Genomic DNA, 57,671 nt, shown 5'->3' with positions numbered 1-57,671 from the left:
CTTGTTTACCCCCGAAAAGCTTAAGCAAGAATTTGTAGTGGCGGGTTTTGCCACGTAAAATCATTGCTTAAGACCTCGAGGGGGTAGGCGCTGGAGCTGGACATGGCTATTGCTGACAAAGAGCTTAATATAGCCAAAAATTTTATACATTCTTATCTTGGAACAAAAGCGGAAGCGCCCGTTTAGCGACGTACAAACTGGAGCACTCCGCAATGAGATAAAGGAGACACGGTAAGCCTGGGTGAGGCGATGTTGACTTATCGTAGTGGAGGACTGTGAAGTTTGGGGCTGCGCTAAAGCTCGCCCCAGCAAAAGATCTGCTATTGCTGGGCGCTGGAGCTGAACGTGACTGATACGGCTTCCAGTTATTCACAGCAGCTTTAATCCATAATTTAATAGACAAATATAAGGGAGCTCTTGTTGTGGCAGCTCCCTTTATATCTTCTGCCGATTCCGGTGCTCTTCTGCCGATTCTGCTCCTCTTCTGCCGATTCTGCTCCTCTTCTGCCGATTCCGGCGCTCTTCTGCTGATTCCCGCGACCTTCTGCCGATTCCGGTGCTCTTCTGCTGATTCCCGCGACCTTTTGCCGATTCCGGCGCTCTTCTGCCGATTCCCGCGACCTTCTGCCGATTCCGGTGCTCTTCTGCTGATTCCCGCGACCTTTTGCCGATTCCGGCGCTCTTCTGCCGATTCCGGTGCTCTTCTGCTGATTCTAGGCCCCCTTCCACTTCCACCGTTACAGCCAAGTGAATTATCAACAAAACAAATATGGAGCAACCATTCGGCTGCCCCATTCCCAATTAATCGACCAATTCAACTTGCCATTCGTGCTCCGGATACAATGGCATACGCTCCGCACGGTATGCCTGCCTGTGACTTTCTTTTTCAAAACCGGAAATGACGAGTTCATAGATAACATCTGCAGGCAGATTATCATTGACTTCTATGACTCTGCTGTTCATCCCTTCGTCAACTTCAATATAGCCTGACGTCATCATCCGGTTCCCTGTACCATCCAGATAGTCCGCATCACCGACAATGCTGGAGTGAAAGCTTTTACCGCGGGCCTCACCAAACGACCACACTTCTTCAACAGTCATTTTCTCAGGGTTAATCCGGTACTGGACCCCCCGGCTGAAATCACCGCTAAGCGGATCTTTTCCGCGGGTAATCACAATATTATTATCAAATAACAAATAATCATGGGTTGCACCGTTATTGTCAAGATCCGGCATTGCCATTGGAGCATGCGGTCCTGCCGGGAATTTGAAGTCATCACCTTTTGGCTTCAGCAAATACTTGTCATAGGCGTCCGGCCATTTCTCATGGTCAGCCAAAATCCAATCGACCTCCCCCTCCGGATAGGACATTTTCATCATCAAATCCTGATGCCGGCTCGAGACAAGAATCGAATCGTCTTTTTCCACATACCAGATAGCATTGTGATGGAACCAGTCGCCATCATTGGAAAAGACGCCGCCGTAATCCTCATAAAAATCCTCCGGGAACAGGTCACGGAAACTGAAATCCCGTACTGTTTCACCTGTCTCGCGGGCGATCTCAATCATCTCATCTTCTATGTATGGTGATGCCGTATCGTGGACGGTGGCCAGCAAATTGCCGTTCGGCAGTTCCGCTATCCCGTGATGCACCACGTTTGTATCTTCATAATCATCAAGCTGGATCAGATAGGAATTGTACACGTTTCCAAGCATATCCATTTCCAGCATTTCATTATATTGATTCTGACCTTCTTCTTTTGTGGCATAAAGGATATGTCCATTATCAAGCCGCTTGAAAACATGGGAATTCCATAACGTTGAATACCACCTGACGTCAGCATTATGATCCACCGCGTATGCATAGCGGGTGCTCGGCACAATAAATGTCAATCCATTTTCCATTTTTTCAGGGTGGGATTTAGGGGTTTCATTTGTCAAAAAGTCCTCCGGCAATGGATCCGTTCCAACCGTGAAAGTGCTTTTTTCGGTCTCACCCGATTTGTTCACCGCTTCAATCGTTACGGTGTTGTCATAGTCCGGATACAAACCAAGTACTGGGATGGCATGTTCCGTATTATAGTCATCATAGGAATGACGGACATCCCCATGTTCATCCTTTCCTTCGACGGTGACCGTTATTTTGACGGGGTCATCCGTTTCAAACATGGCAAGCGCTGTTAACGGAGCTGTGTTATAAGGATTTAATTTTACAAATGGTTCTTTCAATGTATAAGTGCCTTCATCATATGATTTCTGAAGTTCTCGTTCCAGACCTTCCTGTTCGTCCAATCTGCGTGTATCAAGAGTGGAAAGCTGTTCCACCTCACCATCGGGGTGAAATGAAACAGCAGTCGATTCCGATGCTTCCACATTTTCGCTTGTCCCAACACTAGTATCAGCGGACGTATCACCGGTGAATTCCAACACGACAAAAAACACCACCAGGATCACCGCCAACACAGTAAAGGTTGCCAGAGCCTTTCTCATCATGCCACCTTCTTCCATATCAATGAATTGGTTTCAGGATATGATGGAACCCAAATTCAGTATATATGATACGACTGAAGCCTACAAGTCATGACGCCAGCATTTTTGAAGAAATGGATATTCATTGACCAACCAAACCGTGACAAACTATATACGTCCGATTTTCCTCCCATTATCACACATAAGCAGGAATGAATATCATGCAAAATAAAACCACGTCAAATCCGAGGCTGCATACTGAACCGTTCATTGCGGCATGATAACGACAAGGAGATGATTCCATGCGGCGATTATTCACGGCTTTAGGTATTTTATTGCTTCTGTCTGGCGGTATGACTTCAGGTATTGTCCTTCCGAATGTCCACGCTGAGGACGACATCCCTTCTTATGCCAAATGGGGACGGCTCGCGATGCAGAAAACAGGGTCCAGGTACCCGGACGCCGACATCGTGGATTACCTGCATCAGGGACGTGAGGAAAATGATTCGACAGCCGTGGAAAAATTCAAGCTATGGCTGCGGGAGGATGACAAAGAATTTGGTGTGTTGATTGCGATTGAATTCAGCACCAAAACAGAAGAGGTTATTGATATCACATTCAGTGAAACGTCACAGTAACACTATTCCTCTGCTTCGAGTGTGAACTTTTCGGTCTTGTCGCCCCATTCGACGGTGATCTCGATCACTTCATCCCGGCGCACCAAGGTATTGCCGCGCTCAGTAAATGTGGTATCATCAGGTGGTAAATCATCAAAATTCATGGTCTGTTCCATGCTGCTTCCGGGCGTTTGATATTTAAAGTGTATTTTTTCAACCGAGGAAAGCTCATCCAGCGAACCTTTATACGTCAGCGTAAATGTTGACTGCGCCTCACTGTCATACTGAAGCACTTCTTTCTCTTCATGGAAAACTTCCTTCCCTTCCATTTCAAAGTCGGCAGTCCAGTGCTCACTTTCACCGGAAAATGTATAATCATGTTCAGTAACATCGGCATTTTTTGACTCAGTATTTTCAGAATCCACCACAAGTGTTACAACGATAGCTAATAAGACAAAGCCGATGATGGCAGTGATGCCTTTTCGTCGGTCCATCCATCGATCACATCCTTTCTGCATGTTATCAAAGACCTCTGATGACCACTTTATTCGAGTGGCCTCACTCAAGACCAATGCCTGAACAAAGCGCCAATTCCCCTGAAAAGCCATTTGAACGCCCAGATAATTAATTCCGGAACACTTAAAAGCAAATCTGCAATGCAGCCCCGGTCCTGTTTTCTTCTGCGTTTTGGCATTTCCTGATGGTCACCATATTTAGCTGTCATGTTGTTTTTCCGCCTTTCCGTTGTTTTACAATTCCGCTGACGCCCTTTATACAAATAATATGATTAAAATCTTTCTGCCATTACCACTCATCCCCGGCAGACTTCAATTATGCCCGATTACCTATTGTTTCTCGATAACGCTCTGGAAATCCTTCTATTTGTCTAAAACTTTCGAATGGTTTATCATTAATGGCGTTTAGAATTCATCTATGATGGAAATTATGACTAATAAAAGGAGAGGTTTTATGGGGAAAATACGTTTATTGATATCGGCCATCGTCTTTATACTCACTTTAATAGTCTTTAGCTCAAACGTTCTGGCTAATGATGGCGATACATACAAGGTCGGCACCGATGTACTCAATGTCAGATCTTCTCCATCGCACAGTGCAGATGTGGTCGGTCATCTTGCGGGAGGAGACCAAGCAGTTGTTTTTCAGGAAAAAAACGGCTGGGCACAAACTTATTATAATGGACAGATCGCCTGGGTCGCGTCACAGTATCTGTATTCAGTTGATCGTGACGCAGCCGTTCAAAACTCCTCGTCAGCCGGAAATGATCATGCCGTAGAAACGGAGTCGGTCAGTACTGAAGGTTCCGGCACGCTTGATGGTATTACGATCGTTCTTGACCCCGGACATGGCGGCAAGGACCCCGGTGCCATCGGACTCAGAGGAACAATGGAAAAGAGCCACACCTTGAGCACGGCTGACCGTGTTGCCCAGGGTCTGCTTGAAGCCGGTGCCAACGTTATGCTGACACGTTCGGACGATACTTATGTATCACTGGAGAACCGGGTAAATCACAGCAATGTACACGCAACAGATGCCTTCATCAGTTTGCACTATAACGCATTCCCGCTTGAAGCTGTCAATGGCTTCAGTACCTATTATTATACGGATGGCAATGACTATCAGCTTGCGGGTGATATTCAGACCGGCCTTGAACAGCACATGGACCTGAACAGCCGGGGTTTGATGAAAAATGGCTATCATGTTTTGCGTAAGAACAGTGACTTATCGGTGCTTGTAGAGCTTGGGTTTATCACCAATCCGTACGATCTGTCGGTGATTCAGACCGCACAACACAAGGCTAACGTGGCTGACGGGATCGTTGCAGGGCTTGTCAGTTATTTTAATAAGTAAGATCAGAAAGCTGCCCATGTCGGGTGGCTTTTTTCGTTGGCGGGTTCTGCCGACATAATTTTTATAAAATTTTAATATCCTTCTTGTTTCAGAACTTGCGTTTGTATACACTTGAATCAATCCCGTTTAACCTTAGTGAAACGGCAAAAGCGTTAAAGATGTATAGCGGCGACGGGAAGACAGGGCAAGTATCATTTTAATCAGCGGGTAACCGTCGATTGAAGACGATTACCCTCTCACATTTAAAGCTTCTTATGCAAAACGATTTGCTCTCCCTTTTTCCCCATAAAACGTTTTCCCTTATCCATGAACCCGGCTTTCTTATATACATGCTGTGCTACTGTATTTTTGAGATTAACGGCCAGAATCATCTCGTTTTTTTCCTTGAAATGCTTACTGATAAACCGTGCGAACAATTGGAGTGACTGTTCAGCATAGCCTTTCCCCTGATGGCGGCTGTCAATTGAGTACGCCCTCAGCAGAATAGCCCGTCTATTTCGGGAGTATTTCTTCACACCATTCCATCCGTGCAGGATAAAAAAGCCGACGACTGTTTGATTGCTTAAAATAACGATTGGATGACGGCTCTGGTCGTGTTCTTTTACAGCATCGATGGGATGTGCCGTGAAATAGTGATGTTCCGCTTTAAGGTAATACTGCTCCAGCTGCGGTCGAAAAGTCGGACGATAGAATTTTAAATGGATGGTCATGCCAAACTCCCCTATCTTTTTGCGTAAATCATGCTCAGAATGTCGTTAAATGCGTGCGTTTTAACATGAAAGCCATTTGCTGTGAACCATTCCGTCAGTCTGGAGCGATCGGCGTAAAATTCATCTTCTATGGCATCAACTGCCTCAGAATTACCATCCTCCCCAAACTGCCTGATCATGTCACCACGGTGCGTGTCATTGCGAAACATCAGATCAACCAGGCAAATCTGTCCCTCACCTTTCAGCACACGCGACATTTCTTCCAGTGCGAGCAATTTTTCATTATCTGGAATGTGGTGCAGGGCATAGCTTGATACGATGGTGTCAACCTCTTTATCCAGCAGCGGCAAGGCAAGGAAATGGCCTTTTCGTGTCTCAATGGCCGGATATTTTTCATGGCATACCTTGAGCATTTCCCCAGACTGATCGACACCAATAACCCGGGCGCCCTGGTTGAGAAATTTTGCCCCTAGGTTGCCGGTTCCGACGCCGATATCCATGCATACTTCCCCCGGATTCAGCTGCGTTGTTTCAGCGGCTTTCGAAAGTGCTTTATCATAATCCTGATGAACGTTAAACCGGTAGCCGGCCATTTTAATGTTTTGATCATACCCTGCGGCCTGTTTATCAAAATTCCACTTGTCTTCCCAGCTTTTGCGCAGACTTTTCATATTCTTCAAATGCCTTGACAGCGCGAAAATCTTCGCGGAGACGTCGTTGTTTTCATCTGTTTTGGTGATCATATCATCAATTGTTTGGATCATGTCCTTCATCTCAATCCATTTTTCAAATAATGCCGAGCGCTGGACGTTCAAATAATCCGTTATGCTCATATCCGGATTATCCAAAATAGCTTTAATGGTGTCGATAGCTATTCCGATTTCACGCAACGCCAAAATAGTGCTAAGGCGCAGAAGGTCGTTATCCGTAAAAATGCGGTAATCACTTTCGTCGTCTTTTTCAGGGCTAATCAAGCCTTTTTCTTCATAAAAGCGGATGGCCCGTGGTGTGGTATTCAATTGTTCGGCGGCTTCTTTTATGTGCATCTGTCTCTCTCCTTTCATTTACATCATAAACGTTAACGCTGCGTGAATGTAAAGTAGTTTTTTCATGAAGATGTTATACTGGGGGTAGTTTATGAAAAGCGAGGGTTTACATGGATGAAAAGTTGCGGAATGTAGTGGATCATACACAGGCTGCTCTGGGGTTACATAACCATCGTCTTGAGCGATATCATTTTTTTCGAGAAAAAAATCATTTGAATGAGACCGCATATATTTTAAATATGGAATGGTTTCCGGAGGGCGTGGCGTCTGCGGAAGACGGTTTGAATCCGGCAGGAACAGCTGTCGCGGATGTGAATTTTTACACAGGCGCAGTGCGGGGTATCACGTTCGTCGATGGTATCAACAGTGCCGACAACAGCCTGTATCCGACAGCATCGACTAAAGAAGAAGTGATTGAATGGGTAGAGGATATGACTGGACTGACTTTCGGACGTCAGTTTCGGATCGAGCGTGATGACAAGCAAGTACTGCGGTTCGCGGCGGCGGTTGATAATATTCCGGTGTCCCCGGGCGGTATCATTAGGACTGAGTTTAATGACGATGGTGTGCTCATGGTGTTTTATATTGATGGAGAGTTCCCGGAAGCAGATCAGATTGAGTGGGAGCCGTTTGCGTTGACACCGGACAAATATGAACCTGTCGCTAAAGCACAGTGCCAGCTGGTGGCGTACCCTGATGAAGCGCAGGAAAAGTGGGTCGCAGTATACGGACTGGAGGAAGTCTTCTTAACAAATGATGCGTCGCGAACGATCCCATTTACGATTGGGGAGGACACTGGTTCATTTGTGGAAAAGGATGATATTTTACGGTGGGACAAGCCGCTGGACGGCAACTTTGAACAGAAAGATATTGACCTGTCGCCCGAAGTGACACTTGAAACCGTGCTTGCTGATGAACCGCATCCGGATTCGTTGCCATTAACTGAATCCGAAATGACGGCATGCGTTCAAGAAGTGCTGCGCTTTATGCGGCTCGTTTATCCGAATGAAAGCGGCAAGCGGAAGCTTATCGGATTTTTGCTGAAGGACGGTTACATTATCGCGGAACTCAAACCAGCTGAGGAGAAAATGCAAAAAATGTTTGGCAATAAGATAAAACTTGTCATTGAACGCGATACATTGACAGCCATTCATTATATTGATCAGAGCTGGCTGCTTGAAGGATTCAAGCACTTCGCGGAGGCCACGAAGCCGGTTGTGACAGTTGAAGAGGCCTTTGATTTGTTGCGGGAGTATTTACAAGTTGATCCCGTATATGTCTATGACAACAGTCGTGACCACTATATGATGTGCGGGAAAATAGACTGTGATTATGGTGTGAATGCGATGACGGGCAAAGTTATAAAGTTGAGTGAAATGGCATAGCCGGTGCGCCTTTCGGAGGCGCGCCGGCTATTTTTCCAGCCGAGTGTGTGAACTTCAGCGAAAAAGTTATGAACTTCGGCCGATTTTGTGACAACTTCAGCCAATACAGTGACTATTTCAGCGAATCTATATTGCCCATGGCGGCTGAACACTCCTTGTCATGTTCACAAATCATCAAACCCGTTCAGGTCGCTCGTTTTCGTATATTGTCTTGACTTTTGCTCGAAAAAGTCCGTTTTGGTGCCATCGAAATTGTCCGCATACGCCCGGATCCATTTCATCGGATTCTCTGTATGCTCGGGATAAATCTCACTCAGGCCCATCATCCTTAGCATTTTATTGGCGCGGTACTTGATGTAGCCGGCCATTTCGTCAAGGTCAATACCGTCAATATCGGCGAGCACATATTGGGACCATTCGATTTCGAGGTCCACTGACTCACTGAATCTGCTGTAAACCCAATCCGTAAATTCTGCTGTATTTAAGTCCGGATTTTCGGCCAGTGTTGCCCGGAATAATTCGGCAATGAATCGCCCATGTTCAAGCTCATCCCGATTAATGTAGCTGATCATCGTCGACGTGCCAACCATCTTATTTTGTCTGGCAAGATGGTAGAAAAAAGCAAACCCGGAGTAGAAAAACATGCCTTCCAAGAGTGACGTATAGACCATTGTTTTTAAAGTATTTTCTATCGTCGGTTCTTCAACAAACGCGTTGTATTGCCTTATGATCGCTTCATTCCGCTTCAGCAATATCGGATCAGTTCGTCCGAGCTGAAATGCCTCATTCTGCTCATCGAGCGAAACAATTGATGACAGCACGTACGAATAGCTTTCATTATGCACGGCTTCCTGCTGGGCGATGACCGCCATGATCGATTGGACAGATGGATCGGTCGCGTACAGTGACAAAAGCAGCGCTGTCCGTGTTTGCGGGCCATCCAATGTTGACAACAGACCGATGACTTTCAGGTACGTATCCCGCTCGGCATCTGTTAATGTAGCAAACTGGCGCAAGTCATCGTTCATGTTGATTTCATCTGCCTGCCAATAGTTTCCGATCAGACGCTTATACATTTTATACCAGTGTGGATAAGCAATATCGTTCCAATTCAGGATACCGCTTGACTCCCCGCCAAACAGAGCGGTTGATTTGTTCGGATTCATGGGTTCCAGTGTTTTTGCTTTTTCAAGCAGGGCGTTTGACATCATGAAGCACTCCTTCCAACCAATTTTCCACGATAGGTCCTTGTGAGCCACGTGGTGACTGCTCAACTTTCAGACCGGGCCATTTGCTCCCGTAAAATTTGGCCAATTTAACAACAGCTTTGCAGAACAGATCATCACCGCCAAATTGTGTATCGCCGGTTCCGAAGACGGCGACATTGTCTGGTTTATAGCCGATTTCCAGTATAAAATCTTTCACCTCATCAGGGGTTGCGCCCATCTCCCAAGTGAATGTGCCGATAAAAATCAGATCATATTGAGACGCGATAACCGGCGAATCGATGCCAATCTGGTGGCGATCAACTGTCATCCCGTCATCCTCAAGACGCTCCGCAATCATGTCCGCCGTTTCTTTTGTGTTGCCGCTGTATGATAAATAGGCGATTAAGGTTCTCAACTTTGACACCACTCACATTCTTCAACATCATTGGCCGTTGACCGGACATAGTACGTCGTTTTCAAGCCTTCCCGCCATGCCTGCAGATGCAGGTCAAGGAGGACAGATGCTTTAATCGTGTTCGGTACGTAAAAATTGAACGAAATGCCTTGGTCAATATGCTTTTGGCGAGCTGCATTTTGCTTGACCGACCAGCGCTGGTCCAAAATATAAGCGGATCTTCGGTAAATATTGTACGTGTTATGATCCAGCTCTGGCGCCGTGAAGGGAATTTTGAAATCTTTCTTTTCCTCAAAATAGAACGGTTGGAAGACAGGGTCAATGCTGGCCGTTGAGCCGGCAATCATGGATGTTGACGAGTTCGGTGCCACGGCCATGAGATAGCCGTTACGGATGCCGTGTTCCGTCACATCCTGCTTCAACACCTCCCACGCCTCACTCGTGTAACCTTTATCGGTAAAATATTGGCCTGTCTGCCACTTGCTGCCCGCAAACGCTGGATAGCTGCCTTTTTCCTTGCTCAGTTCCATGCTTGTTTTAATGGTCAGATAGGCAATTTTTTCATACAGCTGGTCTGCATAATCAACGGCTTCATCCGATTCCCAACGGACATTTTCTTTTGCCAGCAGATGATGCCAACCGAATGTTCCAAGACCGATTGCGCGGTATTTTTGATTGGTCATTTGCGTTTGTTTCAACGGCAGCGTGTTAATACCAATCACATTATCGAGCATACGGACCTGAATCCTGATTAGACGTTCCAGTACCTGTTCCGGTACGGCCCTTCCGAGATTGATAGAGCTCAGATTGCACACGACATAGTCACCTGGTTTATATTTTTTCACGATGGTGCCATCCGCTTCGGTCAGCTCTTCCAACAATTCCGTCGGTGACTGATTCTGCGTAATTTCCGTACACAGATTAGAACAATAAATCATGCCGTTGTGCGGATTATTGTTCTGCCGGTTCACCTCGTCCCGGTAAAACATGAATGGTGTACCAGACTCGAGCTGTGATTTCATGACCCGTTTCATGATGTCGATTGCCGGGACAGCACGTTTGGTGAGCCGGTCGGATGCCACACATTCCAGATAGCGCTCACGCCACGATCCCGCTCCCTTTTCTTCATCGTAAAAATCCTCCAGCGAATAGCCCATCACCTGACGTACTTCATGCGGATCGAACAAATACCAGTCACCACGCTGTTCCACCTGTTCCATAAAATAGTCCGGAAGCGAGACACCTGTGAAAATATCATGCGCACGGAGCCGTTCATCGCCATTATTCAGTTTTAAATCAAGAAACGCTTCAATATCGGCATGCCAGACGTCAAGGTAAATGGCGATTGCGCCTTTTCGTGTCCCAAGCTGATCGACACTGACGGCCGTGTTGTTCAGCTGTTTGATCCATGGTACAACACCGCTGGACATGCCTTTAAATCCTTTGATCGCACTGCCGCGGCTGCGGATTTTTCCCATGTAAACACCAATCCCGCCGCCATTTTTGGACAGCCTGGCAATGTCGGTGTTGCTGTCGTAAATGGATTGCAGGCTGTCATCGACGGTATCGATAAAACAGCTCGATAATTGACCATGTGTTTTGCCGGCATTGGTGAGTGTCGGCGTGGCGACCGTCATGTACAGGTTGCTCAAGGCCCAATAAGCTTCAGCAACGTACTGGCTGCGATAGCTGGGGTCCTCATCCTGCATCAGGTGCATGGCAATAATCATCCAGCGCTCCTGCGGCAGTTCGTATATATTTTTATCATGGTCGGTTGCCAGATAGCGGGTTGCCAGAGTATACAAGCCGAGGTAGTTGAACATAAAATCACGCTTCGGCTCAATGACGTTGTTAAAGTATCCGATTTCCTCCTGCGTGTATGTTTGCAGCAAGTGATCTGAATAAATGCCTTGATCAGTCAGTGCTTTGATAAGCTGGTGGAAATCACCGTATTGACGGCTGGCGTCATATCCCCTGTTTGCTGCTGCCTGCTCGTATAAGGTCTTTAGATACAGGCGGCTGGCGACATATGTCCAATCAGGGTTGGCCTCATCGATATTCTCCAGTGCCCGTTTGATCAAGTGGTCCGGTTCAATGACGGGACCTTGGTTATGTACTTTTTTAAAAAATGCGTCCTTGTCTACATTGAGTCCTTCTGTTGCCTGCTTGATGAATGGTGCTATTTCGTCGGTTATGGTTGATGTCATGATTTTGCCTCCTTACGCTAATAGAAAAACCGCTCACCCCAGGGATGAACGGCTGCAAAACGACAGAAAAAGCATCATGTTCCGCCGTTTCGCCTTCCACTTTCCCCGGGGAATCGAAACATCTGAACGAAGGCAGGTCTCCTGGCTCGTGCTTCTGTCTACTGAGGCCCTTCCCGTATGACCGCCGTTAAGCCTGTCATACAGTGGATAACCTGGTCGTCCACACTCACAGTTGCGGGGACAGCTCCGGATTTCTAACCGGATTCCCTATTAAGACTGAGTTGTCGCCTAAGCTCGCGAACACTATATCTAGTGTATTGATTCAATTTTATCAGCATATATTGTATTTAAAGCCTAGCATAGAATCACAGTCAATGCAATAGATTTATAGAAAAGATATCCGATAAGTTTTTTGGTTCCTATCTTGAAAACCGGGGCGACTAATGTTAAGGTAAATATAAATTATATATTGTCTTGCTTCAATACGTTGAAGCGAGGTAGAGGAGCGAAAGCCATCAGTACGCAATCAGAGGATGATGAGGTCCGGTGACGATTGTGGAAAGGGGAATTCGCCGAAACATCGAGAACTTATATTCTCGGGTGTTGGTTCTGTTATTGAAGAAAGGCAGGACTGTCATATAGGGAACTATATGGAGGGCTATCTTGCGCAAAGGGACGGTTAAGTTAACGTTTCTCAAGCAACAGCGGCCCCTCGTTGTTGTTTTTTTATGCTGAAAATGCCGGTAGCCCTTTTTAACTTTCAAAAAGGGTGTGAATCATGATGAATTTCGGTAACGTATTAACTGCTATGGTAACGCCATTCGATCAGAATGGTGATATCAATTTCGACGCAACACGGACGCTGGTCAATTATTTAATCGCAAATGGTTCGGATGGATTAATCGTTGCAGGGACTACCGGGGAATCCCCAACGCTGACAAACACAGAAAAACTGGACTTGTTCCGTTTCGTCGCACAAGTTGCCAATGGACGTGTGTCCGTCATCGCAGGAACAGGTTCGAATAATACACGGGCATCCATCGAGCTGACAGAACAGGCTGAACAGACAGGTGTTGATGCGATCATGCTCACGACACCTTATTATAATAAACCTTCCCAAGAAGGGCTGTACCAGCACTATAAAGCCATCGCACATGCCACGTCCCTCCCCGTGATGTTGTACAATATCCCGGGCCGGAGCGCAGTGGGGATTGCGCCGGAAACGATTATCCGGTTGTCTGAAGTCAACAACGTTGTTTCCGTCAAAGAAGCAAGCGGAAACATTGATGCGATGACAGACATCATCCGTCAAACACCTGATGACTTCACACTTTACAGTGGTGATGACAGCATGACACTTCCTGCACTCGCAATTGGCGGAAACGGCGTCATATCCGTCGCCTCGCACGTAATCGGAGGCGACATGCAGGAAATGGTACAGCATTTCAAAAACGGAGATGTGCAGCGGGCAGCCGCCATTCACCAGCAACTCCTGCCGACGATGAAGGCACTGTTCGCTCAGCCAAGCCCATCCCCGGTCAAAGCCGCTCTTAACATGATAGGGGTTTCCGTTGGCGATGTCCGCCTGCCGATGGTTCCGCTGACTGAGGAGGAAAAGCAGCAGCTCCGGCAAAAGCTGCCGGCGCATAACGGGAGACCACATTCAGCATAGTGGTTTCTTCCGTTGAATGTTAGTTGAACCGAATCGGACATTCAAGGAACAATTATCCCCTGTTCTATGGGGGGGGTAGTATCAGTTATAGGATAAAGTGAAACCTCAGTCAGTGTAACGCTGTGGCTGATTAAAAGAAACAAAGGCTAGTTCCGGACGTCCTGTGCAGGCGTCTCCTGTGATCTGCACCCTGCAGGCCCAAACATTATCCGGCATTTAAGGTCAGTTGACCACCGTTTTTTGACAGGTTACCGACCTTTACATGCGCGATGTGGAAAAAAACCAGGCAGGTAAAACGAAACCTGCTGTATGAACGTGAAAACGTTCATACAGCAGGTCGATGGGGTATTCGACAACATTTCATTGAAACTAGATACAACATATGCGAACTGCAGCCTTTCCCCATTTCCCCTTTATTTACGGCAACCAGCCAATTTTATACTAAGTTCAAAATTCTCATCTGATACCCTGATGTCGCCACCAATTAGTTTGTCTCCAGCACCTGCTTATTTACTGACCTGGTCAAAATATGTTTTTTGTTTTAATAAATTTGTTCTTCCGGAATCGCTATAGGTATACACTTCAGTTTTAATGTAAATAGCATGTGCATCATCGTCCATATATTTTTTGAGCGTATAGTATGTGTGATCAGGCTTTTCGTTAAATGTATTAAATATAGCCAAAGATATCCATCCATAAACTGGTGTTGCTAGAGCAGGTGCACCGGCGATTAATTGTTGCTCTAATTCAGTAGCATTATCTACAAATTCCGTACTATGATTAACTGTATCAAATAACTCCCAGGAAAAGTTACCACCCATACCCGGATCTTGATTACTAAATGGTTCCATTGGTTCACTCGCCGAATCCTCAGCGGCTACCTGTCCGTTAATAGCAAAAAACATTGCAAACGTTACAATAAGAGTAATTGATTTTTTCAATTCGGAACCTCTCTTTTTTGAATTATCTTTATCTTGACAATTGATATTTTAAATGGAATACTCTACTATATCAATCATAATCAAGTAAAATGAGGTGATTTTCCTATGAAAAAAAAATCTAATCAATTGTATTTGAGTAGTTTTACCTACTTCTTCCTTATATTCACAGCTATCTTAGCCATAACGAATTTTATATTTTTCGAGTCTGATAAACTGGGGACAATAAGTTTAGTTTTATTTGGAATTGTTATTCTGTTGACAATTTGGGAAAACAAAGGCAAAAAACTAATTTGTCTTTTGTTAATAGTCACTTATTTGTATTTAATTTATGCCTGGTATAGTCCTATGATTTAGCTGGGACCGAGAACATTGCGCTGTGGCAGCTGCTGGACAAATCAACATGCAGGCCACTATCTGCTAGTTGTATGCTAGTATCATTGTATCATTTGAATCACTACACCACATGATGTGCAGGCAATGATCGTAAATTTTTTTATTATTTATCATCCACAACATAAATCCTGGTATTTACCAAATTATAAAGACTCTTCTTTTACAGTACCCCGCAAAAGCGTAGAGTCCTTATACGGCGTAACTACATATCAAATCTTTTACGTAAAAAATACTGATTAAACCCCTTTGGATGATCTTCAATCGTACCGAAGACTTCATACCCATTGTTTTGATAAAATTCAGGAGCCTGGAAGCTGAATGTATCCAGGAAAATAAACCGGCATCCTTTTTCAATGGCTAATGTTTCCATCCTTTTTAAGAGTTCACTTCCATAGCCTGCTTCTCTAACATGTTTATCCACCCATAATGATTCAATGTGCATATGATGCCAGAAGATATTTGCGGTGATTCCGCCTATAATTTCTCCTGAATCACCTTTGAGAATAAGACTGACATTTTCATTTGGCGTTTTAAGTTTATCGGGAAGTTGTTCCATATTATGCTCGATGACCTTTTCCCGGATAAAATCACTATCCGCCTGCTTCCACTGCTGAACTATCTTCAAATCTTCCTCCCCCTTTTCATATTCAGAGGTTTAATTATACCCAAAACAACAGCTTTATCCATGAATAGCCTTTCAACATATAGAAAAGCTAATCACAAGAAAGGGTGAAAACAATGAACAAGGATTTGATTGACTGGCCGACATTCATAAGCGCTTTAATTCTGCTACTCGCTGTTTCCATTCCTCTGGCGGTTTTCCCGGAGGCGGGCAAAGAATTCGTCAATATGGCCAATGACTTCATGACCGGGAATTTCGGTGTGCTCTATTTAATTTTTGGTCTGGCCGCTTTTGCGTTTCTGATTTTTGTTGCCTTCAGTAAAAATGGCCATATCAAACTCGGTGATAAAGATTCTGAAAAAGAATTTGGCACGATTTCCTGGGCAGCCATGCTGTTTGCTGCGGGGATCGGGTCGAGTATTCTTTACTGGGCAGTGATCGAGTGGGCCTACTACTACCAGGGGCCGCCATTCGGCATAGAACCGGAATCGAATGAAGCGATTAATTATGCGCCGGCATACGGCATTTTTCATTGGGGGCCGATTGCCTGGGCGATCTATACATTACCGGCACTGCCGATCGCCTACTTCTATTATGTCCGGAAAAAACCTGTTCTGAAAATCAGTGAAGCGGTCAGACCCGTCCTCGGCCGGCTGGTCGATACACCGCTTGGCATTATCATTGATGTGCTGTTCATGTTTGGCCTAATGGGCGGTGCCGGAACGACGCTTGCGTTAGGAACACCTATGATCGCAGAAGGTGTCCATGATATCACCGGCTTACCTGTAACGATGACGATGAAGACGATCATCATGTTGGTATGTACCACTATTTTCGCCATCAGCGCCTATTCAGGATTGCGGCGTGGCATCAAAGTGCTGAGTGATGTCAATCTGTGGCTCGCTGTTTTTGTCCTTGGCTTTATTTTTATTTTCGGTCCGTCGCTGTTTATCAGTGAAACCACCTTTACGAGCCTTGGTCTGATTATCGATAACTTTTTCAAAATGGCCACGTGGCTTGAGCCGTTTGCCAATGTGAGGGGATTTACGGAAACGGGATTTCCTGAAAGCTGGACGATATTTTACTGGGCATGGTGGCTTGTCTATGCGCCGTTTGTCGGCTTGTTTGTCGCTCGCATTTCGCGAGGCCGAACCATACAGGAAATGATTTTTGGGACGATGTTGTATGGCACCCTTGGCAGTGTTCTGTTTTTCGGCATTATGGGAAATTTCGGCCTGCATCTGCAGCTGACCGGACAATTCGACGTTGTCGGTTTTATGAATGAAAATGGTGCACCGGCTGCTATTATCGCCATCCTGAACCAGCTGCCACTGGCCGGATTCATGGTGACTGTTTTTACTGTACTGGCAATTATTTTTCTGGCAACGACCTTTGACTCATCGTCCTATATCCTGTCCGCCGTTGTCCAAAAGGAGGTCAAAGCCGAACCATTGCGCTGGAACCGACTTTTCTGGGCATTCACCCTATGCCTGATGCCTTTGGTATTAATGTTCATCGGCGATTTGCAGACATTGCAGACCGCCAGTATTGTCGCCGGATTCCCGGTTTTGTTTATTATGGGGCTTCTGGCCTGGTCGTTTATGAAGGCATCCAATGAAGACTTACGGGCTTCGAAAAATTATCAGTCGCCGACCATTTATATTAACCGGCGCGAAACCCGAAAGAAAAGAAGGTCCGCCCTGGAGGCATTGGAAGATAAAAATCCGGATGACTGACTTGCAGTTCACTGGAAGGAGACTGGATCAATGGAGTGGCTTTCCCTCATCCCGTTTGTCATTGTGATTGGATTATCGATTTGGCTGAAGAAAATCTTACCGGGGCTCGTGTTGGGTGTCCTCATTGGAGGTCTACTCGTTGAATTCAGTGTACTTGGCGGGACCCAAAAATCAGTGGACTATATCGTCACAACCCTGTCGGATGAAAGTAACATCAAAATCATCGCTTTTCTCTATCTGTTTGGCGGCCTAATTGGTATGATGCAGATTTCAGGCGGCATTAAAGGCTTTTCCGAATGGGTTGGAGACAAGATTGAATCACAGCGCGGCTTACTGGGACTGATCTGGCTGACATTGCCATTTACGTTCATGATGCCGATGTTTCGGACTATGATGATCGGACCGGTCGTCAAATCACTGATGAAAGATATGCGCATTACCAAGCAGAAAGTCGGGTTTACGCTCGATGTATCAACAAGCTCGGTGATTGTCCTTTTGCCTGTCGCAACAGCATTTGTCGGGTTTATGATTTCGCTTGTTGAAAGCGGCGTTCAAAAACATAACCTCGACATGGATCCCTATCATATTTTCCTGCTCAGTATTCTGTTTAATTTTTTCGCCATTGTAATGCTGGCGGTCGGACTGATCCGGACATTCTGGTCATCGTCTGAGAAAGAGCGGCCGAAGAAGCAGGCCGGTAGGGAGAACAACGGGCCTGACTATCATCGTGCCGGCATTGAAAAAGAGCTGTCGACGGTCAAAGCCCAGCCATGGAACTTGATTGTTCCTTTGTTTTTACTTCTGGGATTGTCGCTGTTTCTGTTGTGGCAGAATGGTGTGACCAAGGGTGCGGACACTGTCTTCCAGGCCTTTTCACAAGCAGATGCAACGTTTGTCATGCTGCTGGCTGTCTTCATCACGTTGATTCTGACATTTGTGTTTTATATGATCCGGCGTCAGTCGATGGCAGAGACGATTTTCCATTTTTATGATGGCGGCAATCAGCTCATGCAGGCGATTATCCTGCTCATTCTTGTCTGGGCATTGTCATTGGTTACGGAGGACTTGGGTTTTTCCCAATTTATTAATGCAACACTTGGTTCATTCTTACCGAGCTTTACAATACCGGCGATTGTCTTTGTACTTGGGGCGGTGGTCAGTTACTTTCTCGGATCTTCCTGGGGAACATGGGGGATCTTCATGCCACTGGGGATCACGCTGGCTGTCTCAACCGGTGCATCGATTCCGTTGACAGTCGGGGCTGTGTTTGCCAGCGGGTCGTTCGGTGCCATGACCTCACCACTCGGGGACACGACCATTACGACTGCCTCTATTCTGGAATTGCCGTTGGTCGATTATGCCCGCTATAAATTGAAGATCTGCGCTGTCGGGGCGGGAATTGCAGCAGTGCTTTACCTCGTAGCAGGACTCTTCCTAGTCTGAGCCAGCTGACAAACTGTGGCCGAAAAAACCCCCATCGTCATTGTAAGGGTTTTGGCGATGGGGCTTCCGGGTCCTCTTCATCCAGTTCTTTAAACATGTCACGCTTTGTCTGCATTTGGGCAATTTGATTGTTGAGACTATTCAACTGGGTTCGAAGTTGATTGATTTGAGAGTCGGTGGACAGCTGGCTTAAAATTTGCTGAACGTCGGATTGTAACTGATTGAATTCCTTCTTCGTGACGGGCTGGGCATCGTTTTTCAGACTAAAGCCGACCTGGCCATTCGGTTCCAGTGTTGCCCATTCCACATCATCAATACTTTTAACATTGTTCACCCTCAGGTTCATTTCCAGCTGGTCAACGGTCAAGCGAAGATTTTTGAGATTCTTCTCATTTAAGGCGCCATTTTCGATTAATACTTTGGATTTACCGGTAATGACTTTTTCAAAAAAATTCCCTTTCACCTGCACATATTCCATTATAAACAGCGTTGCAATCAAAAGGATACCGACAGCTATTGTGACCCAGATGTTAGACCCGGAGACAGGCTGAATGAGCAATGAACCAATCCCAATCATGATAACCGTCTGCGGCAGGGTCATCTGAGAGATAGACTTGCGGCCGGCAAGCCTTAACAGAAACGTACCCGCGATCACAATCAAAATGGACTTCCATATCCAATCGAATTCCACTGTATCAAACTCCTTTCTATCGTTAGTTTGATTGGAATTCGGTATCTTATGCATGACCGCCGTTGTCGCCGATTTTATAAAAGCTGATGAAAAAGCTGCCCTGATTGGATGTCAAGACAGCTTGGATCATCTATTTACTTGTTCATTTTGGAGAAAAAATCTGCCAGCGGGTCTTCTTCCGGCTTGTCCGTGTCTTCCTGGTCCGTTTCATGCAAATCGCCCAACTGATCAAGTCCAACTGTATCCACATCGACTTGGTCCTCCACGGACGGTGCTTCTTCGGGTTCTTCCACAACTGGCGTTTCAGAAACAGGTGGTTCCGGCTCCATCGGCTGATTACCATTCAGTGTGGACAAAATCGCGGTTGCCCGAATCGGATCCTGCAGCAATTGATAAATAATGGTTCCGATCAGCGCCTCTGAATGTTCGTGCTTCAGCCAATTTTTCTGCTCTTTTGTAAGCTGTCGGGGAAGCGGCACTGTCACGGTTTCGCGCTCACGCGTGAAGGTTTCATTGACACCCTTCAGCACATATTGCGCGATCTGACTGGAAAAATTGCGCCGTTCGGTTTCCTTCAGTTTCTGCAGCTGCTTTAGCAGATAATCGGGTGTGTCGGATGGAATGCGGAAAGTCATCGACTGGCCGCGTTCAATTGTTTTTTTGGATCCTTGCATGGTATCACCCTACTCTTCTTCAGCGGCGGCTGTTTCCTTTGTATCGGCCTGCGTATGTTTATTCACAAAGTCCATGATTAGCTTATAATACGCGTTGGCCATCATCCAGATGCTTTCCTGTTCATCTTCAAAGAAGTCAATATTATAGCCATCCAGCTTGTTATTGAGTGCTTTAAGATAATCTTTTAATACAGCTGAACCGCCGCCAACAAAATAGCAGATTTCTGACTGTGAATTTTTCTGCCAGACATTGCGGAGATTCCGGTATTCCTTTTTAGCCAATTCCAGCAAAATCCGATCGGTAATGTCGTGGATGTTGGTCCGGCTGCCTTTAACCATGATATGGTGACGGTCATTTTTTCGCGTGATGATATCGACCACATCACGACGGCTGTCCAGCTCTACCCCATGCCTTGTCCGGATTTCATCGCGTATTTCCTCGAGAGATTCAGCCACACCGAGCGGAAAGCCCTGTGCCTTATCATCATCGACATTCCGGTTGCGGATAACCGCGATGTCGGTCGACAGGCCACCGATATCCTGAATCAGAATCTGCTTGTCTATCAATTCCTGGTTAATCACGTTCAAATGATTATCCATGATTAGATTCACATAAGCGGCAAAGCCTTCTGGATATACTTTGACTTCATCGAATTTGATATTGACTTTTTTACCCTGATGCTGCGGTGTAACCAGAAATTCCACTTGATGCACCGAGCCAAGCAGCTGGGAGCGATAGCCCACATCTTTTCCTTCCTTGACTTCTCTTAGCGGCAGTCCGGTACCCAATGTGTAGCTGGCATCTATCACATCACTCTTACTTGCTTTAAAAGCATTACTGCTGACAGCGTCCAGCGCAATCGAAGCAAACAGCATTACCAGCGTCTGATCCTCCTCTGATTTATTGCTGCCCTGGTCAAGTTCAGTGGAGTTATTCGTTTTCGTTGCCAGAGTCCCTACACGATAAACCGCATTATTCTCCTCAAGAGCAGGGGAATGGACGCGGATGTGCAAATTTTCGAGTGGATCTTTTTCATCCAAATCCTCAATCCCGATCACTGGTCTATCTTCCATATCCCGTGCAATGACGTTCGGTATGTAGTACGCATTTTCCAGTTTGCCAAAATTTGCCTTGACGGCATCATTTCCCACATCGACTGCTGCGACTCTTGACGTTTTCATGTTGCATTCTCCTCTCGTGAAAATGATATAGAATAATAGAGGTGTTCAATAACCTCTCCTATTAGATTAATCATTTTCGTTCAAATATGCAATCAGACTTTTTTCGCATTCTTTTTCGTATACGTGTACACGTTTTATGAACACGCTTGTATACCAATGTATAAACGCGTTTGTTTACATGAATACAAAATTGTTTTCAATACGTCTTCAATTTGTATACTCGTATACAGTTTTGTATGCAGTACTATAAAAACCTTTTCATTAAATGCAGTAATGTAATATATTGCATATTTCAATTGAGTAAATTTTCCTGTATACTAGATACATACAAAATGCTTAATTGAAAGGCGGATTTCCTATGCCAATACCTGCTAACCACGCAAAACCCGTTAGGCAGTCTGCAAAGGAGAGTGCCTTCAACCAACTTCAACAGTGGATTATTGATGGAACACTGCTTCCCGGCGAAAAGCTAAATGACGGTGAGTTGGCTGAAGCACTGGGCATCAGCAGAACGCCGGTACGTGAATCGCTGCAGCTTCTGGAAGTACAGGGGTTTGTTAAGATGTACCCCGGTAAAGCGACACAAGTCACTGAAATTGAACGCGAGGCCATTAAAGATCTTCTCCCACCACTGGCAGCGCTACAGTCTTTATCCGCTGAACTGGCCATTGACCATCTGACCGAGGACCACCTCTTACAACTTGAAGCCATTAACGAACGCTTTGCCAAGGCAATCGATTCTAATAACGGTTATGGCGCGTTAAAAGTCGATGAAGCATTCCACCAATTGATTGTTGATATAACGAAAAATACTTACATACAGGGAATGGTGGAATCATTGCAGCCACATGTTCGCAGACATTTTTTCCATCATTCCATTGTCCTGACCGAGCAATCTGTCGAAGAACACAGTACCATTATCGCCGCCATGAAGGATGACAACAAAGAGAAAGCTGTCGCCGTCATGAAAGAAAACTGGCTCCGTACATTACAGGAGTTTCAATAAAAAACACATAAAAAGCCGGCTACCCTGAAAGGGGCAGCCGGCTTTTTATGCGCTCATGAAGCATGGACCGCGGCGTTATTATTTTGAAAACGACTGATAATACCGGTCACCGCAATAACGATAACAGCCGGGATTAGCCATCCGAGTCCCCCACTATATAGGGGCAGCGTTTCCTCGTAGAAATCAATAACCGGCTGCATCCAACTGAAATATTCAATCCCCAATGATTCACAAAGCGATTTGAGACCATCAAAGATACTAATCAAAAACGTAACAGCGATCGTTGAAACATAAACCAGGCGTGCATGATGAAACAGTGGAGACAAGAATGTTAAGATCATCAACACAATCGCCAGCGGATATAGAAACATCAAAACCGGGACAGAATAGGTAATAATATTCGTCAATCCGAAGTTTGCAATAATAAAGGTCAAGGTAGCAAAGAAAACAACCAGTGTTTTATAGCTGATCTTCGGAAAAAGTGTGTGAAAATATTCCGCATTGGCTGTTGTCAGTCCAATCGCCGTCGTCATACATGCCAGTATGATCATGATAGCTAGCAAAACAGATCCAAACGTGCCAAAATAATGGGACGCAGCGCTACTTAGAACAGGACCACCATTCTCGAAAATTCCAAAAACTTCTGTACTCGTTGCGCCCAAATATGCGATTCCAGAATAGATCACAGCGAGCAGCAAAACAGCAATACTGCCAGCCTTCAGGGTCGTTTTAAGAACATCGGTATTGGATGTGACACCCATCGCCCGAATAGCATTAATAACGATAATAGCAAATACCAGTGACGCAAGTGCATCCATTGTATTGTATCCTTCAAGGAAACCAGTCATAAATGCGCCGCTTGAATAGCCTTCCTGCGGTCCCTCGATCGCTCCTATTGGACTAATAATCGCTGTAACAAGAAGCACCACAAGCAGAATAACCAACCCTGGAGCCAAAATCTTTCCGACATTATCAACGAGCTTGGCAGGCTTTAATGAAAACCACAGTACCGCAGCAAAAAACAGCAAAGTGAAAATAAATAACCCGATTTGCTGTGAAGACTCATTGATAAATGGCGAGATCCCAACCTCAAACGCAACCGTTCCTGTACGAGGTGATGCAAAAAACGGACCGATCGTCAAATAAAGCAGAGATGTAAAAAAAACAGCATAAACCGGATGTACTCGGCTTGAAAGTTCCTGTAAATTACGGCTACCTGAAAAACTCATCGCAATGATCCCACACAGCGGCAACCCTACACCCGTAATTAAAAATCCTGTAACCGCCGGCAAGAGGTTTGTACCGGAGTTTTGGCCAAGTTGTGCCGGAAAAATCAGATTTCCAGCTCCAAAAAATAATGCGAACAGCATAACACCAATTGCTGCATAAGACGAAAAAGACAGTTTCCCCTTCATGAGACCTTCCTCCTATGATGTATCTAATTTTTAGGCCATATGCAATATATCAATGAGGTCTATCATACTATCTCCTGTCGCGAAATGCAATATATTACGACAAATTTTTTGATGATTGTCGTAAATTAAAAAATACCCGTCAATTGATTACTATGAATCCCGTAATGGGCAGAACTTGTTTTCTGGAGCCTCCTATAGAATGCTTGAAAGGGTGATGCATAGTAAAGAGACTGGGACAACAGTGTTTATACCAATCAAAAATCCAAACAACATAATTTTGTTAACTCGCTACGGACATATACTTCGCTGAATCAATTTATGGTTCGTCTATTATGATAAACTTTCGTTTTGTCCCAGCCTCCATTAATGAGACTTGGTTCATGTTGAACGATTCTTCAGATAAAACACATCGAATCATCTCATCGTCCTGCTTACTTCCCCGTCTCTGCAAAGCGTTTAATGCGTTCTCCGATTTCATCACGAACGCGCTGAAATACTTGCCATACTTCTTCTCCCGTACCTTCCGCTTTTGCCGGATCATCAAAACCCCAATGTTCTCTTCTGACATGGGGAGGTGTCATGGGACATCTGTCTTCCGCATCCGCACATAAGGTTACGGCCATCGTTGCATGATTAAAAAATGCTGCATCAATTTTTTCCGATTGCTGACCAGATATATCAATGCCGACTTCCTTCATGGCTCTTACCGCATTTGGGTTTAACCCATGTGCTTCAATACCGGCACTTCTAATTTCCCATTCGTCTCCAAGGTACTTTTTAGCCCAGCCTTCTGCCATTTGACTACGGCATGAGTTCCCTGTGCACAGAAAATAAATCTTTTTTTGAGACATCCTGATTCTCCTTTGTTGACTTTATAAAACCAGTAGCATTGAAAACAGACCCAGTAAGGTTATAAACAGGATCGGGATTGTTAACATGATCCCCGTTTTAAAATAAGTTCCCCATGAAATCCTGACACCTTTTTGCGACAAGACATGGAGCCATACTAACGTCGCAAGTGAACCAATGGGTGTGATCTTTGGTCCCAGGTCAGAACCAACGACGTTCGCGTAAATCAGTGCCTCTCTAATGGAGCCGGAAGTATCTGTTTCAGCAATCGCCAGCGCATCAATCATCACGGTTGACATATTGTTCATGACCGAAGACAGGAAAGCCGCAATGAAGCCCATTGATACCGCCGCCACGAATAAGCCCTGTTCCGCAGCTGCCTCGATGACCGTGCCCAAAGCGCTCGTCAGTCCGGCGTTTCCCAATCCATAAACGACCACATACATACCCAGCGAGAAAAACACGATATCCCAGGGCGCCCCTTTTACCACTGCTTTTGTATCCACCGATTTGCTGTTTCTGGCCATCAGCAGGAAGAATACCGCTATAACCCCTGCAACAATAGAAACAGGAAGCATAATGAACTCACTTACAAAGTAACCAACCAATAATAAGCCAAGAACATACCATGATAAACGAAACATTTGATGATCTTTAATAGCTTCTTTAGGTTCACTTAATTGCGAAACATCATATGATCCCGGGATACTTTTTCTGAAATAGATCCATAAAACCGTAATGGTTGCTGTTAATGCAAATACGTTTGGAATAATCATTCGGGATGCATATTCCACAAATCCAATATCAAAGAAATCAGCTGACACAATATTAACAAGGTTACTGACGACAAAAGGCAATGATGTCGTATCCGCAATGAAACCGCTGGCCATGATAAACGGAAAAATCATTTTTTCCGTAAAGTTTAAATTCCGAACCATTGCCAGGACAATCGGTGTTAGGATTAACGCTGCGCCATCGTTGGCAAAAAAGGCAGCTACCACTGCACCTAAAATACTAATATAGACAAACATCTTTATTCCATTACCTTTTGCAATCCGTGCCATATGTAGCGCTGCCCACTCAAATAAGCCAATTTCATCCAATATCAATGAAATAAGTATTATAGCAACAAAAGCCAGGGTAGCGTTCCATACAATTTCCGTTACGTCAATGACATCGCTAAAACCGACAACCCCTGCTAATAACGCAACGATGGCTCCACCAATGGCAGACCATCCAATATTCAATCCTCTGGGCTGCCAAATAACAAAAACAAGGGTTACGAAAAAGATTAAAACAGCTAGTATCAACGTTGATGACAAAAATATTCCCCTCCAATTAACAACAAATAATGCGTGTGCCTTTTTCGTCCAACTCTTTCAGTTTGTGATCCTGACTGGGTACCTGGTCAAGAATTTGCTGAACAAATGGATAATATCCATGATTTTTATTGATAGAGTAAAAAATCCATTGTCCTTTTCGTTCTTCCTTAACCAATCCAACATCTCTTAATTTTCTAATATGTTGACTAATGGATGGTTGGCTTGCTTTAAAAATATCAACAAATTCGCAAACACAACACGCCTGATGATCAATTAACTTCATCATCGTCAACCTTGTTTTATCGCCCATTAATTTTAAAATGACCGCAGCCTCTTCCACTTCGATGGCAGTTTGCAGCACAAAAATTCCCCCTTCCCAGTTTATAGTGATATAATTATATTATGATATACTTATATAGACAATGAAAAAGTACACGAAAATATGAATTAATAATACAAAATCCTGATTTTTTCCTCACCAAAACGAAAGAAACCCTCTGGACAAGTCAATCCAAAGGGTGAAGTTTCACATGTTTTATAAACGTCGCGGCCTTATTCCAAAGACACAGCACATCGCTTGATTAGCCGATGTTTTCTTTTTTAATTTGCCGGCTTCTAAGCTGTCCGCAAGCAGCGTCAATGTCAGCCCCGTTTTCCCAGCGGACACCACAGTTCAGACCTTTCGCTTGTAACGTTTCATAAAACGCCTGAATCGTTGATGAGTCGCTTCGCTGGTACTGATCATGCTCACTGACCGTATTATACGGGATCAGGTTCACATAGGAAAGATGCCGTTTATCTGCAAGCAGCTCCACTAGCTCTTCTGCGTCTTCCTTATGGTCGTTGACGTCCTTCAGCATGATGTATTCGTAGGTGATCCGGCGATTGACATGTTCCAGGTAATAATCAACTGCCTTCATCAGTTTTTCGATCGGAAAAGCCCGGTTAATTTTCATGATCGATGTCCGCAGTTCGTTGTTCGGTGCGTGCAGTGAGATGGCCAGATTGACCTGTGTGCCGGTATCCGCCCACTTGTAAATTTTATGGGCAAGTCCGCTCGTTGATACGGTGATATGGCGCGCACCAATGTTCAGGCCAGCATCATCGTTCACAACATTGATGAAGTCCATCAGGTTATTAAAATTATCGAACGGCTCGCCGATCCCCATGACCACGATGTGACTGACACGCTCGTCGTTTCCTTTTATGTCCATATCTTTCTGCACATTCATGATCTGTTCGACGATTTCGCCGCTATTTAGGTCGCGGTTTTTCCGGAGCAGTCCGCTCGCGCAGAATGAACAGCCGATATTGCAGCCAACCTGAGTCGTGACACAAACCGAGAGACCATAGTTGAAGCGCATTAACACCGTTTCAACCAGGTTGCCATCCGACAGCCTGAACAAGTACTTAATCGTGCCATCCTCTGATTCCTGTCTGAGCTCTTCTTTGGTTGTGTGCAAGGCAAAGTTTTCCTCAAGCAGCGCGATGGTTTCTTTGTTGACATTTTTCATATCGGCAAATTCATTGATGCGTTTTTTATAAAGCCAGTTCCATACCTGATCTGTACGAAAACGGCGCTGGCCATGATTCGTCAGCCAATTCTCCAGTTGCTCATATGTTAAGCCGTAAATGGATTTATTGTTCATGTGTATCCCTCATTTCGAAACGTTCCAATGACCTATTGTACTATAATACGGCATGTGAGGCAATGTGGCAAATGGAATCCTGCCGCTAAAGAAGCTCACAGCGCTTTAACGTCAAGTAAGCATGGGCGGCAATCAAATCTTTGCTGTCACGCTTCAGGACACTGACAAATGGCTGTGTTTTATCCACATAGTCCCACACATTATGGGGTATATGCCGTTCACATACAAGAATAATCTCGGCACGGCCGACTCTTCCCCGCAGCACTTCAAAACTCTCTTCATATGGATTATGAATGTCCGTGACGCAGCCGTGCTTTTCCAATCGGTATTTATAATGGTTCAAAAAGCGGGATCCGATGACCAGAACGCTGAACTGTCCAAAATGTTGATACTGTTTTTTTGGATGATTCGTTGTCGATGGCTTTCCTTTAGGCTGACTGGTTTCCGGCGTATTCATGGAAAATTGCTGGAGTACTTTGGCACCATTGTGATTGAGGATTGCTTTTGCCGGCCGGTCTTCCGTAAGATGGCTGCCGCTGACGTTGTTTGTCACCGGGTAAACCTGATGACGGCTGGTTTCAGAAACATCCGTAAATTGCCAGCCTTCCTGATCATAAACTAAAAACCCGAGACGCGTTGTTGCATTAGTATTTTGTGTGTTTTTCAGCAGGTAGGAGGTATCTCGGTCTCTTGATTGATATGAGAGTAAATTGACCCGGCGCATAAACAAATAAAACAGGTTATGGGAACCGCGATAGAAAAAGGGTAAATTCTCGCTCTTAATGAAGGCTTCTGTCATTTCCAGCAGGTCGGGCAGATAGTCGGATGTGACATGTTGTTTCATGTAGGCAATCAAGTGCATCGGGTTTTGGTCAACTTCCCTTTCACGACGGCGATGAATGCTCACCTCATTTCGGAGCGTTCGGACTTCCCGTTCGAGATTTCCGTATTTCTGCCGTGTCAGCAAATCATAATTTTCCACTTTCCGCCGGAGGGCTGCATTTTCCTGTTTTAAGTGCTTGACCCTGTTCGTGTGTGCAGACATCCTCCTGTTGCGTTTCAGCTTTTTTTCGAGTTCCGCTTCCATTTGCCGGATGGTTTCCTCAGCCTTCTGCCGCTCCGTCCGTTCTCTCTGGACGTGGCTTCCCAGTTCCGCTATTCTGTCTTTGAGGTTTTCAGCCTCTTTCCGGGATTGCAGGTGTTCCCACCGCTGGGTTTTAAGTTCAGCGACTTGTCGGTTGCGTTTTTTTAATGCACGATTCGTTTCCTGGATCGTTTGCTGTTGCTCATCCAACTTTTTCCGTGCTTTATGTAGTTCTTTCTGTGCACGTTTTCGCAAGCGTTTCTCCCGTTGCAGATCGTCTGTTGTGTGAATCGGGGTATGATGGTCAATCCGTGGTGTCTGCCGTGTGCTTTTCTGTTGAAAACGTTCCCTGTTTTGTTCCAATTGCCGCTGTCTTTGCTTTCCTGCGTCCTTGATCAATTGCTGATGTGCTGAACGGTTCAAATCGCCTCTCCTCCCTGCATAGATTTACCTAGTCCTATTATACTGGAAATCACCTGAAAATGCAGGGTTCATTCTATATTTTTCAGTGGGAGAAACCGCCCCGCTGATGAACGGACCATTTTATATTTAAAAATATTTCAAAGCCAGCTGCTCCGCTGCTCTGGTCGCCAACGCCTGTGTTGTCAGTGCCGGATTGGGACCGCCAAGTGCATTGTAATCAGCACTGTTATCGGCGACATAAAGCCGTTCCACCTGATAGACTTCCCACGATGTATCGACGACATACCCCATCCGCATCGTACTTTGCAGGTGGATTCCGACATTGTTTTGAAAAGGGGACGGCAGCAGTCAATGGTGATGCAACTGCTGCTGAATGGCGATGTTGTGGTCCAATTCATAGATGATATAGTCATGAATCCCCATATCCGTTTCAATAAAGGTTGTTCCGCGGGCCTGCCGTCCTGTCGGAAGTACAGCATCCGTCAATGCCTGAAACGTTGTGTGCACATATGTCTGAGGTTCTGCACAAACACTGATGATGGGTCACCTCTTTCAAATTTCACAAACGATTACGATATGTATGATGCAGCCTTATGGTTTATGACATAGCCTAAAGACCTTTTATCAAGCATCATTTGTACATTACTGGGCAAAATATTGGAACTTCTGTCTATCAGGTCGTATCATTTCCCCTAAGGAGTGAGACATATGAGTGCCAAAACTTTTAACCATATTCCGTTGTCTGTTCTGGACCTTGCACCTGTCCTGGAAGGCAGCACACCGGAACAATCGTTCAAAAACAGTGTGAATTTAGCACAGAGCACGGAAAAGTTCGGCTTCAACCGCTACTGGCTGGCCGAGCACCACAACATGCCGGGAATCGCCAGTTCCGCGACATCAGTCCTGATTGGTCATATTGCCGGAGCCACAAGCGAAATGCGCATCGGTTCGGGCGGTGTCATGCTGCCAAACCATGCATCTCTTGTGATCGCTGAGCAGTTCGGGACACTGGAAACCTTGTATCCTGACCGTATTGACTTAGGACTGGGACGCGCGCCCGGTACTGATCAGGCAACTTCTTATGCACTGCGGCGCACATTGAACCAGCGTGTTGAAGATTACCCGATGCAGGTGGAAGAATTGGAAAATTACTTTGCAGGGACCGCCGCGGTACACAGTGTTCCCGGCGAAGGGCTCAGAATCCCGATCTGGCTGCTCGGTTCCAGCGGCTTCAGTGCCCGGATGTCGGCACAAAAAGGTATGCCATTCTCCTTTGCGAGCCATTTTGCACCGGACAACACCGTTGCGGCACTGAACCTGTATCGCGAACATTTTGCACCGTCTGATATGCAGTCAAAACCGTATGCGATGATCGGGGTCAATATCATCGCCGCTGATACAGAAGAGGAAGCGAAATACCTGGCCACTACTCAGCAGGAACAAACACTCAACATCCGTCGTGGACAGCCAATGAAGCTACAGCCGCCGATTGAAAATCCTGATGAGGCCTGGTCGGAAATGGAAAAGGCAGTTATTGAACAGTCGAACAATTCACCATACACTCTGATCGGCACCAAAGCGATGATTAAGGAAGGGCTGGAAACATTGCTTGAAGAAACCAAAGCCGACGAAATGATCATCAACTCGCAAATCTATGACATCAATGCCCGCATCCGCTCTTATGAAATTGTGAGCGAATTGATGGAATAGACGATGCTGATATTAGAAAAGCCCTGGCAGGTGATTGCCGGGGGTTTCTTAATATCAAGATCATAGTCTATTATTATAAAAATTTTTAAAGAACGTGACAGAGCCAGCGGTATTAATTGTAAAATTCAGTCGATTACGTGACAACTTCAGCCAATCCAATTAAAAGGCTGCCTTCATATAGAAAAACCGCAGTCCCAAAAAGGGGGCTGCGGCTTTTCTTGTGAGCAAAATCAGCTGCCTTCCACGATGCGGGAAGCCACATCGACTGTTCGGCGTGCCTGGTGTTTGATAGCACCTTCCACATCTTCCACCATATTGTTGTCCTGATCGACGGAAACGCTGGCACCATATGGGTTGCCGCCGCCAGCAAAGACTGACGCATCCGAGTAGCCGGGTGTTGCAATAATCGCACCCCAGTGCATCATGTTGACATATAATGACAGCAGGGTCGCTTCCTGACCGCCATGCGAATTTTGAGCGGACGTCATGCCGCTGACGACTTTATTCACCGTTTTGCCGGCTCCCCAAATGCCGCCCTGTGTATCAATAAACTGTTTCATTTGGGCAGCCAGGGTGCCGAAACGGGTCGGTGCACTGAAGATGATCGCATCGGCCCACTCAAGGTCATCCGAGGTTGCAACAGGCACATCTTTTGTTGCTTCATAGTGTTCTTTCCATACCGGATTCGCCGCGATAGCCTGTTCCGGTGCAAGTTCCGGTACTTTGAGCAGTTTTACCTCGGCCCCCGCTTCCTGTGCGGCAGCTTCAGCCCATTGCGCCATCCGATAATTGGTCCCAGTTGAACTGTAATAAACAATTGCTAATTTAACATTTGCCATGTTGGTTGACTCCTTTGCTGATGTTTTTCCAAATCGTTTCTTAAAAACCCCCATGTTGTCGCCCACTAGCTTCCCCAGCTTAGCCGATATGATTCAGTAAGTTCTAATGCGCCCATGCCCCGCTCCTTTTACTAAACATATGTAACTAATACAATAATATTTAGTTACTTTATGTAACTAATGTGACGAGATTTGTTTATTGTGTCAAACAAATGCGTTTGGATGAAAAAACACATGGAATAAACGATCCCATGTGTTTTTCCCTAAATTATTAATCTCATTTCCTCTGCCAATTTGGCAGCAATATCCGCGTCGACATGGGCATTGTGCTTCACCAGTGCGATGTTGGCGTCAAGACTTTTGCCGCCGGTCAGTTCTTCCACTTTGGCGAGCATAAATGGCGTGACATCTTTTCCTTTAACATAAGGACTTTTCCTGATCATTTGAAAAAGCTTTTGCTCAGGGTCTGTTAAAGGTTGATCCCGGCATTCTTTTATCACTGTGCCAGTAGGCGTTATGTTGTGCTTTCCTAATGGTTTCGTCCGCTCAATGTTTCTTTATTTAGAGTTTAGGTAAAAGTTGTTATAGTAGATATAAATACTATAAAAAGCGAGGTTTTAAAATGAGCAATCTGATTATTTCTCAATTCGGCTTTACCCACAACGCGTTCATGAATGAAGTGAAGGATTTGAATGAAAAGCAGCTTGATGCCCAACCAGAGGGATTCAACAACACGATCCGCTGGCATATCGGCCATGTGCTGACGACAAACGAACAATTCCTGTTCGGGTTCCCGGACAACACGGAATATATCCCGGAACACTACAAAAACCTGTTCGGCTATGGCTCCAAACCGGCGAACTGGACCGGCGATGTCCCAAGTGTTGATGAACTTACAGAACAACTGAGCAGTCAGCTAGAGCGGATCAAACAAATCCCGGAAGAAAAATTTGCAGAAAAGTTACCGGAAACGATGCTCGGCGCTGAAACTTACGGTGAGCTGGTCGCAATTGCTGCATTTCACGAAGGCAACCATACCGGTCGGGTGAACGCGATGAAGAAAGTATTGAATAAATAGCAGCAATGGTAGGAAGGATCAGGGGGCGGCTCCTGGTCCTTTTAATGTCAGCATTAAACGCCGCCGATTAATACGCCTCCCGTTGATGTTTTCGCTTCTACCGTTGATATACACGCCCTCACCGTTGATATCCGCGTTTCTGCCGTTGATGCACGCGCCTTTACCGTTGATATCCGCGCTTCTACCGTTGATGCACGCGCCCTCACCGTTGATATCCGCGCTTCTACCGTTGATGCACGCGCCCTCACCGTTGATATCCGCGCTTCTACCGTTGATACACGCGCCTTTACCGTTGATATCCGTGCTTTTACCGTTGATACACACGCCCCCATCCATTGAGGCCCTCGCCTATTTCGTAATGCAAAACCATTCATGAACTGATCTCTTCTCATTGGTGATGTGGTAATCGGAAAATCAAAAACAATTCCCTATCTTTTCCTAGTTTTCCATTGCCACATTTGGTAATCTTAACAGTAAGAGCATTTATACATATTAAGGAGTTTTTAAGATGAAAAATTTAGTCATCCTTGGCGGTGGATATGGCGGGATGAATATCCTGCAGAACCTCATTGAGCACAATCTCCCTGAAGATGTGCATATGACGGTGATCGATCGCAATCCATATCATTCGGTGAAAACGGAATTCTATACCATAGCTGCCGGCACATCCGCTGATAAAGATGTGCGCATGGACTTTCCGGAGCATGACAAAGTGAGCTATATTTACGCCGAAATTTCCAAAATCGATACGACCGAACAACAGGTTATATTGCAGGAAAAAAATGAATCCGTCCCTTACGATTATTTGATCATTGCGCTCGGTTGCGAAGACAATTTTCATGACGTTGAAGGCGCAGCGGACTATACCGAAAGTGTCCAGACTTTTAACTACGCCCGTCATGCCGGCATGGCGATCGGCAATTTACCAGCTTACGGCAAGGCTACCATTGTCGGCGCGGGCTTAAGCGGGATTGAAGTTGCCGCTGAAATCCGGGAAAGCCGGCCGGATCTGAATATTCGCCTGCTTGATCGCGGCCAGTCCGTGTTAAAGGCATTTGAACCAAAAATCCAAAACTATGTGGAAGACTGGTTTATGAAAAATGATGTGGAGGTGATCCATGGCGCCAATGTCGAATATGTGGAAAAAGACGGCGTCTGTGACAATGGCGTTTGTTACGTGAACGATGTCACCATCTGGACGGCAGGGGTGCGGCCGAATTATCTCGTGCGCGAACTCCCGCTTGAACAGGATGACCAGGAAAAAATCGTCGTCAATGACTTTTACCAGGTACCCGAGCAGCCGCATATCTATGTTGTCGGGGATTGTGCATCATCCGAACATTCCCCCAGTGCCCAGCTTGCCCGGCAGCAAGGTGAGCAGATCGCGGAGGTGATTGCCGCTGTACTTAAAGATAAAAAACCGAGGAAGCCTGGCAAACTCAAACTGAAAGGAACGCTTGGCTCACTCGGAAGTTCAGAAGGTTTCGGGGAAATGATGTCGCAGTCAATGGTTGGCTTCATTCCGCGCCTGGCCAAATCCGGTGTGTTGTGGCTTAATAAGCGGCACTGATGGCATAAGCTTCCTATATGCCGGAACAGTTCTCCTTTGAAAGCTTCCATCGACTTGCACACACGACCTATGAGCGATACATTTTTAATCTTGATTTCATTTAAAACGAATTAGGCAATCTATACAATTGTATTATTAAACACCTATCCCCTATTGATACACAGACAAACCATCAATGAATTTCTTTGGTGGTTTGTGTTTTAGAGATTGTTCAAAATCCCGGTGAAAATGACACATCGATAGAGGATCTTCTGCTAAAAACGCCCACGTCAATCGCCAACGCAGAACTCACCACATCACACAAGAAGCCCGCTGCTCAAAACTGCGCTGCCTCGAAATTCTCGGTCCTTTTCATCCTCCCTTTTGAACACGCACTTTTAATAACTTTCAATTCACAAACCGCTTCCAACACAACCTTCTTCAAGATTAAATCGTTTCCTATCGTAATTACTGAGTTCCAATCCAATTCTTGTGGTATCAAAATCATCTTTTGACTATGGGGGGTTCTTATCACATAAAGCACGTTATCTAACTTTCTCCACCGCTTGAAGCCTTGACTTATTAACGTTTCCACCCATCCCGAAGTGAGAAAGCTGATACTTATCATTTCTGATTATTTCTACATAATGGTATAATTAACATTAAACCTATGCGTATATATCCTCTTTTTGCTTTATTCTCCAATAATATACGTTTCTTCGTTAACAGCAAATCACGAACCACATCTTGGGGGCTTTCTATGGACAATATTAAAGACACTGTATTAGAAGTTATTTATTCAATTTTACCGATTGCCATTGTCATAACCGTATTGCAATTCACCATTATATGGCTGCCGATGGAGGCATTTGTGCAATTCCTGATTGGCGTTTTGTTTGTGGGGATCGGCCTCATCCTTTTTCTGCTGGGCGTCAATGTTGGGCTCGTTCCGGTCGGCGAAATGGTCGGGTCAGCGTTATCCAAGACAAAAAAAATCTGGATCATTGTCCTGTTCGGATTTTTGCTTGGTATGGTTGTAACGTTTGCCGAACCTGATGTCCGTGTTCTGTCCTCGCAAATTGACAGTGTGTCAGGCGGCGCTATTCCTCAAAGTATACTGATCATGTCAGTCGCACTTGGCGTTGGGATTTTCGTCGCATTGGCCATGTTGCGTATCGTGTTTAACGTCAGCATTGTTTATTTGCTGGCAGGCGGCTATGCGCTCGTCTTCTTAGTGGCTGCTTTTGCGCCATCCAATTTCGTGCCGATTTCTTTCGATGCAGGTGGCGTAACAACCGGGCCATTGACAGTTCCGTTCATATTGGCATTAGGTGTTGGTGTCGCCACGGTTATTAGAGGTAAGACTGCTTCAAGTGACGGATTCGGACTTGTCGGTCTAGCTTCCATCGGCCCTATTTTATCCGTGCTGATTCTGGGGGTGATTTACGGATGAACCTGCACATATTCGAAGGTTTTGGCCAGACTATGCAGGAAGTCGCCATCGCACTCCTTCCTCTGGCCATCCTATTCGCCGTTTTTCACTTTGTCTTTTTAAAATTGCCCGCGCGGAAATTACTCGATATCAGCATTGGATTTATTCTAGCCTTTTTAGGACTTACCTTTTTCCTGCAGGGCGTGCATATTGGATTCATGCCTTTCGGAGAACAAATGGGCCATGTTCTTGGCGATTTATCGTATAAATGGCTCTTGATACCCATTGGTTTTATAATTGGCTTTTTTGCCATCTACGCTGAACCGGCTGTCGCCGTCATGACCGAACAGGCTGAAAAGGTATCCGGTGGTTATATCCCGGAAAAAGTTCTGCTGTACACCCTATCTATTGGTGTCGGAATTTCGGTCGCACTTTCCATGGTACGGTTAATTTATGGCTTTTCCCTATGGTATTTTATCATTCCAGGTTATATAATAGCATTTGTAATGATACGCTATTCACCTAAGACGTTTACGACTATCGCATTCGACTCCGGCGGGGTTTCCACCGGTCCCATGACGGCAACATTTATACTGGCCATGTTCACCGGTATTGCCGGACAGATTGACGGACGGGACCCGCTGCTTGATGGATTCGGAATGGTTGCCATGGTGGCACTGGCTCCGATATTATCAGTGCTAACGCTTGGTATTCTGTACAGCAGAAAGGAGAAAAGTCAGTATGTCAGTGACGATTCAGGGGCAAAAGCTCATTATCACGATCGTTAAAAAAGATCGGGCCAAAAAAGTTGTTCAGGCTTCTCGTAACGCCGGCGCTCAAGGCGGAACCACGCTGCTCGGCGAGGGATTACGGCTTAATGAAAAAATGCGGATTCTGGGCATACCGGTGGAACGGGAAAGAGCCGTCATACTGACACTCGTATCTGATGAGATTTTCGATGATGTCAAACATGCCATCATCGATTCCGTTCAGTTGAATAAGCCAAGGCAGGGAATCGGATTTGTAATCGATACGAAAAAAATTGCTGGAATTAACCATTTGCTCGGATGGAATGGGGAAGAAGGCGATGCAACAGATGAGGAGGGTGTTGATATCATGGCAGAGGATCAGGATATCCTGTATGATTTGATCATTACCATTGTCAATCGCGGCGATTCGGAAAAAGTAGTGGATGCCACCCGAAAAGCCGGAGCAGAAGGCGGAACCATCCTGCATGGCCGCGGGACCGGCGTTCATGAAAAGGCGAAACTGTTCAACATTATGATCGAACCTGAAAAAGAAGTGGTATTAACACTCATCGACAAAGGAAAGACCCAGGAAGTATTAAAAACCATTAATGAAGATGCTGAGTTAAGAAAGCCGGGGAAAGGGATTGCCTTTGTCCTGGAAGTGGAAAGTACGGTCGGCATCAGCCGCGAGATGAATGAAAAGGTCAGGGAAGAAATGAAAAGGCGAAAGAAAAAGAAGAAGGAAGAATGATTGCGCTCTTCCTTCTTCTGTTCTTTTTTAAACCAATTGACTAACGAGGCTTTCATTATTTTAAGGAATTCCCTATGGCAAACAAACATACATGGAATCTACTGTTATGCACTCGCTGCTTTATTTGCCTGGCTCGCATGCAATTTTTTCATGGCAAATCTTGCTATTGGCTGGGCAATCAAAGCTTCACCCCAAAATGCGATGAAAAAGTTACGTGGCCAGGAATAAAAGAACGTTTGAATCGGCTCAAGACTAATGTCTCTCATGCCGATCCAAGCCCCTAAGGAACTCAACTACACTTTCATAGTAAAACTTTACTTCCAAAAAGAAAATGAATGATGTGTTAGCTTTGAAAGCTTACTTCATATATTTTGCAACTAACGCATAGCATCTTTCTCTTGTAAGACTTGCCTGCGTGGCCACATATTCCAATGATTCTGTTGAACCGCCTTCATATTCCAGCGATGCTTCTTTAGCAGCTTCGTCTCTATGTTCTACCCAATCCCGTTGTTCTTCTTTCAAATCATTCATCTGGTCCGCACTGAGCTGCTCCTTCAACACGGCGTATATTTTATTCAGCTCCACATCCCATTTTTTATATCTTTCTTCCTCTTGTTCTTCCATATCCGGAATGGTTGTTTTAGATTCCGCGTTTCTATCTGCTTCTTCCATTTCATTCAGTTTCTGAAGATAGTCTTCTTTACGATTTTCAGTCACTTCACTGTTACCATCACTGGGGGCTGATGACTTTCCTTCATTTGTATTGGCAGATGCATTTTCAGAAGTATCCTTCAGGTCGTTAGACTGGTTGTCGTATGTATCTTCCTGAGAGTTTTCCGTTTTATTGTTATCCGTTTCTGTTGAGGTTTTGTTTGAAGCACCGTCATCTGCATTTTGCGTCGGACTGCTATCCGTTGATGCGCTGTCTGCTTTGACATTTGACTCCTCTGATGAATTATCGCAAGCAGCCAATATAACGAATATGACTGTTAACATGATTATTAAAAGTTGACGATTATTTTTCATGAACATACTGCCTTCCTTCTGTAGTTCGGGCGATGATGCCTGAGATTGATGTTGTTTGGGGATGGCGGACGTTTACGGTTAAAACCCTGTCCCATCTTCCTCATTATGCAGAATAATTCCAGGGTTTCCAGTTCTCTGCCGTTATGCCCGCTTTCAACCAGAAACCAATGCCGGATTCTCCCATAAGCCGTCACTCCTCTGTAAAATATCACAGCCGGTTATACATGATAAACCGGACCAGCCCGCCGGTCCGGTTTGAAGTATAACACTTTTCCGGGATACACAATCAAGTCCTCTCGCGGCCCTACCCGAGTCCCGTATGATCGCGGTCCTGCTTCTTGGAAAAAATGGTATTTCTGCGACTGGATACGATTATTAGTTTGTACACACCTACATTCAGGTCGCAGAATTAATTTGCCTGTCACACCAAGTCTATATTTTCGAATCCATGCTTTCGGTTACCACTTCCCGAACATGGTCAATCGCTGCAGGATCTTCAAGGCCGGTCACATCACTCGCGACACTCCCTTTTGTCTGCACCTCTTTTAAAAGCCGCCGCATGATTTTCCCGCTGACGGTTTTTGGCATGGACTCAACAAGAAAGATATCCTGTGGACGGGCTAGCTGTCCAATCCCTTTTACAATACTTTGCTCAATTTGTTTTTTTACATCTTCACTGGTTGAAAATCCTTCCCTGATGGTGACAAAAACAACAGGAACTTCACCCTTGATTTTATCCGGAGCTCCAATGACCGCTGCCTCAGATACGGCATCACATTCCAGGACGGCATTCTCGATTTCCATGGTACTCAAACGGTGACCGGAGACATTAAAGGCATCATCAGACCGCCCGACCACCCAAAAGTATCCATCCTCATCTTCAAGAGCAATGTCACTTGCGTAATAACTTCCTTCCACCTGGCTGAAATACTTTTGATAATAACGCTCAGGTTCTTTCCATAGTGTGCGGCACAGCATCGGGAATGGCTTTCGGATAACCAGGTTCCCAAGTGTGCCTCTTGGAACAGGGTTTCCTTCATCATCCACAATACCAACATCAACACCCAAAAATTGCACCCCGGCCGATCCTGGCTTCATTGGTGTCAACCAGGCTGCTCCTGCCAGAGGACAGCCTGCCGTCTCTGTTTGTCCCCATGTATTATTGACACAAATATTACCGTCGCCAAGTACATCTCGTGTCCAGTGCCATGTTTCAGGATCAAACGGTTCGCCGACCAGCGAAACAACATCAAGACAAGTCAGATCATAAGGCTCGAGTGCTTTTTCTCCGAGACTACGGAGCATACGTAAAGCAGTCGGTGCCGTAAATAACTTGTTCACCCGATATTTATCAATGATTTGATAAAAACGATCCTGATCCGGATAGTTGGGCGCACCTTCGTAAACAACGGTGGTAACCCCGTTCGCCAACGAGCCGGCAACTCCCCAAATGTGCATCGTTAACCAGCCGACATCTGCCGTACACCAGAAAACGTCATCCGGATGGTGATCCATATGATATTTGGCATACATATAATTTTGCACTACGAAGGCCATGCCGGCATGGACGACCCCTTTAGGTTTCCCGGTAGTCCCGCTTGTGTAGAAAACAATGCCCGGTTCATTCGCCTCAACGGGGACAGGCTTGAAATGAATTGATGCCCTTTGCCGCTCCTCATGCCACCAGAAATCCCGTCCTTTTTCCATGGATGGATTCGTGCCTGAACGATCAACAACAAGTACCGCATCAACGCTGGAAATGCTGTCAATAACACGGTCAACTTTTTCTTTAAGCGGCGTGATTTTTCCACGCCGGAGACTGGCATCAGCCGTCACGACCACTTTAGGTTCATAACTGGACAGCCGGTCTTTTAAAGATTGTTCGGAAAAACCGGAGAAAATGGTACTGTAAACAGCCCCTATCCGGAAACAGGCAAGGATGGCAATGAACGCCTCAGCCAGATTTGGGAGATAGATGGCGACAGGATCTCCCTTCTTTACACCAAGCGACTGAAGAACATTGGAAAAGCGGTTCACTTCCGCAAGCAGCATCCGGTAAGTATAAAAGCTCGTCGTCCCGTCTTCCCCTTCCCAGATGAGCGCAGTTCTATTGCCCGCTCCGTTTTCGATATGCCGATCCAATAGATTGTAGCAGGGATTACTGATACCCCCCTGGAAAAATTCGAAGTCCGGTAAACTCCCGCTAATGGTTTTTTTCCACGGTTGAAACCAGTGGAGTTCCTGGGCAACCTGATTCCAAAATGCCTCCGGGTCCTCCTGTGAGCGTTTTAACAAGTTTTCAAAAGCTTCACTGCTCCCTGCCCCCGTTGCCTTCTGCCTCTCCTTATCCGGGTACACAATTTTACTTTCCCTGATGATGTCCTGAATTCCACCTACATCAGCACTCAACCGGATCTCCTCCTTTATGATAGGTTTTTTTGGACCTATTGTTACCGGGCACCCCCAATTGAAGGCGCCTTCATTTTACCTGGCAACTTTTAAAGCTATGATACTTTTCTTAATAATATATCTGTTATGAATAGGTTGTCAATGGGTGAAGCCCAGACATCCTAAACCCCAACATACATCCTGGGGCAGGACTGTCTTTTTTTAACAACCGTTTGCGGTGATTTTGTGAATCAACGTGTGACTTCTTTATTTGAATTCGTTTTTAGGGATACAACAACACTGGCTATACTAATCAGAAACCCTATAAGTGCAATGACACTTACCGCAATACTATCAGGAATAAGAAGTCCAATTGGTATTAGTCCCAAAAATGACATCACTACAAACGCTTGATACACTACAGATATAATTCGTGCGATTCGATTGCTGAACAGCGATAAAATCAAAGGCGGTATAAAAAGTACAATGATCATTCCAATCGATAACCACAAACCAACTGGTTCATCGTATGACACCGTGTTGGGACCCGTTGGATGTTTAGCTGCCAGTAAAACTGCCGCAACCGCTATTAGTAAGGTTAACAAAACCATAAAGAACCGTTTGAACATATTACGGTCTCCCCCTGACTGATTTTATAATAACGATATGTTCAAATCGCTATAGTCTGCTTTCTATATAATCCCACCTTACCGCACGAATGCATTCCTGGTAATAAACCTGAGAAGTATTTTACTCTAGGTCGTACGGCTTATAAACGCCACTGTTTCTTTCATTATTCACGATGATTTAAAATCGGTATCAGTTTCACAATATGTTATTCAGCGCACCTTTTTCCTTCAAAAACCTGTCAATTTGCTGCTTATGATGATTATCATGCCACACAAATCCCGCTATATAATTAAAAATGGAATGCGGGTAGCCCGAATACTGATCTACTTCTTCGCCATTCAGTGAAAATGGAGCGAACCAATCTTCCTCTTTCTTGTTCCTTAAATCCGATACAAGCTGTGTTCTTGCTTCCAGTTGTTTATGGAGTAAGTGCTGCTGAGATATCCCGGATAATGCGTAATTTGCAGCTTGTTTGTTAAGTATCTCAAACTCGATGCTTTCGATGTCAGCATTTAGTTTCATTTGTGGCAACGTTTCTACACGTATATATTTATCCCAAAATGATATATGACTGATAATCTCAGCTGTAGACCATTTCCCTTCAGCAATTGGTTCAAAGAATTGGATCTCCTCCATTGTTTTTAACGACTTCACATAAAGATTAAAGTTTTCAAAGTCAGTCATCAGCTCTTCTTTTGTGTACATGATTATTCTCCACCCGTTATGATTGTTCGCCTGTTCGTACGTATTTGTTATCTATTTCACCGATAGCTGTTCACCATCCACTGTTTCAATAATAAAGCTTTTCCCTTCCAGTTCGCCCTTAGGCACTTTCAGGTAATTCCTCGGCGCGCGTTCATCGTCAGTTTCGTCTTCTTCAAGCTCGACGACAATTTTAATCACGTCATCTTCCATGATTTTAAGCTTTCCAGTATCGGCATCATAGCCCTTATACTTCTCATCCCCAATTTGCCAGAGCAGGACATCCTCTTCATCCCAATTAAATGTGTCTGCATATTTTTCAGGGTGATCATCCTGGGTATAGAACCAAATGCCGGGCTCAGGCTGACGGTCGGGTACGCCGCCAATCCAATTAACCTGATCAAATGATACAACCTCGGATGCTGATTGCGGATCTACAGCACCTGATGTGTCTTCCTCTGATGAGTCACTTTCTGACGGTTCATCCTCCTCCGAGCCATCTTCCTGATCATCTGCTGGAGATGCCTCTTCATTGCCGCCCGCTTCACTATCCTCGCTTGCTGCACTGTCATCCGCACTGCCATCCGCTTCGTCATTGCCGCCGCATGCCGTCAAAAGGAGCAACGCAAACAATGAAGCCAGGATTAACTTAAAAAAATGTTTACCTTTCATTCCGAAACCTCCCGCTCTTTATGTAGTTATTATTCTATTAGCATACCAATATCGGAAATTTTTTCAACAGAAAGCAGGCTGTCCTTTTAAAATAGGAAGCCCACATAGCTACGGATTACTTTTCATTTGGTCGTTTATTTTGTGAATGTTGCCGGCATGACGGCTGCGGTTACCACAGCTTTGACACATAATGTCTCACCTGCATAGACTTCTGTATGTATTTTGAATTTTTTCGGGTGCACTTCTTCCGGCGTGCCGATAGCTTTCAGTGGCACGTCCTGTGGTGTTGGTTTAATGAAGTCGATGTTCAGTGAAGCCGTTACAAACCGTGGTGCCTCCGCATTATCGCCAGGATCATATCCATTTTTCCGGTGTAGCGCCAGTGATGCCGAGCCTGTGCCATGACAATCAACAAGTGATGCAATCAGTCCGCCGTAAACAAACCCTGGTATCGCCGTATGCTCCGGCTTCGGTGTGTAGATGGTCACTGTCTGATCTCCCTCCCACCCGGTCCGGAATTGGTGACCACTCTCGTTCAGCCGACCGCACCCGTAACAATGGGCAAAGTCAGCCGGATAATCGTCCTGTATCGCATGTTTGATGTGTTCAATCACGTTACTCCTCCCCCTTCTCTGATAGTATATCACGAAAGCGACTGCGTTTTTAGAGGGAAAAAGGGAAAATACAGAATTTGCAGACGAAGGGGAGGTGGCCCATGACTGGTATTGACGTATGGGTTGGGGAGGTGGTTGCGCGAATTTGGGTGTTCTCGCACGAGTCTGGGGCATCCCTGCACGAGTTGAGGCGCTTGTCGCACGAGTTTGGGTCGTTCTTGCACGAGTTGAGGCTATTCCTGCACGAGTTTGGACCGTTCCCGCACGAGTTGAGGCTATTCCTGCACGAGTTCGGAGCATTCTCGCACGAGTTGAGGCCCTTCCTGCACGAGTTCGGGCTGTTCCTCGCACGAGTTGGCCATCTTCCCGCACAAGTCACACCGCCCTAATCCCCCTCCTGCTTCATACGCCGCCACTGAAATGAAATCTCCATAATAGCGATCGCCAGTGCTGCCCAGAAGATGCCTCTATCAAACGCAATGCCAACTTGCGATTCCCCTCCCAGAGCAGTCAGCAGGGCCATTAACCCAACGATGTAAATCAAGAAAAAGACCTGCGACTGCAAAGTCATTTTCTGATCAGGGCTTTTTTTCCGATTGCGGTAAACGGTCACCATGAACAGTCCGAGCATGACAACAATTAAGAGCTCCAATGGAACAGCCTTCGCAAACGGGATATCGGGAAAATAATCATACACAAGCAGAATCGTTACGCACAAGGCGAGGATGATTTCAATCGGACGCAGAAACTTCAGAATGAATCTTCCTTTCTATTCAATCTATCTTTTATGTTATCGTTTCACGACTGCATGCGCCAGTCATACGGACATCATCTCCGGGCGTGACGCTTCCCAAGCCATTTAAAGAAAAACGGCACAAACACCATAATAACCAGCAGCCGGAAAAGCTGATAGCTGGTCACGACGGAAACATCGCCGCCGACTGCTACAGCCGTCAGTCCCATTTCGACCATGCCGCCTGGTGATGTGCTCAGCAATGCCGTTGTAAAAGGCAATTCATATATCATAGCCAGACCATAGCCAAGCCCAAGCCCGAACAGAACCAGGACGATAACGGTCACGGCCGTATAAGCCATTATCCGTTTCCAATCAGGCAGATCCCGCGGCTGCATTTGCAAGCCGATATGCACACCAATGAACATTTGCGCCAGATTAACAAACCCAACCGGTAGTTCGGGCGTGGGGTACCCGGCAAACGTCATGACGATCGTCAGCACCATCGGCCCAAGCAGCAAAGCAGTCGGAATCCGCAAACGGGCAAAAAGCCACGCACCTGCCGTCATAAGCAGCGGGTATAACAGATACGTATACCACGGCATGTTCGCCCAGTTGACAGACCCGGTCCCCATCCCGGATTGTACCGCTCCGGAATCACCGCCAAATATATACACCGCCACTATCGGGACAACAATCACGATTACCATCACGCGCATGCTTTGCAAAAACATGATCACCGTCGGATTTAAGCCCTTGATTTCATCCAGCAGCACCATAATTTGCGATAACCCGCCCGGGATACTCCCGATCATGCAGCTGGAACGGTCAAGCCCGGTGATTTTTGAGAATATATCGCCCAGCACCATACCAAACACGATGGTCAGGATTGTGATCGCAATCATGGACGGGATATGGTTCCCCATTTCAATCAGCGTGTCCTGTGTAAATGACGTGCCGATTAAATACCCGAGCAAAACCATCGCTATTTTCCGGAACGAAAATGGCCAGTATAATTCCCGCTGTGTCGCGATGCTCCATACAGCGACGGCAATGAGTGATCCGATCAACCACGGGAGCGGTATATTTATTACAGAAAACACGGCAACACCCGCCAGTGCCACCACGATTGCCTCCGCAAATGCGCGCCAACTGTTCAACACGTTCATCCCCTCTATGTACAAAAAAGAACCACCACACAACCATGATGGTTCATTGATCTATTATAGAGGAAAAGGTTGGATTGATAAAGGCAGCACTCACGGAGCCTTTGCTTCAGTGAAACTATTGCTCTTCTTTGCGTATCATCTGCCATTGATACTTCATACTAAAAGTCTTTTAGCGTCATACTCATAGCAGCAGAAACGCAATCGGTGTTGCAATCAATATCGTCAAGATTGTCCTTTCAACCCAGATAACAATCAGTTTCGGAATACTAACTGGAATTTCGGTAGACAGGATACACGGCACCAATGCAGAGAAAAAGATAATCGCTGAGACAGAAAGAACAGCTACAACAAACTTTGTTACCAATGATGCTTCGACTACCAGCAATGACGGTAAGAACATCTCGGCAATCTCAACTGCAGCAGCCTTTGCAGCGAGCAGTGGCTCAGGTATCTGTACTATCCACGTGAATGGATAAAAAATGTAGCCAAGTATATCGAAAACAGGCGTGTATGTTGCCAGCACCAACCCCAGAAGTCCTACTGATAAGATTGACGGTAAAATGGATGCTGCCATAATGAATCCATCTTTCAAATTCACCCACACATTTTTCAATAAGGGAAGCGAATTTTCTGCTTTTTCCATCCCTTGTTCCCAGGCTGCTTTAAGACGGCTTCCTTTTACCTCTTCTTCCGGTGTTCCTTTGCCATCGTAATAATCCTCACTTATTTTGCTTAATGGCCAAATTCTAACAGTAATAGCGGTGACACTAAATGTTACAATTAACGTTACCCAAAAATAAGTGTTCCATATTTCCATTATTCCCAGCGCATTCGCTACGACGATCATAAACGTTGCTGAAACAGTAGAGAATCCGGTTGCTATGATCGTTGCCTCTTTAACGGTATATTTTCCTTCCTTAAACACTTTGTTTGTTATAAGAAGTCCTATCGAGTAACTGCCAACAAATGATGCAACAGCGTCTATAGCGGAACGTCCGGGTGTTTTCCAAACAGGCCGCATGATGGGCTGCACTAAGACACCTATAAATTCGAGAAATCCATATCCCACTAATAATGCCAGAAAGACGGCACCAAGCGGAACCAAAATCCCCACAGATGTAACCAAACTATCAAATAGAAATGGTCCCACGTCCGGATCAAATAGCCAAGGCGGTCCAAAGTCAAATACCAGCATGAAAGCAACAATCATCCCGATTACTTTAAAAATTGAAAGCCCCATGGTGACAGGTTCTTTATTCCACGTTTTATTGACGAATGGATAAACAGCTCCAAAGATGATGACCAATAGAATATAATACGGTACTGCCGCTGTGAAGTTTTCTTCCACAAACGTCACCATATGATCCAATAAAATTGTTGAAGTGCCATTAATGGTAACCGGAATAAAGAAGGTAAAAGCTCCGATAAAACTATACAAGAAAAACTTCAATACATTTTTTCCATTTGTATGATTTTTGTACTCTTGTAACGCAACATCTTGCTTAGGGTCTGCCATCTTTAAACCCTCCCCAAGGTTTAATCATTACTTACCAACCACCAGTTCACCCTTCTTCATCACACTTTCAACATGATTCATCCCATAGTTATACGACAGCATCAGATGGTTCGGTACATCAAAAATGGCAATGTCAGCCTGCTTCCCCGCCTCCAGGCTTCCGATCCGGTCAGCACAGTCAATCGCATGTGCTGCGTTGATGGTGGCCGCTGTTAAAACCTCTTCAGGTGTCATGCCCATTTTCAGGCAGCCCAGATTCATGATGAACTGCAGGGACAGGGTTGGAGATGAACCTGGATTGGCATCGGTGGACAGGGCGACGGGCACGCCTGAATCAATCATTTTCCGCGCATCGGCAAACTCCGCCATCAGGAAAAATGCCGTTCCAGGCAGCAGGACGCCCATCACATCGTTCGCAGCCATTTTGAGAATACCTTCATCGGATGCCTTCAATAAATGATCGGCTGAAATAGCGCCGACTTCTGCAGCCAGCTCGGCACCGCCATATGACTCGATTTCATCGGCATGGATTTTCGGAACAAGTCCGTGTGCCTTGCCTGCCTCCAGAATCCGCCGTGACTGCTCCGGTGTAAAAACGCCGCGCTCGCAGAACACATCGTTGAATTTGGCGATTTTTCGCCGTGCCACTTCCGGAATCATCTCATCGATCACGCGTTTGACGAACGGCTCCGGGTTATCCCGCTCATCGACCGGAACAGCGTGTGCGCCCATGAACGTGGAAACAACATCCATCGCGTGATCCTCATTCAATTTCCCTGCGACCTCAAGCTGTTTCAATTCATGTTCCAGTGAGAGGCCGTAGCCGCTTTTGGCTTCAATGGTTGTCACGCCATATTGGAAAAAGGTATCAAGACGCTGTTTTGATTCTTCGTAAAGCTGGTCAAAATCGGCTCCCCGGGTCGCTTTGGTTGTCGCATGAATCCCGCCCCCGGCATTCATGATGTCCATATATGACTTGCCTTTCAGCCGCATGGCGTACTCATTTTCCCGGGTTCCGGCATGCACCAGGTGGGTATGTGGATCGATCAGACCCGGTGTGACCGTTTTTCCGGTGACATCCAGCACCTCTGCCACCAAGACATCCTCCTTGTATTGCTGTTCGAGCTCCGACAGTGTGCCGACCGCCTTAACTTTTCCGTCCTGTACAAGCACACTGCCATTTTCGATAATGTTCAATTCATGCATGGCTTCCCGCTTGGCAGGCCGCTCCGAATGGCCCGCCATCGTCACGACCTGGGATGCGTTTTTGATCAAACGTGTTTGTGTCATGTTATGCCTCCTCCTGTTTACTCAATCACTTGCGCACATGCTCATCGTCCGGCCACTTGTTATTTAGCATTTTTGACCTACCTATAATGAATTTCATATTAAAATCTGGCGTTTTTCTTATGAAGTCTGGCGTTCTCCTCAGTGCTGCGCTGCAGATTTCATATCAACAAAGACTTCTCACCGCTCATCTTTCTTATCCAGCATCGGAATCTTAACACCCTTGTCACGTGCCGTCTGTTCCGCCAGTTCATAACCTGCGTCAACGTGCCTGGCGATGCCCATCCCGGGATCGGTCGTCAGCACCCGTTCCAGCCTGGCTTCAGCATCCTTCGTGCCGTCCGCAACAATCACCATCCCGGCGTGCAGTGAGTACCCCATGCCGACACCTCCGCCATGATGCACACTGACCCAACTGGCACCACCGACACTATTAATCAGCGCATTCAGGAGCGGCCAATCCGCGACCGCATCACTGCCATCTTTCATGGATTCCGTCTCACGGTTTGGCGATGCGACCGACCCGGAATCGAGATGATCGCGCCCGATGACGATGGGTGCTTTCAGTTCACCGCTCGCCACCATGTCATTGATGATTTTGCCGAAACGCGCGCGCTCCCCGTAACCGAGCCAGCAAATCCTTGATGGCAGCCCCTGGAAACTGATTTTCTCCCGAGCCATGCGGATCCAGTTGCAAAGTGATTCATTGTAGCTGAATTCCCGCAAAATGACCTCATCTGTCTTGTAAATGTCTTCCGGATCGCCGGATAAAGCCACCCAGCGGAACGGCCCTTTGCCCTCACAAAACTGCGGCCGGATATACGCCGGTACAAAGCCAGGAAAATCAAACGCATTTGCGACGCCTTCGTCTTTGGCAACCTGACGAATGTTGTTGCCATAATCGAACGTGACCGCACCCTTCTGCTGCATCGCAAGCATCGCTTCCACTTGCTGTGCAATACTTGTACGTGACAGCTTCGTATACTGTGTCGGATCCTGACTGCGCAAGTACGTTGACTCCTCAAGCGTCATATCAACCGGAATGTAGCCATTTTTCGGGTCATGAGCGGAAGTCTGATCGGTCAAAACATCCGGGATAAATCCAGCAGCAATCATATCCGGCAAAACCTCCGCGGCATTCCCGAGCAGCCCGATCGACAGCGGCTGACCCGCATCACGTGCGTCACGTGCCAACTTTAATGCATGTACCAGATCATCCGCCTGCGTATCCAGGTAATTCGTTTCCAGACGCCGGTTAATCCGGTGCTGATCAACCTCCACGGCAATGCAGACACCATCACTCAGCGTGACCGCAAGCGGCTGTGCACCGCCCATTCCGCCGAGCCCGGCTGTCAGCGTAATCGTCCCCCGCAGACTACCGCCAAAATGCTGGCGCCCGCATTCGGCGAACGTCTCATACGTTCCCTGCACGATGCCTTGACTGCCGATATAAATCCAGCTGCCCGCGGTCATCTGGCCATACATCATCAAACCTTTCCGATCAAGCTCGTTGAAATGATCCCAGTTTGCCCATGCCGGCACCAGGTTGGAATTAGCGAGGAGTACTTTGGGCGCGTCTTTATGCGTGCGGAATACCGCCACAGGCTTGCCTGACTGCACAAGCAGCGTCTCGTCATTTTCCAGCCGCTTCAGTTCCCGGACAATTGCCTCATAACTTTCCCAGTTCCGGGCAGCTTTCCCGATTCCGCCATAGACGACCAGTTCATCCGGGTTTTCCGCCACGTCCGGATTGAGATTGTTGTTTAGCATCCTGAGCGCTGCCTCTTGCAGCCAGCCTTTCGTATGCAGTTCCGTCCCGTGATATTGCTCTACTGGCCTATTTGTTTTCGCCGTCATGTTCTCATCTCCCCTTCCAAAAGTCATTAAACCGCTTACAAAGTTTATCCATGAAAATGTTGCATCACTTCTGCCGCTAAATAAGCGGCCAGCCTGACCGTCCTGTCACTTTCATCCACCAGCGGATTGACCTCTGACATATCAAAACTGAGCAAATTCCGTTTCACCGCAACATACGTCAAAAGCCCGCGGACCGTTTTCGGATCAAGCCCCAGCGGCGACGATGCACTCACCCCCGGTGCCGCTGATGCTGCAATTGAATCCGTGCACAAGGTCATGATCAGATAATCATAACGCTCCGCAAATTCATCAATCGTCTCCAGCGTATTCCGGAGTTCACGACGCTCAATATCTTTTTGCAAAATATACATACAACCGTATTGCCGGGCATTTTCAAACAGCGCCTTCGTGTTGCTGAACTCCTGAATCCCCAGGCACAAATAGCCGGCATGATCATCTTCCTCTAAAATCTGTCTGAACATCGTACCCGACGATGGCTCCGGGTCATCCCGCATATCAAAATGCGCGTCAATGTTCACAATGCCAATTGTTTTCTCAGGCCCGATATGCTCCCTTGCACCAAGATAATGCCCATACAAGGTCTCATGTCCGCCGCCAAGAATGATCGGCTTCACACCCGCCTGCAAAATTCCCGCAACGTGGCGACCCAATTCTGCCTGTGCCTCTTCCAGTAAGTTACCCTGGCAATATACGTTTCCTGCATCAACCGTCCGGCCGACCAGATTGTACGGTAATTTCGCCAACTGCCCGCGGATTGCATCAGGTGCCTGTGCAGCACCCTGACGTCCTTTATTCCGCCGGACACCTTCATCACTCGCGAACCCAACAATACCAAAGTCGCCCTCATTCGCCGCTAATTCCTCCAAATTCATCAACTGAACGACCTGATGAAAGCGAAAACTCGCCGGATTGTCATGATCGTCAACCCTACCAGACCAAACTTCCTCGCCTGTTTCCATATAAATATTAACCACCCCAATTCGTGCTGCCTGTTTCAGAAAATAACAACTTTAATTAATATTATAATTCATTCATGATATAATGACTAATACGCTTTTATTATATTTCGATAGTTTTTGTCTATAAGGGGGTGGACATAACCGTGGATATACGCCAATTAAAATACTTCACAACGCTCGCTGATGAACAGACATATACGAGGGCGGCCAGGATGCTGCACATTTCCCAGCCATCACTAAGCGCCACCATTAAAAAGCTCGAACAGGAAATTGGCCTGACTCTGATCGACCGGTCAGCACGCGAAATACGGATAACGACAGAGGGCAGGTTTCTTTATCGGGAGGCCCAAAAACTGCTTCATCATTATGAGCACGTCTCCTTTGAAATGGATCGTCTTAAACACCAGGGACCGCTTGAACTGGCAATCGGCCTGATTGAATCATCCATGTTTTTCATATCCGACATTTTAACGCGATTCAAGCAGGAATATCCGGATGTGCGCGTCAGCCTGCTCGAAACCTTAAGCCTGGGCGACGTGGAAAAGGCCTTAACCAACTTTGATATTCATCTCGCCATTACCAATCAGTACATTCACCAGAAAGACATCGACACCATACCGATTTATGAAGAAAATCTCGTCGCACTCATTCCTCCTGAACACCATTTGAGCCGGAAAGATTCATTGACTATTCATGATCTGGGAGGGGAAAATTTTATCGTCTGTAAAGAGGGATTCCAGACACGGCAGGACATTCTGAACGCCTTCAGTAAATCAGGCGTCAAATCGAACATCCAATTTGAAATCGAACGGTTCGAAACTGGCTGCAGTCTCGTGGAGGATGGACTTGGCATTACCGTCGTTCCGGAAAACTATGTCCGCTATTCCAAGCAGACAAATTGTGCTGTCAAAACGATTGATGACGTCAGCATCTCGCGCATCGTCTACCTTGCTTACGACAAAAACCGCTATCTGCCACCGATTGTGATGCGGTTCATTGAATTGGTCAAAGGATTCTTTGCATGATGCTATCACAGTTTCACATTGTAAAATCTCATTGCTTTTGGCACACCGAAGCGTCCTCCTTTTTCCATTTACATTTAACCAAAATCTATTAAACTAAAAAGAACAGATGTCATATTTTAAACAAAACGGGTGTTCCAATGAAACAATTAATCCATTTCGGTTACCAGCAAGCCATGTCCTGCCTGTTTCCTGCTATTATTTTTCTGACCCTTGCCATATCGCAAATGATTGAATTACCATTGGCCCGGTATGACTTCATTTTAATCATTTGCCTGGCTGCACAGATTCTGCTGGTCATATTTAATATTGAGACAATGGACGAAGTTAAAGTTATTTTCGTGTTCCATCTGATCGGGCTGGCACTGGAACTTTATAAGGTCCATATGGGGTCGTGGGCTTATCCCGAAGAAGCAGTCACAAAGGTGTTTGGCGTTCCCTTGTACAGCGGCTTTATGTACGCCAGTGTCGCAAGCTATATGTGCCAGGCGTGGCGACGTCTTGATCTGCGACTTACGAACTGGCCATCATCCTGGCTTGTCTTTTTGCTCAGCGGTGCCATCTATTTCAATTTTTATACGCATCACTTCATATACGATTTTCGTTGGCTGGCAGGCGGACTTGTTCTCGTTGTTTTCTTTAAAACAATTGTTCACTTCACAGTCAATCAGCGGAGTTACGCCATGCCGCTATCCCTATCATTTATATTGATCGGCTTCTTCATTTGGGTTGCTGAAAATATCGCCACCTTTTTTGGGGCATGGCAGTATCCAAACCAGGGTCAGCAATGGGAAGTCGTCCATATCGGCAAAATCAGCTCCTGGCTGCTCTTGGTGATCGTCAGTTTTTTAATTGTTGCAATGCTGAAACATGTGAAGGCGGGGTATGTTGATAAGAGTGGACGGCAAGGGATGGAGGGAAGAAAATTCAATTGAAGGCGTTGCGATGAATCAAAAATATATTTGCTACGCCCAACTTAACCAAAGTTATGACCAGCCGCCCAAATATTCTCTTCCACCAGACTGTACTTGAAACCGTAAACCCCTTCACGTTGCTTCACAATACACTTCATGCCCGTTATAATAGAGTGATACTTAAATCAGTGAAGGAGCAGGTCTACAGAATAGAGGTCATGCATACGCTGCCAGGCCATGCAGGATAGGATAAAACAAGTTAGGAGTGTGTCTTATTTACCAACAAGAACAAGCATCCATACATCATAATCCAACAGGAAAGGTACGCTTCGGACTTGCTTTACTTCTGGGTTTACTTGCCATTATGGGGCCGCTTAACATTGACATGTATTTGCCGAGTTTTCCCGGAATTGCCGATAGTTTAGAGACGAGCCCCTCCCTTGTACAAGTTAGTCTAACAGCTTGTCTGCTCGGTCTTGCCATCGGTCAGGTAGTCATTGGGCCTATCAGTGATGCTCGTGGAAGGAAAAGGCCTTTATTACTATCGATTTCGCTGTTTGTCGTCGCATCACTTTTTTGTGCGATGGCACCAAACATCATTGTCTTGATTGCAGCGCGGTTTTTGCAGGGATTCACCGCTTCAGCTGGCGTTGTTCTTTCTCGTGCCATCGTCCGTGATGTGTTCAGCGGCCGGGAGCTTACGAAGTTCTTCTCCCTTTTAATGGTTATTAATGCGGTGGCGCCCATGATCGCTCCCATGGCAGGCGGCACCATCCTGCTATTGCCGTTTGCAAGCTGGCACACCATTTTTATTTTCTTAGGTATATTGGGAATCCTGATTGTGTTAACGGTCGCTACGAAACTGAAGGAAACATTGCCATCTGAGAAACGAATGCCGAGTTCTGCCGGGCACTCCGTCCGGACAATGGGAAGTTTGCTGAGGGATCGTTCGTTTATTGGCTATGCAGTCATTGTCGGATTTGTACACGGCGGAAGTTTTGCTTATGTATCAGGTACGCCATTTATTTACCAGGAAATCTACGGGGTCTCACCTCAGGTTTTTAGTGTATTATTTGGTATGAATGGACTGGCCATTATTACGGGCAGTTTCATCATTGGACGTTTCGGCGGCATCATTCATGAAAAAAATTTACTGAAGGCAGCAGTTATCATTGCCGTAAGTGCAACGTCAATACTGCTGATCATGACCATTATTGAGGGCCCGCTCGCCATTATTGTAATTCTCATATTTATTTATATGACCACCATGGGAATGACCATCACAAGTACCTTTACTCTTGGGATGGAAAAACAGGGGCACCGTGCCGGGAGTGCCAGTGCTGTCCTTGGTATGCTACCATTGTTACTTGGGGCACTATTCTCGCCGCTCGCCGGCATTAATGAAGCATCCGCCGTACCGATGGGTATGATACTATTCAGTACTTCCCTGATTGGCTGTGTGGCTTTCTTTAAACTGACTAAATAATATGTGCAATAAAGAGTTCTTTTTTATCTTATCCAACCATGCGGCATATTGGTTGGCACAGTGGATGCATTACCATCACACCGAATGTCATGCCAAACGGTTGCAATGAGCACGACGCTGTTCAGCTTAACCATTGAAATGGACACGATAGTTTCATGTTTTGGTCCATTTATGCACCCACGGAATGGCATCTGACTTACAATACGGGGGCGTACCCCAGTTTGCCAGGAACACCTGAAAATAAATTTCGTTAAAACGGATTCGTCGCCCATTGCAGTGATTGTTTGATGAAGATACGTGGATGCAATTTCAGCTGGGACACCATATATTCAGCCAGATCTTCCGGCTGCATGAACTTCTCTTTATCGTTTTGATTAGGATTATCACCGAATATCATGTTTGTCCCGACCATGCTCGGATTCAGCGTGGAGATCCGGATATTGTGCGGGCGCACTTCCTGCATGAGCGCCTCCGCCATCCCCTGCACAGCGAATTTGGATGCACTGTACGACGTCGAGCCGGCCGTTCCTTTCAGCCCATTGCTGGAAGAGATCATGATAATGTCACCCTGATTTTTCTCAATCATCTGCGGCAAAACTGCGCGAGTCACATGATACGTACCGAAAACATTTACCTCCAATGTATGCTTCCAGTCATCCGGTTCCAGTTCCAAAAACTTGCCATTCAGACCGATGCCGGCGTTGTTGAGAAGAATATCCGCCGGTCCCAGATCCTGCTCAAGCTTATCAACCGCCAGATGAACCTCTTCCATTTCCGAAATATCACAGGGAACATAGACCGCCTTTACCCCTTGTGCTTCAGCTTCTTCCGCCACTGCCTTCAATTTGCTTTCCGTCCGCGCAATCAATCCGACATGAACCCCTTCGCGCGCCAATTCCAGCGCTGTTGCCCGGCCGATACCACTTCCAGCGCCTGTTATATAGGCGACTTTTCCTTGAATATCCTGCCCCATTCTGAATCTTCCTTTCAATTATAGTCATTATCATCATTGTACGTGCTGACAGACGAAGAGGCAAAATTTTTTATTTTCATGCCCCCTTTTCGACTTTCGTTTCGATTATAGATATGAGAAAGCCTATTTTGGGAGGAAGGATAAATAAGCATGTTTCAGAAACCAAACGGAAAAGTTTTTTCTGCATGACCCATTTCTTTAGTCCAGGCTCCGCTCACACTTAAGTCTCAATCAATGGAATTGGACTTATATTCATATCATCGGTGGGCTAAGAGTTTAAGAACAGCCCCTCAAAAAAACACGACGACCAGCGTGGTGCTATAGCAGTATTCAGATCCTTAGCAAGCCGCGGAACCCCCGTGCGCCGTAGTAAGAGGATGCACCGTTATGATACACAAAGACGTGTCCGTAGCGGTAATCACAAAAAAGGGCACCACCACGTTCTCGGATATCCGGGGGCGTCTGGACCCAGCTCGACGTTTTCATATCGAATTTTCCTAGTTCCTGAAACTTCCTGTATTGTTCTTCCGTTAAAATTTCAATGCCCATGGCAGCTGCCATATCAACGGCGTTATTTTCCGGCTTATATTTTTTTCTGGACTCCAGCCCTTTACGGTCGTAACAAACACTTCTGCGGCCTTTAGGACTTTCCGCTGAACAATCATAAAAAATCAATTCGCCCGTGTTTTTACCCTGACCAACAACATCCGGTTCACCTCCGGTTGTTTCCATTTCGTTGAGCGACCACAATTTTTCAGAATTGGTTTCCAGTTTTGCCTGGACTTCAGCCCATTCAAGATCTTTATGGCGGTTCATGTTTGTCTCAAATCGGGGTTTCAATACGCTGAATAATTCTTCACGCTGTTCCGGTGACAATTCCTTATGATTGCCGGCTTTCTTTCCCTTTGTCATGTGAGTTCTCTCCTTACTGATTTTGACTCCTGAAGCACGTTTCTTCGTTTTTACAATTCCACTTAGCCTTCAATCATTTTGATATAAGGAATTTCTTTTCCGTCGACAATCGCAATGTATGCTGGCGTCTCCGTTTTATATACCTCAGTACCTTCAGGCAGTTTATTAGCCGTCCCATCTTTAAACAGCACGGCTTTATCGGTTTGTCTGGTTATTTCACCAAATGGTTCACCAAGCTCATATTCAAGTTCCTGAACCCATTTAACATCTTCAGCATTGGAATAAACGAGTCCGTCAAAATAGAAAATGTCCGCATTATCACTGTCCAAAAAGTCACGTGGGGCGGGATTTCCGTATGTATTTGTGAGTGGATTTCTACTATCCTCACTACAATCGGTTAGAAAGAGCACAGCCATGATCGATACGGTAAAAACCTTTAACGCCTTCATGTGAGCCCCCTTTTAAGGTTTCATTTCCAATAAGTTTCTGCTGAATCATCATACGCCATTATGCGAAGTTCCCTCTCACGTTCTGCAGCTTCCTCATCCTTTATCCGTTTCAGACAGCCTTCATAAGCCAGATATTGGTCCTCCGTCATACTCAATTCTTCCCAGTATTCGAATGCGCTTCGAGTGATTCATCTTTCATAGCCACCGCCTCCAGTTCCCGGTAAATATCATCATAAACTTCATCATTCCTGTGGTCCACCATTCCAAGCAACATCAACCACCTAGCGAGCACACCATTCCATGGAGCCAATTTGTCATCTTTCCAGTCTTTGATTAGTTGGGACATTTCGACAAAGTGAAATTCCATCGTATCCATCAGCATCAATCGTTCCTCATCTTCATATAAATGATACGTTGTATGGAAACGCTCGATATGCGTGAATAAATTAAAGTTAAGAATGTTAATGGCAATGACTGGTCTTAATTCGCTGTACGTCATTTTCTGTTTAAACGGGCCGCGATATATCCCCGCCCAATAGTAGATTGAGCGTTTAATCATATCGTACTCATTGGTGAATTGCATTTCCACATTAATCTGTTCCCCGGCATTCGTCATGACCAGCAAATCCAGCCTCGACTGTTTATCTTCTTTACGTTCACCACCTGACTCCGTGTTTGTAAATGAAATATCCTTAATTTGATCCCGGCCGGTCTTTTGCAGAAGGGCATTCAAAAACACGACAGTGATCTCCTTATTTTTTTCATTGCCGAACAGCTGCTTGAAAGCATAATCTACTTTCAAATCCATTAATCGCTCGAGCGGTATTCGCTTTAAGATATTGCCGGGTTTTCCAGCTTTCTTCTGATAACTTTGAGTGTCTTCCATAATGGGTTTTTGTTTGAAGTAACTCGGGGATTGTTCCTTAACAAGTGTGTTCAGTGGCATTTCAGCACATCCTTTGTGATATGTGAGGACTTACAGAGGCGTTTATCTAGTATGAGTATAGCAAACGATCCGTTAACAAACAAATCAGAAAATGATTGCCATCTCATATTTTTTCGTCTATACTTTCCATAGAAAGACCTGCGGTAAGATGTCAAGTGAAAAATAAATAAATATTTAGTTATCAAGGTGCGATTTGCTTAAAAAAGGCAATAGGAAACTAGACCAGTAAATAAATGGTAATTACTGGAAGACAATTAAA

57 protein-coding genes, 2 pseudogenes and 2 riboswitches are annotated in these 57,671 nt (G+C 45.8%); of the genes and pseudogenes, 16 read left to right on the top strand and 43 right to left on the bottom strand.

The window, feature by feature from the left end:
- Positions 1-435: 435 nt before the first annotated feature.
- Both E4U82_RS09725 and E4U82_RS09720 read right to left on the bottom strand, forming a co-directional pair.
- Positions 436-747: a hypothetical protein gene (locus E4U82_RS09725; protein WP_135110001.1), complete on the bottom strand. Its 312-nt coding sequence runs from the start codon at positions 745-747 to the stop codon at positions 436-438.
- Positions 748-801: 54 nt separating this feature from the next.
- The gene (locus tag E4U82_RS09720) at positions 802-2,493 is read right to left on the bottom strand and encodes an aryl-sulfate sulfotransferase (RefSeq protein WP_209300557.1); all 1,692 of its coding nucleotides are present in this window, start codon (positions 2,491-2,493) and stop codon (positions 802-804) included.
- Positions 2,494-2,771: 278 nt separating this feature from the next.
- Here E4U82_RS09720 and E4U82_RS09715 point away from each other — a divergent pair, with 278 nt between their 5' ends.
- The gene (locus E4U82_RS09715; RefSeq protein ID WP_135109999.1) at positions 2,772-3,107 is read left to right on the top strand and encodes a YqzG/YhdC family protein; all 336 of its coding nucleotides are present in this window, start codon (positions 2,772-2,774) and stop codon (positions 3,105-3,107) included.
- A gap of 2 nt (positions 3,108-3,109) precedes the next feature.
- On the opposite strand, the gene E4U82_RS09710 is transcribed toward E4U82_RS09715, so the two are convergent.
- Both E4U82_RS09710 and E4U82_RS19855 read right to left on the bottom strand, forming a co-directional pair.
- A complete protein-coding gene (locus E4U82_RS09710; RefSeq protein ID WP_135109998.1) occupies positions 3,110-3,580 on the bottom strand; it encodes a hypothetical protein in 471 nt (156 codons plus the stop codon).
- 68 nt (positions 3,581-3,648) lie between these two features.
- Positions 3,649-3,810 (bottom strand): hypothetical protein, encoded by a 162-nt coding sequence (locus E4U82_RS19855; protein WP_167751375.1) that lies wholly within the window; start codon positions 3,808-3,810, stop codon positions 3,649-3,651.
- A gap of 245 nt (positions 3,811-4,055) precedes the next feature.
- On the opposite strand from E4U82_RS19855, the gene E4U82_RS09705 reads away from it, so the two are divergent.
- Positions 4,056-4,955, top strand: coding sequence for an N-acetylmuramoyl-L-alanine amidase family protein (locus E4U82_RS09705; protein WP_167751374.1), 900 nt, complete (start codon positions 4,056-4,058; stop codon positions 4,953-4,955).
- A 242-nt stretch (positions 4,956-5,197) separates the two neighbouring features.
- Here the strand turns inward: E4U82_RS09705 and E4U82_RS09700 are convergent, their stop codons facing one another.
- Both E4U82_RS09700 and E4U82_RS09695 read right to left on the bottom strand, forming a co-directional pair.
- Positions 5,198-5,665, bottom strand: coding sequence for a GNAT family N-acetyltransferase (locus tag E4U82_RS09700; protein ID WP_135109996.1), 468 nt, complete (start codon positions 5,663-5,665; stop codon positions 5,198-5,200).
- An 11-nt stretch (positions 5,666-5,676) separates the two neighbouring features.
- The gene (locus E4U82_RS09695) at positions 5,677-6,711 is read right to left on the bottom strand and encodes a MerR family transcriptional regulator (RefSeq protein WP_167751373.1); all 1,035 of its coding nucleotides are present in this window, start codon (positions 6,709-6,711) and stop codon (positions 5,677-5,679) included.
- Between the two features lie 110 nt (positions 6,712-6,821).
- Here E4U82_RS09695 and E4U82_RS09690 point away from each other — a divergent pair, with 110 nt between their 5' ends.
- A complete protein-coding gene (locus tag E4U82_RS09690; protein WP_135109994.1) occupies positions 6,822-8,096 on the top strand; it encodes a hypothetical protein in 1,275 nt (424 codons plus the stop codon).
- A 164-nt stretch (positions 8,097-8,260) separates the two neighbouring features.
- On the opposite strand, the gene E4U82_RS09685 is transcribed toward E4U82_RS09690, so the two are convergent.
- Genes E4U82_RS09685 through E4U82_RS09675 form a run of 3 tightly spaced genes read right to left on the bottom strand, consistent with a single transcriptional unit; the run spans position 8,261 to position 11,926 of the window.
- Entirely contained in the window at positions 8,261-9,304 is a 1,044-nt protein-coding gene (locus E4U82_RS09685) for a ribonucleotide-diphosphate reductase subunit beta (RefSeq protein ID WP_135109993.1), read from the bottom strand.
- Positions 9,285-9,731: a flavodoxin gene (locus E4U82_RS09680; RefSeq protein ID WP_135109992.1), complete on the bottom strand. Its 447-nt coding sequence runs from the start codon at positions 9,729-9,731 to the stop codon at positions 9,285-9,287. Before E4U82_RS09680 ends, E4U82_RS09685 begins: the two co-directional genes overlap by 20 nt.
- Complete coding sequence (locus E4U82_RS09675; RefSeq protein WP_135109991.1) at positions 9,716-11,926, bottom strand: ribonucleoside-diphosphate reductase subunit alpha; 2,211 nt, start codon at positions 11,924-11,926, stop codon at positions 9,716-9,718. The genes E4U82_RS09680 and E4U82_RS09675 overlap by 16 nt, the downstream gene beginning before the upstream one ends.
- Before the next feature lie 114 nt (positions 11,927-12,040).
- A riboswitch (cobalamin riboswitch) is annotated at positions 12,041-12,233 on the bottom strand.
- A gap of 183 nt (positions 12,234-12,416) precedes the next feature.
- A riboswitch (Lysine riboswitch) is annotated at positions 12,417-12,595 on the top strand.
- Between the two features lie 112 nt (positions 12,596-12,707).
- Here E4U82_RS09675 and dapA point away from each other — a divergent pair.
- Positions 12,708-13,598, top strand: coding sequence for a 4-hydroxy-tetrahydrodipicolinate synthase (gene dapA / locus E4U82_RS09670; protein WP_135110017.1), 891 nt, complete (start codon positions 12,708-12,710; stop codon positions 13,596-13,598).
- Positions 13,599-14,104: 506 nt separating this feature from the next.
- Here the strand turns inward: dapA and E4U82_RS09665 are convergent.
- Positions 14,105-14,539 carry a hypothetical protein gene (locus E4U82_RS09665; protein ID WP_135109990.1) on the bottom strand — a complete coding sequence of 145 codons (435 nt, stop codon included), beginning with the start codon at positions 14,537-14,539 and terminating at the stop codon, positions 14,105-14,107.
- Between the two features lie 595 nt (positions 14,540-15,134).
- On the bottom strand, positions 15,135-15,557 hold the full coding sequence (locus E4U82_RS09660; protein ID WP_135109989.1) for a GNAT family N-acetyltransferase: 423 nt from the start codon (positions 15,555-15,557) through the stop codon (positions 15,135-15,137).
- A gap of 113 nt (positions 15,558-15,670) precedes the next feature.
- Here E4U82_RS09660 and E4U82_RS09655 point away from each other — a divergent pair, with 113 nt between their 5' ends.
- The gene (locus E4U82_RS09655) at positions 15,671-17,290 is read left to right on the top strand and encodes a BCCT family transporter (protein WP_135109988.1); all 1,620 of its coding nucleotides are present in this window, start codon (positions 15,671-15,673) and stop codon (positions 17,288-17,290) included.
- A gap of 30 nt (positions 17,291-17,320) precedes the next feature.
- Entirely contained in the window at positions 17,321-18,733 is a 1,413-nt protein-coding gene (locus E4U82_RS09650; RefSeq protein ID WP_135109987.1) for a Na+/H+ antiporter NhaC family protein, read from the top strand.
- A 37-nt stretch (positions 18,734-18,770) separates the two neighbouring features.
- On the opposite strand, the gene E4U82_RS09645 is transcribed toward E4U82_RS09650, so the two are convergent.
- The 3 genes from E4U82_RS09645 to E4U82_RS09635 form a co-directional block, all read right to left on the bottom strand.
- Positions 18,771-19,424, bottom strand: coding sequence for a YetF domain-containing protein (locus tag E4U82_RS09645; RefSeq protein ID WP_135109986.1), 654 nt, complete (start codon positions 19,422-19,424; stop codon positions 18,771-18,773).
- 134 nt (positions 19,425-19,558) lie between these two features.
- The gene (locus tag E4U82_RS09640) at positions 19,559-20,098 is read right to left on the bottom strand and encodes a hypothetical protein (RefSeq protein ID WP_135109985.1); all 540 of its coding nucleotides are present in this window, start codon (positions 20,096-20,098) and stop codon (positions 19,559-19,561) included.
- Between the two features lie 9 nt (positions 20,099-20,107).
- Positions 20,108-21,280: a ParM/StbA family protein gene (locus E4U82_RS09635; RefSeq protein WP_135109984.1), complete on the bottom strand. Its 1,173-nt coding sequence runs from the start codon at positions 21,278-21,280 to the stop codon at positions 20,108-20,110.
- A gap of 358 nt (positions 21,281-21,638) precedes the next feature.
- On the opposite strand from E4U82_RS09635, the gene E4U82_RS09630 reads away from it, so the two are divergent.
- Positions 21,639-22,286, top strand: a complete 648-nt coding sequence (locus E4U82_RS09630) for a GntR family transcriptional regulator (RefSeq protein WP_135109983.1) — start codon at positions 21,639-21,641, stop codon at positions 22,284-22,286.
- 53 nt (positions 22,287-22,339) lie between these two features.
- Here the strand turns inward: E4U82_RS09630 and brnQ are convergent, their stop codons facing one another.
- From brnQ to E4U82_RS19850, 8 genes and pseudogenes are all read right to left on the bottom strand, one after another.
- Positions 22,340-23,701 carry a branched-chain amino acid transport system II carrier protein gene (gene brnQ, locus E4U82_RS09625; protein WP_135109982.1) on the bottom strand — a complete coding sequence of 454 codons (1,362 nt, stop codon included), beginning with the start codon at positions 23,699-23,701 and terminating at the stop codon, positions 22,340-22,342.
- Positions 23,702-24,132: 431 nt separating this feature from the next.
- The gene (gene arsC / locus E4U82_RS09620) at positions 24,133-24,552 is read right to left on the bottom strand and encodes an arsenate reductase (thioredoxin) (RefSeq protein WP_135109981.1); all 420 of its coding nucleotides are present in this window, start codon (positions 24,550-24,552) and stop codon (positions 24,133-24,135) included.
- A gap of 21 nt (positions 24,553-24,573) precedes the next feature.
- Positions 24,574-25,872, bottom strand: coding sequence for an arsenic transporter (locus tag E4U82_RS09615; RefSeq protein WP_280688663.1), 1,299 nt, complete (start codon positions 25,870-25,872; stop codon positions 24,574-24,576).
- Positions 25,873-25,888: 16 nt separating this feature from the next.
- Positions 25,889-26,233 carry an ArsR/SmtB family transcription factor gene (locus E4U82_RS09610; protein WP_135109980.1) on the bottom strand — a complete coding sequence of 115 codons (345 nt, stop codon included), beginning with the start codon at positions 26,231-26,233 and terminating at the stop codon, positions 25,889-25,891.
- A 220-nt stretch (positions 26,234-26,453) separates the two neighbouring features.
- On the bottom strand, positions 26,454-27,521 hold the full coding sequence (rlmN, locus tag E4U82_RS09605; RefSeq protein ID WP_135109979.1) for a dual-specificity RNA methyltransferase RlmN: 1,068 nt from the start codon (positions 27,519-27,521) through the stop codon (positions 26,454-26,456).
- 85 nt (positions 27,522-27,606) lie between these two features.
- Positions 27,607-29,028, bottom strand: coding sequence for a hypothetical protein (locus tag E4U82_RS09600; RefSeq protein WP_135109978.1), 1,422 nt, complete (start codon positions 29,026-29,028; stop codon positions 27,607-27,609).
- A 126-nt stretch (positions 29,029-29,154) separates the two neighbouring features.
- Positions 29,155-29,343 (bottom strand): annotated as a pseudogene (locus E4U82_RS09595) (GMC oxidoreductase); the annotation flags it as partial.
- Between the two features lie 33 nt (positions 29,344-29,376).
- Entirely contained in the window at positions 29,377-29,535 is a 159-nt protein-coding gene (locus E4U82_RS19850) for a hypothetical protein (RefSeq protein WP_167751372.1), read from the bottom strand.
- A 201-nt stretch (positions 29,536-29,736) separates the two neighbouring features.
- On the opposite strand from E4U82_RS19850, the gene E4U82_RS09590 reads away from it, so the two are divergent.
- Positions 29,737-30,738 (top strand): LLM class flavin-dependent oxidoreductase, encoded by a 1,002-nt coding sequence (locus tag E4U82_RS09590; protein ID WP_135109977.1) that lies wholly within the window; start codon positions 29,737-29,739, stop codon positions 30,736-30,738.
- Positions 30,739-30,968: 230 nt separating this feature from the next.
- On the opposite strand, the gene wrbA is transcribed toward E4U82_RS09590, so the two are convergent.
- Together wrbA and E4U82_RS09580 are read right to left on the bottom strand one after the other, a co-directional pair.
- The gene (wrbA, locus tag E4U82_RS09585) at positions 30,969-31,631 is read right to left on the bottom strand and encodes an NAD(P)H:quinone oxidoreductase (protein WP_135110015.1); all 663 of its coding nucleotides are present in this window, start codon (positions 31,629-31,631) and stop codon (positions 30,969-30,971) included.
- A 209-nt stretch (positions 31,632-31,840) separates the two neighbouring features.
- Positions 31,841-32,002, bottom strand: a pseudogene (locus E4U82_RS09580) (pseudouridine-5'-phosphate glycosidase); the annotation flags it as partial.
- Between the two features lie 197 nt (positions 32,003-32,199).
- Here E4U82_RS09580 and E4U82_RS09575 point away from each other — a divergent pair.
- Positions 32,200-32,655: a DinB family protein gene (locus E4U82_RS09575; RefSeq protein ID WP_135109975.1), complete on the top strand. Its 456-nt coding sequence runs from the start codon at positions 32,200-32,202 to the stop codon at positions 32,653-32,655.
- 18 nt (positions 32,656-32,673) lie between these two features.
- Here the strand turns inward: E4U82_RS09575 and E4U82_RS09570 are convergent, their stop codons facing one another.
- Positions 32,674-32,991, bottom strand: a complete 318-nt coding sequence (locus tag E4U82_RS09570; RefSeq protein ID WP_135109974.1) for a hypothetical protein — start codon at positions 32,989-32,991, stop codon at positions 32,674-32,676.
- A gap of 172 nt (positions 32,992-33,163) precedes the next feature.
- Here E4U82_RS09570 and E4U82_RS09565 point away from each other — a divergent pair, with 172 nt between their 5' ends.
- The 4 genes from E4U82_RS09565 to E4U82_RS09550 all read left to right on the top strand — a co-directional run bounded on the left by E4U82_RS09565 (position 33,164) and on the right by E4U82_RS09550 (position 37,136).
- Positions 33,164-34,225, top strand: a complete 1,062-nt coding sequence (locus tag E4U82_RS09565) for an NAD(P)/FAD-dependent oxidoreductase (RefSeq protein WP_135109973.1) — start codon at positions 33,164-33,166, stop codon at positions 34,223-34,225.
- A 739-nt stretch (positions 34,226-34,964) separates the two neighbouring features.
- Positions 34,965-35,657, top strand: coding sequence for a DUF1538 domain-containing protein (locus E4U82_RS09560; protein WP_135109972.1), 693 nt, complete (start codon positions 34,965-34,967; stop codon positions 35,655-35,657).
- Positions 35,654-36,424 (top strand): DUF1538 domain-containing protein, encoded by a 771-nt coding sequence (locus tag E4U82_RS09555; RefSeq protein WP_135109971.1) that lies wholly within the window; start codon positions 35,654-35,656, stop codon positions 36,422-36,424. Before E4U82_RS09560 ends, E4U82_RS09555 begins: the two co-directional genes overlap by 4 nt.
- Complete coding sequence (locus tag E4U82_RS09550; RefSeq protein WP_135109970.1) at positions 36,378-37,136, top strand: P-II family nitrogen regulator; 759 nt, start codon at positions 36,378-36,380, stop codon at positions 37,134-37,136. The genes E4U82_RS09555 and E4U82_RS09550 overlap by 47 nt, the downstream gene beginning before the upstream one ends.
- 104 nt (positions 37,137-37,240) lie before the next feature.
- Here E4U82_RS09550 and E4U82_RS09545 read toward each other — a convergent pair whose 3' ends face one another.
- The 13 genes from E4U82_RS09545 to hutG all read right to left on the bottom strand — a co-directional run bounded on the left by E4U82_RS09545 (position 37,241) and on the right by hutG (position 50,710).
- The gene (locus E4U82_RS09545) at positions 37,241-37,402 is read right to left on the bottom strand and encodes a hypothetical protein (protein ID WP_209300556.1); all 162 of its coding nucleotides are present in this window, start codon (positions 37,400-37,402) and stop codon (positions 37,241-37,243) included.
- A 91-nt stretch (positions 37,403-37,493) separates the two neighbouring features.
- Positions 37,494-38,162, bottom strand: coding sequence for a lysozyme inhibitor LprI family protein (locus tag E4U82_RS09540; RefSeq protein WP_135109969.1), 669 nt, complete (start codon positions 38,160-38,162; stop codon positions 37,494-37,496).
- 432 nt (positions 38,163-38,594) lie between these two features.
- Positions 38,595-40,571, bottom strand: a complete 1,977-nt coding sequence (locus E4U82_RS09535) for an acetate--CoA ligase (RefSeq protein ID WP_209300555.1) — start codon at positions 40,569-40,571, stop codon at positions 38,595-38,597.
- Positions 40,572-40,801: 230 nt separating this feature from the next.
- Positions 40,802-41,179: a hypothetical protein gene (locus tag E4U82_RS09530; protein WP_135109968.1), complete on the bottom strand. Its 378-nt coding sequence runs from the start codon at positions 41,177-41,179 to the stop codon at positions 40,802-40,804.
- Positions 41,180-41,375: 196 nt separating this feature from the next.
- Complete coding sequence (locus E4U82_RS09525; RefSeq protein ID WP_135109967.1) at positions 41,376-41,885, bottom strand: DinB family protein; 510 nt, start codon at positions 41,883-41,885, stop codon at positions 41,376-41,378.
- A 51-nt stretch (positions 41,886-41,936) separates the two neighbouring features.
- Positions 41,937-42,554: a hypothetical protein gene (locus E4U82_RS09520; protein WP_135109966.1), complete on the bottom strand. Its 618-nt coding sequence runs from the start codon at positions 42,552-42,554 to the stop codon at positions 41,937-41,939.
- Positions 42,555-42,688: 134 nt separating this feature from the next.
- On the bottom strand, positions 42,689-43,168 hold the full coding sequence (locus E4U82_RS09515) for a PaaI family thioesterase (RefSeq protein WP_135109965.1): 480 nt from the start codon (positions 43,166-43,168) through the stop codon (positions 42,689-42,691).
- Between the two features lie 385 nt (positions 43,169-43,553).
- Positions 43,554-43,886 carry a hypothetical protein gene (locus E4U82_RS09510; RefSeq protein WP_135109964.1) on the bottom strand — a complete coding sequence of 111 codons (333 nt, stop codon included), beginning with the start codon at positions 43,884-43,886 and terminating at the stop codon, positions 43,554-43,556.
- Positions 43,887-43,996: 110 nt separating this feature from the next.
- A complete protein-coding gene (locus E4U82_RS09505; protein WP_167751371.1) occupies positions 43,997-45,061 on the bottom strand; it encodes an AbrB family transcriptional regulator in 1,065 nt (354 codons plus the stop codon).
- 190 nt (positions 45,062-45,251) lie between these two features.
- Positions 45,252-46,586, bottom strand: coding sequence for a YjiH family protein (locus tag E4U82_RS09500; protein WP_135109962.1), 1,335 nt, complete (start codon positions 46,584-46,586; stop codon positions 45,252-45,254).
- Positions 46,587-46,613: 27 nt separating this feature from the next.
- Positions 46,614-47,876: an imidazolonepropionase gene (hutI, locus tag E4U82_RS09495; protein ID WP_135109961.1), complete on the bottom strand. Its 1,263-nt coding sequence runs from the start codon at positions 47,874-47,876 to the stop codon at positions 46,614-46,616.
- 177 nt (positions 47,877-48,053) lie between these two features.
- Positions 48,054-49,730 (bottom strand): urocanate hydratase, encoded by a 1,677-nt coding sequence (gene hutU, locus E4U82_RS09490; protein WP_135109960.1) that lies wholly within the window; start codon positions 49,728-49,730, stop codon positions 48,054-48,056.
- Between the two features lie 44 nt (positions 49,731-49,774).
- On the bottom strand, positions 49,775-50,710 hold the full coding sequence (gene hutG / locus E4U82_RS09485; RefSeq protein WP_135109959.1) for a formimidoylglutamase: 936 nt from the start codon (positions 50,708-50,710) through the stop codon (positions 49,775-49,777).
- A gap of 143 nt (positions 50,711-50,853) precedes the next feature.
- Here hutG and E4U82_RS09480 point away from each other — a divergent pair, with 143 nt between their 5' ends.
- The 3 genes from E4U82_RS09480 to E4U82_RS09470 all read left to right on the top strand — a co-directional run bounded on the left by E4U82_RS09480 (position 50,854) and on the right by E4U82_RS09470 (position 54,132).
- On the top strand, positions 50,854-51,735 hold the full coding sequence (locus E4U82_RS09480) for a LysR family transcriptional regulator (RefSeq protein ID WP_135109958.1): 882 nt from the start codon (positions 50,854-50,856) through the stop codon (positions 51,733-51,735).
- 137 nt (positions 51,736-51,872) lie between these two features.
- Positions 51,873-52,667, top strand: a complete 795-nt coding sequence (locus E4U82_RS09475; RefSeq protein WP_135109957.1) for a DUF817 domain-containing protein — start codon at positions 51,873-51,875, stop codon at positions 52,665-52,667.
- Positions 52,668-52,944: 277 nt separating this feature from the next.
- A complete protein-coding gene (locus tag E4U82_RS09470) occupies positions 52,945-54,132 on the top strand; it encodes a Bcr/CflA family efflux MFS transporter (protein WP_135110013.1) in 1,188 nt (395 codons plus the stop codon).
- A gap of 250 nt (positions 54,133-54,382) precedes the next feature.
- Here the strand turns inward: E4U82_RS09470 and E4U82_RS09465 are convergent, their stop codons facing one another.
- From E4U82_RS09465 to E4U82_RS09450, 5 genes are all read right to left on the bottom strand, one after another.
- Complete coding sequence (locus E4U82_RS09465) at positions 54,383-55,105, bottom strand: 3-ketoacyl-ACP reductase (protein WP_135109956.1); 723 nt, start codon at positions 55,103-55,105, stop codon at positions 54,383-54,385.
- Positions 55,106-55,435: 330 nt separating this feature from the next.
- The gene (locus E4U82_RS09460; RefSeq protein WP_135109955.1) at positions 55,436-56,017 is read right to left on the bottom strand and encodes a DUF4256 domain-containing protein; all 582 of its coding nucleotides are present in this window, start codon (positions 56,015-56,017) and stop codon (positions 55,436-55,438) included.
- 62 nt (positions 56,018-56,079) lie between these two features.
- Complete coding sequence (locus E4U82_RS09455) at positions 56,080-56,466, bottom strand: hypothetical protein (RefSeq protein WP_245183551.1); 387 nt, start codon at positions 56,464-56,466, stop codon at positions 56,080-56,082.
- Between the two features lie 20 nt (positions 56,467-56,486).
- A complete protein-coding gene (locus E4U82_RS20465; RefSeq protein ID WP_280688633.1) occupies positions 56,487-56,615 on the bottom strand; it encodes a hypothetical protein in 129 nt (42 codons plus the stop codon).
- A gap of 2 nt (positions 56,616-56,617) precedes the next feature.
- Positions 56,618-57,412, bottom strand: coding sequence for an Rpn family recombination-promoting nuclease/putative transposase (locus E4U82_RS09450; RefSeq protein ID WP_245183550.1), 795 nt, complete (start codon positions 57,410-57,412; stop codon positions 56,618-56,620).
- Positions 57,413-57,671: the final 259 nt, after the last annotated feature.

The sequence above is a fragment of the Lentibacillus salicampi genome (assembly GCF_004565465.1).
GTDB lineage: Bacteria > Bacillota > Bacilli > Bacillales > Amphibacillaceae > Lentibacillus > Lentibacillus salicampi.
This window is presented reverse-complemented; position numbering and strand designations above follow the sequence as displayed.

What these genes read in the sequence shown, in the direction of transcription:
- E4U82_RS09720 (WP_209300557.1), bottom strand. Translation starts at nt 2,493, where the DNA reads ATGATGAGAAAGGCTCTGGCAACCTTTACTGTGTTGGCGGTGATCCTG.
- E4U82_RS09715 (WP_135109999.1), top strand. Translation starts at nt 2,772, where the DNA reads ATGCGGCGATTATTCACGGCTTTAGGTATTTTATTGCTTCTGTCTGGC.
- E4U82_RS09710 (WP_135109998.1), bottom strand. Translation starts at nt 3,580, where the DNA reads ATGGACCGACGAAAAGGCATCACTGCCATCATCGGCTTTGTCTTATTA.
- E4U82_RS19855 (WP_167751375.1), bottom strand. Translation starts at nt 3,810, where the DNA reads ATGACAGCTAAATATGGTGACCATCAGGAAATGCCAAAACGCAGAAGA.
- E4U82_RS09705 (WP_167751374.1), top strand. Translation starts at nt 4,056, where the DNA reads ATGGGGAAAATACGTTTATTGATATCGGCCATCGTCTTTATACTCACT.
- E4U82_RS09700 (WP_135109996.1), bottom strand. Translation starts at nt 5,665, where the DNA reads ATGACCATCCATTTAAAATTCTATCGTCCGACTTTTCGACCGCAGCTG.
- E4U82_RS09695 (WP_167751373.1), bottom strand. Translation starts at nt 6,711, where the DNA reads ATGCACATAAAAGAAGCCGCCGAACAATTGAATACCACACCACGGGCC.
- E4U82_RS09690 (WP_135109994.1), top strand. Translation starts at nt 6,822, where the DNA reads ATGGATGAAAAGTTGCGGAATGTAGTGGATCATACACAGGCTGCTCTG.
- E4U82_RS09685 (WP_135109993.1), bottom strand. Translation starts at nt 9,304, where the DNA reads ATGTCAAACGCCCTGCTTGAAAAAGCAAAAACACTGGAACCCATGAAT.
- E4U82_RS09675 (WP_135109991.1), bottom strand. Translation starts at nt 11,926, where the DNA reads ATGACATCAACCATAACCGACGAAATAGCACCATTCATCAAGCAGGCA.
- dapA (WP_135110017.1), top strand. Translation starts at nt 12,708, where the DNA reads ATGAATTTCGGTAACGTATTAACTGCTATGGTAACGCCATTCGATCAG.
- E4U82_RS09655 (WP_135109988.1), top strand. Translation starts at nt 15,671, where the DNA reads ATGAACAAGGATTTGATTGACTGGCCGACATTCATAAGCGCTTTAATT.
- E4U82_RS09650 (WP_135109987.1), top strand. Translation starts at nt 17,321, where the DNA reads ATGGAGTGGCTTTCCCTCATCCCGTTTGTCATTGTGATTGGATTATCG.
- E4U82_RS09640 (WP_135109985.1), bottom strand. Translation starts at nt 20,098, where the DNA reads ATGCAAGGATCCAAAAAAACAATTGAACGCGGCCAGTCGATGACTTTC.
- E4U82_RS09635 (WP_135109984.1), bottom strand. Translation starts at nt 21,280, where the DNA reads ATGAAAACGTCAAGAGTCGCAGCAGTCGATGTGGGAAATGATGCCGTC.
- E4U82_RS09630 (WP_135109983.1), top strand. Translation starts at nt 21,639, where the DNA reads ATGCCAATACCTGCTAACCACGCAAAACCCGTTAGGCAGTCTGCAAAG.
- brnQ (WP_135109982.1), bottom strand. Translation starts at nt 23,701, where the DNA reads ATGAAGGGGAAACTGTCTTTTTCGTCTTATGCAGCAATTGGTGTTATG.
- arsC (WP_135109981.1), bottom strand. Translation starts at nt 24,552, where the DNA reads ATGTCTCAAAAAAAGATTTATTTTCTGTGCACAGGGAACTCATGCCGT.
- rlmN (WP_135109979.1), bottom strand. Translation starts at nt 27,521, where the DNA reads ATGAACAATAAATCCATTTACGGCTTAACATATGAGCAACTGGAGAAT.
- E4U82_RS09590 (WP_135109977.1), top strand. Translation starts at nt 29,737, where the DNA reads ATGAGTGCCAAAACTTTTAACCATATTCCGTTGTCTGTTCTGGACCTT.
- wrbA (WP_135110015.1), bottom strand. Translation starts at nt 31,631, where the DNA reads ATGGGGGTTTTTAAGAAACGATTTGGAAAAACATCAGCAAAGGAGTCA.
- E4U82_RS09575 (WP_135109975.1), top strand. Translation starts at nt 32,200, where the DNA reads ATGAGCAATCTGATTATTTCTCAATTCGGCTTTACCCACAACGCGTTC.
- E4U82_RS09570 (WP_135109974.1), bottom strand. Translation starts at nt 32,991, where the DNA reads ATGGATGGGGGCGTGTGTATCAACGGTAAAAGCACGGATATCAACGGT.
- E4U82_RS09565 (WP_135109973.1), top strand. Translation starts at nt 33,164, where the DNA reads ATGAAAAATTTAGTCATCCTTGGCGGTGGATATGGCGGGATGAATATC.
- E4U82_RS09560 (WP_135109972.1), top strand. Translation starts at nt 34,965, where the DNA reads ATGGACAATATTAAAGACACTGTATTAGAAGTTATTTATTCAATTTTA.
- E4U82_RS09555 (WP_135109971.1), top strand. Translation starts at nt 35,654, where the DNA reads ATGAACCTGCACATATTCGAAGGTTTTGGCCAGACTATGCAGGAAGTC.
- E4U82_RS09550 (WP_135109970.1), top strand. Translation starts at nt 36,378, where the DNA reads ATGTCAGTGACGATTCAGGGGCAAAAGCTCATTATCACGATCGTTAAA.
- E4U82_RS09545 (WP_209300556.1), bottom strand. Translation starts at nt 37,402, where the DNA reads ATGAGAGACATTAGTCTTGAGCCGATTCAAACGTTCTTTTATTCCTGG.
- E4U82_RS09540 (WP_135109969.1), bottom strand. Translation starts at nt 38,162, where the DNA reads ATGAAAAATAATCGTCAACTTTTAATAATCATGTTAACAGTCATATTC.
- E4U82_RS09530 (WP_135109968.1), bottom strand. Translation starts at nt 41,179, where the DNA reads ATGTTCAAACGGTTCTTTATGGTTTTGTTAACCTTACTAATAGCGGTT.
- E4U82_RS09525 (WP_135109967.1), bottom strand. Translation starts at nt 41,885, where the DNA reads ATGTACACAAAAGAAGAGCTGATGACTGACTTTGAAAACTTTAATCTT.
- E4U82_RS09520 (WP_135109966.1), bottom strand. Translation starts at nt 42,554, where the DNA reads ATGAAAGGTAAACATTTTTTTAAGTTAATCCTGGCTTCATTGTTTGCG.
- E4U82_RS09500 (WP_135109962.1), bottom strand. Translation starts at nt 46,586, where the DNA reads ATGGCAGACCCTAAGCAAGATGTTGCGTTACAAGAGTACAAAAATCAT.
- hutI (WP_135109961.1), bottom strand. Translation starts at nt 47,876, where the DNA reads ATGACACAAACACGTTTGATCAAAAACGCATCCCAGGTCGTGACGATG.
- hutU (WP_135109960.1), bottom strand. Translation starts at nt 49,730, where the DNA reads ATGACGGCGAAAACAAATAGGCCAGTAGAGCAATATCACGGGACGGAA.
- hutG (WP_135109959.1), bottom strand. Translation starts at nt 50,710, where the DNA reads ATGGAAACAGGCGAGGAAGTTTGGTCTGGTAGGGTTGACGATCATGAC.
- E4U82_RS09475 (WP_135109957.1), top strand. Translation starts at nt 51,873, where the DNA reads ATGAAACAATTAATCCATTTCGGTTACCAGCAAGCCATGTCCTGCCTG.
- E4U82_RS09465 (WP_135109956.1), bottom strand. Translation starts at nt 55,105, where the DNA reads ATGGGGCAGGATATTCAAGGAAAAGTCGCCTATATAACAGGCGCTGGA.
- E4U82_RS09460 (WP_135109955.1), bottom strand. Translation starts at nt 56,017, where the DNA reads ATGACAAAGGGAAAGAAAGCCGGCAATCATAAGGAATTGTCACCGGAA.
- E4U82_RS09455 (WP_245183551.1), bottom strand. Translation starts at nt 56,466, where the DNA reads ATGAAGGCGTTAAAGGTTTTTACCGTATCGATCATGGCTGTGCTCTTT.
- E4U82_RS20465 (WP_280688633.1), bottom strand. Translation starts at nt 56,615, where the DNA reads ATGACGGAGGACCAATATCTGGCTTATGAAGGCTGTCTGAAACGGATA.
- E4U82_RS09450 (WP_245183550.1), bottom strand. Translation starts at nt 57,412, where the DNA reads ATGCCACTGAACACACTTGTTAAGGAACAATCCCCGAGTTACTTCAAA.